General features: G+C 45.4%; 51 protein-coding genes and 1 riboswitch (2 of these 52 only partly in view). Of the genes, 12 read left to right on the plus strand and 39 right to left on the minus strand.

The window, feature by feature from the left end; all coding sequences use genetic code 11:
* The 6 genes from MHH86_RS27175 to MHH86_RS27200 all read right to left on the minus strand — a co-directional run.
* On the minus strand, window positions 1–178 hold the 5' portion of the coding sequence (locus tag MHH86_RS27175) for a YxlC family protein (RefSeq protein WP_036680177.1). It extends 152 nt beyond the left edge of the window; only the first 178 of its 330 coding nucleotides appear in the window; it begins with the start codon at window positions 176–178; its stop codon lies beyond the left edge, outside the window.
* Entirely contained in the window at window positions 165–710 is a 546-nt protein-coding gene (gene sigY / locus MHH86_RS27180; protein WP_036680178.1) for an RNA polymerase sigma factor SigY, read from the minus strand. Before sigY ends, MHH86_RS27175 begins: the two co-directional genes overlap by 14 nt.
* A 545-nt stretch (window positions 711–1,255) precedes the next feature.
* Window positions 1,256–1,885: an MBL fold metallo-hydrolase gene (locus MHH86_RS27185; protein WP_076100951.1), complete on the minus strand. Its 630-nt coding sequence runs from the start codon at window positions 1,883–1,885 to the stop codon at window positions 1,256–1,258.
* Window positions 1,886–1,889: 4 nt separating this feature from the next.
* Window positions 1,890–2,456, minus strand: coding sequence for a thioredoxin family protein (locus MHH86_RS27190; RefSeq protein WP_076100949.1), 567 nt, complete (start codon window positions 2,454–2,456; stop codon window positions 1,890–1,892).
* A complete protein-coding gene (locus MHH86_RS27195) occupies window positions 2,453–3,067 on the minus strand; it encodes a DedA family protein (protein ID WP_036680184.1) in 615 nt (204 codons plus the stop codon). The genes MHH86_RS27190 and MHH86_RS27195 overlap by 4 nt, the downstream gene beginning before the upstream one ends.
* A gap of 350 nt (window positions 3,068–3,417) precedes the next feature.
* A complete protein-coding gene (locus tag MHH86_RS27200; RefSeq protein ID WP_076100948.1) occupies window positions 3,418–4,176 on the minus strand; it encodes a glucose 1-dehydrogenase in 759 nt (252 codons plus the stop codon).
* A 216-nt stretch (window positions 4,177–4,392) separates the two neighbouring features.
* Here MHH86_RS27200 and MHH86_RS27205 point away from each other — a divergent pair, with 216 nt between their 5' ends.
* Both MHH86_RS27205 and MHH86_RS27210 read left to right on the plus strand, forming a co-directional pair.
* Window positions 4,393–4,731, plus strand: coding sequence for an autorepressor SdpR family transcription factor (locus tag MHH86_RS27205; protein ID WP_051491108.1), 339 nt, complete (start codon window positions 4,393–4,395; stop codon window positions 4,729–4,731).
* Entirely contained in the window at window positions 4,731–5,387 is a 657-nt protein-coding gene (locus MHH86_RS27210) for an SdpI family protein (RefSeq protein ID WP_051491109.1), read from the plus strand. Before MHH86_RS27205 ends, MHH86_RS27210 begins: the two co-directional genes overlap by 1 nt.
* Here MHH86_RS27210 and MHH86_RS27215 read toward each other — a convergent pair.
* The 7 genes from MHH86_RS27215 to yyaC form a co-directional block, all read right to left on the minus strand.
* Window positions 5,376–8,174 (minus strand): O-antigen ligase family protein, encoded by a 2,799-nt coding sequence (locus MHH86_RS27215; protein ID WP_051491110.1) that lies wholly within the window; start codon window positions 8,172–8,174, stop codon window positions 5,376–5,378. The two genes, MHH86_RS27210 and MHH86_RS27215, sit on opposite strands and share 12 nt — an antisense overlap.
* A 510-nt stretch (window positions 8,175–8,684) precedes the next feature.
* Window positions 8,685–8,843, minus strand: a complete 159-nt coding sequence (locus tag MHH86_RS27220) for a hypothetical protein (RefSeq protein ID WP_179088422.1) — start codon at window positions 8,841–8,843, stop codon at window positions 8,685–8,687.
* 567 nt (window positions 8,844–9,410) lie between these two features.
* Window positions 9,411–10,601, minus strand: coding sequence for an SAM-dependent methyltransferase (locus tag MHH86_RS27225; protein ID WP_342479792.1), 1,191 nt, complete (start codon window positions 10,599–10,601; stop codon window positions 9,411–9,413).
* Between the two features lie 88 nt (window positions 10,602–10,689).
* Window positions 10,690–11,508 (minus strand): PhzF family phenazine biosynthesis protein, encoded by an 819-nt coding sequence (locus MHH86_RS27230; protein ID WP_249267772.1) that lies wholly within the window; start codon window positions 11,506–11,508, stop codon window positions 10,690–10,692.
* Window positions 11,508–12,179 (minus strand): DUF6483 family protein, encoded by a 672-nt coding sequence (locus MHH86_RS27235; RefSeq protein ID WP_036680197.1) that lies wholly within the window; start codon window positions 12,177–12,179, stop codon window positions 11,508–11,510. The genes MHH86_RS27230 and MHH86_RS27235 overlap by 1 nt, the downstream gene beginning before the upstream one ends.
* 194 nt (window positions 12,180–12,373) lie before the next feature.
* Complete coding sequence (locus MHH86_RS27240; RefSeq protein ID WP_036680199.1) at window positions 12,374–13,180, minus strand: alpha/beta hydrolase; 807 nt, start codon at window positions 13,178–13,180, stop codon at window positions 12,374–12,376.
* A gap of 108 nt (window positions 13,181–13,288) precedes the next feature.
* Complete coding sequence (gene yyaC, locus MHH86_RS27245; protein ID WP_249267773.1) at window positions 13,289–13,813, minus strand: spore protease YyaC; 525 nt, start codon at window positions 13,811–13,813, stop codon at window positions 13,289–13,291.
* A gap of 143 nt (window positions 13,814–13,956) precedes the next feature.
* On the opposite strand from yyaC, the gene MHH86_RS27250 reads away from it, so the two are divergent.
* Window positions 13,957–14,181: a DUF1128 domain-containing protein gene (locus MHH86_RS27250; protein WP_036680203.1), complete on the plus strand. Its 225-nt coding sequence runs from the start codon at window positions 13,957–13,959 to the stop codon at window positions 14,179–14,181.
* Between the two features lie 131 nt (window positions 14,182–14,312).
* Here MHH86_RS27250 and MHH86_RS27255 read toward each other — a convergent pair whose 3' ends face one another.
* From MHH86_RS27255 to MHH86_RS27270, 4 genes are all read right to left on the minus strand, one after another.
* Window positions 14,313–15,317, minus strand: a complete 1,005-nt coding sequence (locus tag MHH86_RS27255; RefSeq protein ID WP_076224266.1) for an asparaginase — start codon at window positions 15,315–15,317, stop codon at window positions 14,313–14,315.
* Between the two features lie 307 nt (window positions 15,318–15,624).
* On the minus strand, window positions 15,625–16,461 hold the full coding sequence (locus MHH86_RS27260; protein ID WP_076316842.1) for a sugar ABC transporter permease: 837 nt from the start codon (window positions 16,459–16,461) through the stop codon (window positions 15,625–15,627).
* Window positions 16,458–17,765, minus strand: a complete 1,308-nt coding sequence (locus MHH86_RS27265) for a sugar ABC transporter permease (protein ID WP_076142228.1) — start codon at window positions 17,763–17,765, stop codon at window positions 16,458–16,460. The genes MHH86_RS27260 and MHH86_RS27265 overlap by 4 nt, the downstream gene beginning before the upstream one ends.
* Before the next feature lie 18 nt (window positions 17,766–17,783).
* The gene (locus MHH86_RS27270; protein ID WP_076179349.1) at window positions 17,784–19,130 is read right to left on the minus strand and encodes a maltose ABC transporter substrate-binding protein; all 1,347 of its coding nucleotides are present in this window, start codon (window positions 19,128–19,130) and stop codon (window positions 17,784–17,786) included.
* Window positions 19,131–19,583: 453 nt separating this feature from the next.
* Between MHH86_RS27270 and MHH86_RS27275 the strand changes: the two genes are divergently transcribed.
* The 3 genes from MHH86_RS27275 (at window position 19,584) to MHH86_RS27285 (ending at window position 22,576) form a co-directional block, all read left to right on the plus strand.
* Entirely contained in the window at window positions 19,584–21,344 is a 1,761-nt protein-coding gene (locus tag MHH86_RS27275; protein WP_076316845.1) for a glycoside hydrolase family 13 protein, read from the plus strand.
* 253 nt (window positions 21,345–21,597) lie between these two features.
* Complete coding sequence (locus MHH86_RS27280) at window positions 21,598–22,095, plus strand: YtxH domain-containing protein (protein WP_038573324.1); 498 nt, start codon at window positions 21,598–21,600, stop codon at window positions 22,093–22,095.
* A gap of 148 nt (window positions 22,096–22,243) precedes the next feature.
* Window positions 22,244–22,576: a DUF5665 domain-containing protein gene (locus MHH86_RS27285; RefSeq protein WP_036680215.1), complete on the plus strand. Its 333-nt coding sequence runs from the start codon at window positions 22,244–22,246 to the stop codon at window positions 22,574–22,576.
* Between the two features lie 189 nt (window positions 22,577–22,765).
* On the opposite strand, the gene MHH86_RS27290 is transcribed toward MHH86_RS27285, so the two are convergent.
* The 9 genes from MHH86_RS27290 to MHH86_RS27330 all read right to left on the minus strand — a co-directional run bounded on the left by MHH86_RS27290 (window position 22,766) and on the right by MHH86_RS27330 (window position 33,245).
* A complete protein-coding gene (locus MHH86_RS27290) occupies window positions 22,766–23,536 on the minus strand; it encodes a sigma-70 family RNA polymerase sigma factor (RefSeq protein WP_036680216.1) in 771 nt (256 codons plus the stop codon).
* A complete protein-coding gene (gene rsbW / locus MHH86_RS27295; protein ID WP_036680217.1) occupies window positions 23,533–23,988 on the minus strand; it encodes an anti-sigma B factor RsbW in 456 nt (151 codons plus the stop codon). Before rsbW ends, MHH86_RS27290 begins: the two co-directional genes overlap by 4 nt.
* A gap of 18 nt (window positions 23,989–24,006) precedes the next feature.
* A complete protein-coding gene (locus tag MHH86_RS27300) occupies window positions 24,007–24,345 on the minus strand; it encodes an STAS domain-containing protein (RefSeq protein WP_036680220.1) in 339 nt (112 codons plus the stop codon).
* A 96-nt stretch (window positions 24,346–24,441) separates the two neighbouring features.
* A complete protein-coding gene (locus tag MHH86_RS27305) occupies window positions 24,442–26,112 on the minus strand; it encodes a response regulator (RefSeq protein ID WP_076316841.1) in 1,671 nt (556 codons plus the stop codon).
* A gap of 21 nt (window positions 26,113–26,133) precedes the next feature.
* Complete coding sequence (locus MHH86_RS27310) at window positions 26,134–27,000, minus strand: protein-glutamate O-methyltransferase CheR (protein ID WP_051491113.1); 867 nt, start codon at window positions 26,998–27,000, stop codon at window positions 26,134–26,136.
* 79 nt (window positions 27,001–27,079) lie between these two features.
* A complete protein-coding gene (locus MHH86_RS27315; protein WP_036680346.1) occupies window positions 27,080–30,748 on the minus strand; it encodes a response regulator in 3,669 nt (1,222 codons plus the stop codon).
* 2 nt (window positions 30,749–30,750) lie between these two features.
* Window positions 30,751–31,917 (minus strand): fused response regulator/phosphatase, encoded by a 1,167-nt coding sequence (locus MHH86_RS27320; RefSeq protein ID WP_038573328.1) that lies wholly within the window; start codon window positions 31,915–31,917, stop codon window positions 30,751–30,753.
* A 237-nt stretch (window positions 31,918–32,154) separates the two neighbouring features.
* Complete coding sequence (locus MHH86_RS27325; RefSeq protein WP_051491114.1) at window positions 32,155–32,679, minus strand: hypothetical protein; 525 nt, start codon at window positions 32,677–32,679, stop codon at window positions 32,155–32,157.
* Window positions 32,680–32,738: 59 nt separating this feature from the next.
* Window positions 32,739–33,245: a DUF948 domain-containing protein gene (locus MHH86_RS27330; RefSeq protein ID WP_076316840.1), complete on the minus strand. Its 507-nt coding sequence runs from the start codon at window positions 33,243–33,245 to the stop codon at window positions 32,739–32,741.
* A 189-nt stretch (window positions 33,246–33,434) separates the two neighbouring features.
* Here MHH86_RS27330 and MHH86_RS27335 point away from each other — a divergent pair, with 189 nt between their 5' ends.
* The gene (locus MHH86_RS27335; protein WP_036680225.1) at window positions 33,435–33,602 is read left to right on the plus strand and encodes a DUF1328 domain-containing protein; all 168 of its coding nucleotides are present in this window, start codon (window positions 33,435–33,437) and stop codon (window positions 33,600–33,602) included.
* Between the two features lie 223 nt (window positions 33,603–33,825).
* Entirely contained in the window at window positions 33,826–34,203 is a 378-nt protein-coding gene (locus MHH86_RS27340) for a hypothetical protein (protein ID WP_036680226.1), read from the plus strand.
* A gap of 221 nt (window positions 34,204–34,424) precedes the next feature.
* Here the strand turns inward: MHH86_RS27340 and MHH86_RS27345 are convergent, their stop codons facing one another.
* Together MHH86_RS27345 and MHH86_RS27350 are read right to left on the minus strand one after the other, a co-directional pair.
* Window positions 34,425–35,504, minus strand: coding sequence for an SH3 domain-containing C40 family peptidase (locus MHH86_RS27345; protein WP_036680227.1), 1,080 nt, complete (start codon window positions 35,502–35,504; stop codon window positions 34,425–34,427).
* 203 nt (window positions 35,505–35,707) lie between these two features.
* Window positions 35,708–36,577, minus strand: a complete 870-nt coding sequence (locus tag MHH86_RS27350) for a cation diffusion facilitator family transporter (RefSeq protein WP_038573333.1) — start codon at window positions 36,575–36,577, stop codon at window positions 35,708–35,710.
* A 133-nt stretch (window positions 36,578–36,710) separates the two neighbouring features.
* On the opposite strand from MHH86_RS27350, the gene MHH86_RS27355 reads away from it, so the two are divergent.
* The gene (locus MHH86_RS27355) at window positions 36,711–36,896 is read left to right on the plus strand and encodes a hypothetical protein (RefSeq protein ID WP_036680230.1); all 186 of its coding nucleotides are present in this window, start codon (window positions 36,711–36,713) and stop codon (window positions 36,894–36,896) included.
* A gap of 325 nt (window positions 36,897–37,221) precedes the next feature.
* Here MHH86_RS27355 and MHH86_RS27360 read toward each other — a convergent pair whose 3' ends face one another.
* Window positions 37,222–38,847, minus strand: coding sequence for an ATP-binding cassette domain-containing protein (locus MHH86_RS27360; protein WP_342479554.1), 1,626 nt, complete (start codon window positions 38,845–38,847; stop codon window positions 37,222–37,224).
* Window positions 38,848–39,002: 155 nt separating this feature from the next.
* Window positions 39,003–39,968: an MBL fold metallo-hydrolase gene (locus tag MHH86_RS27365; RefSeq protein ID WP_076104191.1), complete on the minus strand. Its 966-nt coding sequence runs from the start codon at window positions 39,966–39,968 to the stop codon at window positions 39,003–39,005.
* A gap of 223 nt (window positions 39,969–40,191) precedes the next feature.
* On the opposite strand from MHH86_RS27365, the gene MHH86_RS27370 reads away from it, so the two are divergent.
* The gene (locus tag MHH86_RS27370) at window positions 40,192–41,328 is read left to right on the plus strand and encodes a virulence factor (RefSeq protein WP_342479555.1); all 1,137 of its coding nucleotides are present in this window, start codon (window positions 40,192–40,194) and stop codon (window positions 41,326–41,328) included.
* Window positions 41,329–41,429: 101 nt separating this feature from the next.
* Window positions 41,430–41,635: riboswitch (Lysine riboswitch) on the plus strand.
* Between the two features lie 199 nt (window positions 41,636–41,834).
* Window positions 41,835–43,316, plus strand: coding sequence for an amino acid permease (locus MHH86_RS27375; RefSeq protein WP_052097335.1), 1,482 nt, complete (start codon window positions 41,835–41,837; stop codon window positions 43,314–43,316).
* A 109-nt stretch (window positions 43,317–43,425) separates the two neighbouring features.
* On the opposite strand, the gene MHH86_RS27380 is transcribed toward MHH86_RS27375, so the two are convergent.
* From MHH86_RS27380 to MHH86_RS27400, 5 genes are all read right to left on the minus strand, one after another.
* The gene (locus MHH86_RS27380; protein WP_076100578.1) at window positions 43,426–44,565 is read right to left on the minus strand and encodes a transglutaminase domain-containing protein; all 1,140 of its coding nucleotides are present in this window, start codon (window positions 44,563–44,565) and stop codon (window positions 43,426–43,428) included.
* A 139-nt stretch (window positions 44,566–44,704) separates the two neighbouring features.
* On the minus strand, window positions 44,705–47,077 hold the full coding sequence (locus tag MHH86_RS27385) for a glycoside hydrolase family 95 protein (RefSeq protein ID WP_076100580.1): 2,373 nt from the start codon (window positions 47,075–47,077) through the stop codon (window positions 44,705–44,707).
* 115 nt (window positions 47,078–47,192) lie between these two features.
* A complete protein-coding gene (locus MHH86_RS27390; protein WP_081382564.1) occupies window positions 47,193–48,950 on the minus strand; it encodes an ABC transporter substrate-binding protein in 1,758 nt (585 codons plus the stop codon).
* A gap of 141 nt (window positions 48,951–49,091) precedes the next feature.
* Entirely contained in the window at window positions 49,092–49,997 is a 906-nt protein-coding gene (locus MHH86_RS27395; RefSeq protein WP_036680237.1) for a carbohydrate ABC transporter permease, read from the minus strand.
* Window positions 49,998–50,062: 65 nt separating this feature from the next.
* Window positions 50,063–51,043, minus strand: coding sequence for an ABC transporter permease subunit (locus MHH86_RS27400; RefSeq protein ID WP_036680239.1), 981 nt, complete (start codon window positions 51,041–51,043; stop codon window positions 50,063–50,065).
* 742 nt (window positions 51,044–51,785) lie between these two features.
* Here MHH86_RS27400 and MHH86_RS27405 point away from each other — a divergent pair.
* Window positions 51,786–52,187, plus strand: coding sequence for a hypothetical protein (locus MHH86_RS27405; RefSeq protein ID WP_076316837.1), 402 nt, complete (start codon window positions 51,786–51,788; stop codon window positions 52,185–52,187).
* A 78-nt stretch (window positions 52,188–52,265) separates the two neighbouring features.
* On the opposite strand, the gene MHH86_RS27410 is transcribed toward MHH86_RS27405, so the two are convergent.
* The 4 genes from MHH86_RS27410 to xylA form a co-directional block, all read right to left on the minus strand.
* A complete protein-coding gene (locus MHH86_RS27410; protein ID WP_076316836.1) occupies window positions 52,266–53,816 on the minus strand; it encodes a response regulator transcription factor in 1,551 nt (516 codons plus the stop codon).
* Window positions 53,813–55,600 carry a sensor histidine kinase gene (locus MHH86_RS27415; RefSeq protein WP_076100589.1) on the minus strand — a complete coding sequence of 596 codons (1,788 nt, stop codon included), beginning with the start codon at window positions 55,598–55,600 and terminating at the stop codon, window positions 53,813–53,815. The genes MHH86_RS27410 and MHH86_RS27415 overlap by 4 nt, the downstream gene beginning before the upstream one ends.
* Window positions 55,601–55,807: 207 nt before the next feature.
* Window positions 55,808–57,304: a xylulokinase gene (gene xylB / locus MHH86_RS27420; RefSeq protein WP_076146323.1), complete on the minus strand. Its 1,497-nt coding sequence runs from the start codon at window positions 57,302–57,304 to the stop codon at window positions 55,808–55,810.
* 187 nt (window positions 57,305–57,491) lie between these two features.
* Window positions 57,492–57,671: the end of a xylose isomerase gene (gene xylA, locus MHH86_RS27425; protein WP_076128712.1), read on the minus strand. 1,137 nt of this gene lie beyond the right edge of the window; only the last 180 of its 1,317 coding nucleotides appear in the window; the start codon falls outside the window, past its right edge; it ends in the stop codon at window positions 57,492–57,494.

Consider the following 57,671-nt stretch of genomic DNA (forward strand, 5'->3'; position numbering starts at 1 on the left):
CCCAGAATAACAGTAGTTCTTTACGTTCCCTTCTCTTTCTGTGCACAGCTGCATCAGCCATTAACCACTCCAGTTCCTGTAACGAAGGTGGGGTGATGTCATCATATTGCGCATCCAAACGCTCAAGCTCTTCAGTAAGCTTGTGCAAATACAGTTCTGGCTCCTTATCCTTCTCCATCCTCATTCAGCTCCTTTCGCAATTGGTTAAGACCAAGGGATACACGCGATTTGACCGTGCCTGAAGGAATTTGCATGATCACACCGATTTCTTCATAGCTATAGCCATAATAATGCTTCAGCAGCACAGCTACCCTCTGAGCAGAGGGTAGCTTGGAGATGGAATCGAGTACTTCACTCCATTCTTCCCCCCTGCTTTCAAACCGCCAACGAATCGAACGGGTGCCCTGGGCCTGTTGTTCCCGTTTCTTCCAATCTGCCTCACGTTTCCAGCGCCGCTTTCGATCGATGAATATTCTGGTAGCTATGGTGATTAACCAAGAGGAGAACGAAGACGAACCGTTATAGGTATTGATTTTTTCCATACATCTGACCATCGTGTCCTGTACAAGATCCTCTGCCAGTAACGGGTCCATAGTCACTTTAAGTAAATATTTGAACAAAAAAGTATAATGTTCTCGCAGCAGTGAAGACAGTGCTGAAGTATCTCCCTGCTGTGCCTGCCTGATTTTCTCCAGCGCCTGATCGCTCATCTGCCCCTCCATTCAGGATTAGTTCTTATTTGTAATACGATTATGTATAGTGATTCGTTCATTCCGTTTTAATTTTATTTTTTGAGCTCCCAGAGCTTACGCCGCCATGGCTGAAGCAATCCTGCTTCTGCTGGAAAATGCCAAAAAAGAGGCGTTCTTCTGGGCTCGCCTCCTGAAACCACTGGTATTCTCCCATCCTTATTCTCAGATTGTATGTCCCTGCGTTCTATGGAAGTACAAAAACCTCCCCTTCCAGAACATTCTGAAAAACATCGGCATTTACTGCTGCAAAAACTAGTCCATTTCTCCTTGGAGTCATACCATCCGTAATCCAACGGGTAATACATATTCTTCTCCAATCTATTTCCCCCCATGCTTTTAAACCTATATGTAGACAAAAAAAAGAACGCAAACCGGGATTAATTCCGCAGTCTGCGTGCTTCGCGAGGTTAATGTTACATTTAATTAACAATAGTGTAGTCCTTTTGTATCCCTTTGTCTATCAAAAATTCCCCGATTCTTGTCAGTTCTACTAGAATGACTGTTTATTGAGGAATATAAGGGTTACGAACTTTTTCAAAACCGATAGTTGTTCGTGAGCCGTGACCTGGATAAACCTTCACTTCATCATCCATTTTGTACAGCTTGCCACGAATAGAATCGAACAAATCACGTTCTCTGCCACCAGGCAAATCGGTGCGCCCAACTCCCATCTTAAACAGTACATCTCCAGAGAATAAATCATTCCCGCATAGGAAGCTGACACTGCCCGGAGAGTGCCCAGGTGTGTGGTACACCCGGAAGGTATGTCCGATGAATTGCAGAACTTGTCCTTCTGCCAGATCATACTCTGCAGGATCTGTAGTCAGAGGAGGCGAAATATCAGTCCACATCAATGAACCATTCAGCTTAGGGCTGCTGAGCCATTCACTTTCTAGTGGATGTAAATAAACAGGACATTTCTTAGCTTTACGAATTTCGTCTACGCCGCCCATATGGTCAAAGTGCGCATGCGTTAGCAAAATAGCCTCGATCTCCATCCCTTCGATACTCCGCACTAATGCCGCAGGATTCATGCCGGGATCAATAATGATTCCCTTCGTTGGATCCGCACCTGTCAGCAAGTAGGCATTGGTCTGAAGCGGACCTAAATTAAACGAACGTATATTTAGCATCGGTCTAGAATCCGGAAATCAGACTACGCAGCTCTTTTGCGATAACTGCCTGTGATTCCGTTCCTTCCCCATAAGCTTGCCCCATAGCCTTACGTACTTCTACGATTTTGCTGTCGTAATCAGCAGCCTCACGATCAGGATTCTCACGTTTGAACTCTCTCATTAGGCTCTGCACATGCTCTGGACGAGGACCCCAATGTCCAAGCACGTATCCGCCGGTATCCGCAAAGATCACAATCGGAACAGATCTTCCGCCCATGGTCAAGAATTCATCCATAAGCTCCTGATTCTCTTCCAAAATGAATACCTCTGTCTTCATTCCGGCAGTCTCCAAAATACGGAAAACCGCAGGGACATTACGTACTACATCTCCACACCAATCAGCGGCAAGGATAAGTACCCGCAAATCGTCACGATGGTTCAGACTTTCGAAATATTCCTTGTCGCTCTCATCTTCCCAAGAAAACTTCTCATACCAGGATTCAAAAGCCTGCTGGTTCTTCGTCATGCTTTCTACAAATTGGCGCGGTGTAAGACCTTTTCCAAATTTATGAGCTACATTCGGTTTCATTTTGCAGTCCCTCTCTTCTTGGATTTAAACCACTTATACACAAAATAAATGATGATTAGTGCTAACGCTACAAGAATAATTTCGTTGGTGTACTTAGCAGCTACTTCGTCAATATCTTCCCACTTATTCCCCAATGTCATACCGAGATATACAAACAAAGCACTCCATGGAATAACAGCAAGTGTAGTCAATAAAGTGAACTTACCTAAAGGCATACGAGAAATCCCCGCTGGAACGGAAATGGCATGGCGAACAACGGGAATAAAGCGTGCCGTAAAGATTACGCCTGTCCCATATTTATTGAACCACTCTTCCGAATGATCAATATGCTTCTTTTGGATAAGAATATATTTCCCGTATTTCTCCAGTACAGGCCTGCCCCCATAACGGCCAATCCAATATACAAAGATCTGGGCAATCACTCCGCCTATCGTACCAAACAATACTGCGCCGAAAAAATTAATATCTCCACTCCATACCAAGAAACCACCGAAAGCCAATACAATTTCACTCGGAATAACTTCAATCATCAGTCCGATCATAATCCCAAAATAACCAAGACTCTGAATCCATTCAAATAATGTCGAGATCAGATCAGAAATAAAATGCAAACGTGCTCCTCCTCCCTTTTCCGCAGAATATGGCTACATGTATCAAGCTAATCGCCTTTGGCATCTTTATAAGACGCTAAGCGTTTAAGCGAGTGAAATATAAGAACATAAAAGCATAGATACTAATCTTATACTTTCTTATATTTTTAAAAGCTTTGCCGCTCTGCTATATTTTCCAGTTTCTCTTAGCCTATTCTAGCACAAGCAACCTTATCACTTCTACTTACGCGGCAAGCAGCTTCCATCTTCCAATCCACACTTAAAAAGAGTTTGAGTAACAGGCATAAACAAAAAAGGTGAACAAATTCCACCAATAAAGGGAAAATGAACACCTTTTTATCTGCGCTCAATTAATAAGCCATCCAACCGGCATCAGCCGTTATCACCGACCCATTCAAAAAGCTTGCAGCATCTGAAGCCAAAAATAAGGCTACCGAAGCAATCTCACTGCTTTCCCCTGTCCGTGGCATCGACGCCATTCCTTCGCCCGCTTTTTGACTCCCAAAAGGGCTTGGATCAGACAGATCAATATTTGTCTTTACCCCGCCCGGCGCTATGGCATTACAGCGAATTCCAAGCTTAGCGTATTGAAATCCTATATTTTTGGTCATCCCGATTACAGCATGTTTAGAGGAAGTATAAGCCACTCCCGCACGCGAGCCCGCTAAGCCGCCAATAGAGGCTACATTGATGATACATCCGCTTTCCTGTGCCATAAAAATCGGCAAAACTTTACGAATGGCTCTCATCGGACCGGTTACGTTGACCGCAAGCACCTGCTCCCACATGTCATCAGTGATCTCGTGCGCTGGCGTCATTTTATCCATAATACCGGCATTGTTAACAAGGATATGAAGGCCTCCAAACTGTGTGGTTGCGGCATCAATCATTCGCTGTGTGTCCTCTTCCTTCGAGACATCTGCCTTTACGGGATAGATAACTCCGTGTCCCTCACCCGTTTCTGCCTTTTTGGCCACCGCTTCTACATTGTCCAGATGGATATCCGCAGCAATCACTTTAGCCCCCTGTTGGGCAAAAAGAAGAGCAATCGCTTCTCCAATCCCCGATCCTGCACCTGTAACAATTGCGACTTTATTGGTTAGTATCATATATCTGCTCCTCTGCATCGTATGTTCGGTGCATCAAGGAATGCATGCCCATCGTTAGTATTAACAGGAGTCGGCTTTGGACGGCAGTTAATTTTAAAGATTCGGTGACACTTTTACACACGCTATTGCTAAGTGAATACTGCATTGACAGCTATGAAAGTGAAGAGCTATTATATATTTAGATAATTATTTAAATATCAAAAGGCAGGGTGGAATATGAATGAATCCTTTAAAGCACTAGCTGATCCTACCCGTCGCCAAATCATTCGGTTACTAAGGGAGAAAGATCGAACCGCAGGTGAAATCGCAGATTTTTTCAACATGTCTAAGCCAAGCATTTCTCACCATCTGAATGCGCTGAAGCATGCCGATCTGGTACAGGATGAGCGAAAAGGACAATTTATTATGTACTCGCTAAACACCACAGTCCTCGAAGAGGTTCTCGGTTGGTTATTGGAGCTCACTGGTACAGGTAAGCAAACGGAGACGGAGAGTAAATCGCTGGACGGAAAGCAGCAACGTCAGGATATCGATTCCAAAAAGGAGGCGGATTAATGATGAAAGATTTCAAATGGAGATGGCAGGATACCCTCATCGTAATGTTAGGTTTAGCTACATTAGCCTACGCTCTGATCAATTACAGCAAGCTGCCGCAGGAGTTACCAGCACAGTTTGGAATTACGGGTAAGGTCAACAGATACTGGGACAAAAATATTGCTATTTTTGTGTTCGGAATCTTAGGGATTGTGCTCCCGCTAATCATGCAGTTCACACGCAGCATCGATCCTAAGCGGGAAAATTACAAAAAATTCGAAAACGCCTATGCCATGAGCAGACTTGCTATTGGGGTGCTTTTTAATCTAATGCTGGTGCTGTCGATTGCTTACGGTCTAGGTAAAGATATAAACGTTGGGAAGATCGCCATAGGAGCTGTCGGAATAATGTTTATTGCTCTCGGCAACTACATGCCACAGGTAAAAGATAATTACTTGTTTGGGGTTCGTACAGCCTGGACGCTCGCCAACCCCGAGGTATGGCGAAAAACACATCGCCTATCCGGGATAATGTGGATGATCGGTGGCCTACTTATTTTTGCAGGAGCCTTTTTGAGCGGAGCCTTGTCTCAGCTTCTTATTATTACGGCACTCGTACTTGCAATTATCGTGCCCATTCTCTACTCCTGGATGATTTCACGTCCGCTAAAATCGTAAAGCAAACATACTAAGCCGTCGACTCAAGTCGTCGGCTTGTTCTGTCATTCGGAACTCGCGGTCATTATGTTGCCCTCCTTTATTAGCCTCCTCTTCTGCCAACCTTCTATATTTCAAAAGAAGTTCATTCCCAGAGGCGACACAGATTAGGCCTTCCTTTCGATTTCCTTCTGCAAGCTTCTTTTGCCCCATAAGAAGCATCCCTTCAATCGCCTTCACCCACTTGGCATTGTTGTACTTATCCAGCCTAAGGCTCTGGCCTATCCAATATAACGCTGCCCCCGGATGGTCGCTGCTCATCCATCGTTCAGCCAGCTCCCAGCTTAAGCTGGCATTCTCGGGAGAATACAACAAACTCTGCCGAAGCAGACTTACGCTCTGTTCACCCGAGAGCAGCCTAGATAATACTATAGCCGTTCGAGGTGACTGGGGATTCCACGCCAGCGATTGCTCTAGCAACTCTACCTTCACCGAAGGACTCACCGATATAATCGCTTGTCGATAGAACTTCTCTCCTTGAGCGGCGTGAAAAGATAGCACCCCCAGCATAAGCGAAAAACAACATGCCGCAGTTCCGATTAGTCGGCGAAGACGGATTTGGGGCGGATTCTTGGATGTAGGGTAAACTATTAGCGGATTCACAGGTGTAGTGACATTGGTGAGCGGGTTCGTGGATGTGGAGTGAGCGATTAGTGGATTCGCAGGTGTAGTGACATTGGTGAGCGGGTTCGCGGATGTGGAGTGAGCGATTAGTGGATTCGCAGGTGTAGTGACATTGGTGAGCGGGTTCGTGGATGTGGAGTGAGCGATTAGCGGATTCGCTGGTGTAGAGACATTGGTGAGCCGGTTCGTAGATGTGGAGTGAACGATTAGTGGATTCGCTGGTGTAGTGACATTGGTGAGCGGGTTCGTGGATGTGGAGTGAGCGATTAGCGGATTCGCTGGTGTAGTGACATTGGTGAGCGGGTTCGTGGATGTGGATTGAACGATTAGTGGATTCGCAGGTGTAGTGACATTGATGAGCGGGTTCGTGGATGTGGAGTGAGCGATTAGTGGATTCGCTGGTGTAGTGACATTGGTGAGCGGGTTCGTGGATGTGGAGTGAGTTGGCAGCTTGGTCTCAGACTGAGGGTGGGTAGACGCAGATTGATGTTTCTGCTTATGCTCAGCCAGAGCAATCGCTGGCAGCCAGAATAGCAGCAGCCAAAATAATCCATAGCTCCAATCAAAATCGACGACGCTGTGCAAGACGATGACCAGAAACGGCGGCAGCAACCGCGGCGATTTAGTAGCCAGCAGCCAGCCTACTGCCAACAGCATAAGGAGTATGGCTGCAAGACCAACGAATCCTAAGTTCAACAGGATGTCGAGGTATCCATTATGCACCTGGCTGCCTACATAAGGGCGAGATTGGGCGGCAAGGTATGAATGCCGCCAAGTCTCACCCCCACGTCCCAGCCAAGGTGCCTCTGCCGCTAGCCGCCAGGCGTCGCGGTAGAACAGCCCGCGCGCGGATACCGTCGATGACGGTCCGGTGATCCGCTCGCGCACGTGCAGGAGGACGGCGATCCCCGCCGCCGTCCAACCTGCCGCCGCCAATGCCAGCATGGCGGCTCGGGCAGTGCCCGCCGCGCCGCGCTGGCGGCGGCACAGCCATAGGCCGGCTAGCAGCGCGCCGGCCCAAAGCCCGGCCAGCAACAGCAGGCCGGGCACTGGCTCTACCGCCAACCCGGCACGGGCCAGTTGGCGGTAGAGTAGCGCCGCGGCGGCCACGGGCGCGGCGCCAGCAGCAAGAAGCGGCGCGATTAGCTGCCGCTTCCAGAGCAAGACGGCGGCGCAGGCGCAAGCCGCCGTCAGCCATGCGCCGCGCGACTCGGTGAGGAGCAGCGCGGCGGTGTACGGGAACAGCGGCAGCAAGCGCAGCAGCGCGGCGGTCGTGCTTCCCGCTTTTCCGTGCTCCGCCTCCACGCCTCCTGCCCCTTTGCTCCTCCGTTCTGCTTCTGTGCACTCCATCCCCAGCCCAACACTTCTTGCTCCCAACATATTCACGCTCTTTTTTGGATCCCCATAATAAACAGCAACAGCAAATAGCCGTTCCAGCAGAAAAACAGCCATCACAGCACCAAAAGCATTCGGATATTCCATCAATCCTGCTAATCTAACCCCTGTGGCGCTCACTTCTGCTGAATTGCTGTAAGCCACAGCGAAAGGCAACTTTACCACTCCACACACAGCCAATAAAGCGCTCAGGCATAAAGTCATACCCAGCATAGACCAAATTACATTTAAAATCCGGCGTCCCACCAGGTTCACCGCACAAAAACAAACCAATATTGCAAAGCTAGCATACAAGCCCCACCGCAGCATTTCATTCATAGTTCCCTGGGAAGAAAGTGGCCCGCACAGCCAATGAATCACATAAAGCGATAGAATAATTAAAGGGACGCTTAATAATATTCTTAACGCTCTATTTTCTCCACTAACTTGACCAACTTCACTAACTTCACTAACCCCATTGACTCCCGTAAAACCTCTTACTGCACCTGCACCTGCACCTGCACCTGCACCTACTCCTCCCCCACTTTTTCTCCATGCACCAACCCCAACAAGATAATAAAGCGAGCACGCACAACACAGCACAAACCATAAGGTTAGAAAGGGATACATCTCCTCAGTAAAAAACAATCCCCGCAACAAACAAGCACCCACACCAGCCGCTATCACTAAGGCTCCACAAATATATGCAATTGATGATTCCAGACTCCAGTCTTTTTTAAAACGCCACATTTAGATACCCCTGTATTCGTTAATTTATCTCTATCCTTTCCACATTTCCCTTATACAAGACTAGAACGCAAAAAGACGATACCTCTCCACAAAGGAGCGGTACCGTCCTAACCATTAGATCGCACTAGCTGTACTATCCGAATTCTCATTCAAAAAAGCTATATAGTTGTAAAAAGTACAACTAATCCCGTGCTTTCGCTGCTTACTTCCACTTTAATTGCACTTAGTGCAACTATTTTTCAAGAATCCCGCCGTATGGGGAGTATTGTTCGTTTTTAAGTGTACAAAGTGCAACTAAATCACTAAAACGCAGCTTCTGAGCATATTTAGTTGCACAAAGTACAACTAAACCAACTCGCCATTAGATCGCACTAGCTGCATCGTCCTAACCATTTGATCACACTAACTGGAACGTCCTAACCATTTGATCGCATTAGCTGCCTATCCGAATTCCCATTCAAAAAGGCTATATAGTTGTAAAAAGTACAACTAATCCCGTGCTTTCGCTGCTTACTTCCACTTTAATTGTACTTTCTGCAACTGTTTTTCGAGAATCCCGCCAAATGTGGAGTATTGTTCATCTTTAAGTGTACAAAGTGCAACTAAATCACTATAACGCAGCTTCAGATCATATTTAGTTGCACAAAGTACAACTAAACCAACTCGCATTAGATCGCACTAGCGGCACCGTCCTCGCTATTAGATCGCACTAGCTGCACCGCCCAAACCATTTGATCACACTAGCTGTACCATCCTAACCATTAGATCGCACTAGCTGTACTATCTGAATTCCCATCCAAAAAAAGCTATACAGTTGTAAAAAGTACAACTAATCCCGTGCTTTCACCGCTTACTTCCACTTTAATTGTACTTTGTGCAACTGTTTTTCGAGAATCCCACCATATGCGGAGTATTGTTCGTTTTTAAGTGTACAAAGTGCAACTAAATCACTAAAACGCAGCTTCTGAGCATATTTAGTTGCACAAAGTACAACTAAACCAACTCGCCATTAGATCGCACTAGCTGCACCGTCCTAACCATTAGATCACACTAGCCGTACCGTCCTAACCATTTGATCGCACTAGCTGTACTATCCAATTTCCTATTAAAAATGCTATATAGTTGTAAAAAGTACAACTTATCGAATTAGCCTGCACCTATAAGTGCCCATTCTACAGTCATACCGTTCTACCATGCTACAGTCCTACCGTTCTACGCTCTCTACCTTAATACCCTCTACCCTTCTACCGAACTCCCAGTGGGAAGCAGATCAGCGCATACGCGTTCGAGGTATGGTTTTGCTCCCAGAAAATCGCGGAATGCGGTGTATTCGCGCCATTTGACGGAGTTGTCCCCGGTTGAACTCTTAACGGCACGAATCAAAATGTTCTTCGGCGTATTCTCCAGATCGATGAATTCCAGCAGCTGGCTGCTATAGCCCATCATGTCGAGCAATTTGGCGCGAATGGCATCTGTAGCCAAGGCAGAAAAACGCTCTTTCAGTATGCCATGCGAAAGCATAGGGCTCATTACTTCATTTTCGATTTGTGCGAATAATTCATGCTGGCAGCAAGGCACAGATAAAATTACAGACGCTCCCCAACGTACTGCTTTTTCAAGGGCAGCATCGGTAGCTATGTCGCAAGCATGAAGTGTGATCACCATGTCTACTTGCTCCAGCTCATTGTACTCAGCAATGTCACCCACGAAGAACTTCAAGTGATCATAACCGATTTTGGCAGCAAGTTCGTTACAATGCTCAATCACATCTGCTTTTAAATCTAATCCAATGATATTAAGCTCCCGCTTCTTGCGAACGGTCAGATAGTGATACAGTGCAAAGGTCAAATATGATTTTCCACAACCAAAATCCACAATCGTCAAGGGTCGGCCGGTTGGCAGATCGGCAAGCACGTCCTCTACCATCTCCAGAAAACGATTGATCTGCCGAAATTTATCATATCTTTTGGCCAGCACTTTGCCTTCTTTGTTCATGATGCCAAGCTCCACCAGAAATGGCACAGGCTCTCCATCCTCCAGCACATAACGTTTGCGGCGGTTGTGAGCTAGATCCGGCTCTTCTTTTTTACTTGGAGACTTAGTTAGGATTGATACTTTGAATTTTTTGCTAATAAGCACCTGATAATCGGCTTCTACTGTACACAACAAGCCTTGCCGATATGTTTCTCTAAATAAAAGAGATATCTCTTCCGCCGCCAATTCTGCGGGTACGTTGCGATGTTCTACCTTTGTACCAATATAGGACGCAAACTGATAATGCAGCTTACCCTTTAGTTCAACAGGTTTAACCTGCACCTTGGTACAATTTTCGCCTTTATAACGCACTTGACTTAGGGTAGCTGTAATCAAAGTACGGTCGTTAATTAGTTGTTCAATTAGAGCTGTTAAAGATTCCACAACGCACATCTCACTTTCGGGATTAAAAATGGAGAATCTATGTCTCCTAACCATCATCGTTCATTATATCACGTGTTAACAAGGGGCGTTCCTTGTTCTAGCAGGGCTTAACATGCAGCTCTCCACTAACTATAGTTAATGCTCGCCCAGACATCTTAATCTGGTCTTTACTTACCTCTAACTGAAGCAAACCTCCACGTTTCGAAGCTTGATAAGCGGTCAACTGCGTACGATTGAGTCTATCCGCCCAAAAAGGTGCCAGTGCAGTATGCGCTGAGCCTGTTACCGGATCCTCATTCACTCCTACCTTCGGCGCAAAAAAACGTGATACACAATCAATACCTTCGATAGAGCTTTCTGCGGTAACCGCGAAGCCTCTCCCTTCAAGCCCGGATAAAGCTCCGAAGTCAGGGCTGAGTTCGCGAACCCGTGCTTCCTGATCCAGTCGTACAAGCACATTGTCAGCATATCGCATAGTTTCCACCACATTCGCTTCTGCAATACCAAGCGCTGCTGCGAGACCTGAAATTACAGGAGAGGGTTGAAGCTGATAAGGCGGGAAGTACAGTGAGATCAAATCTCCTGAACGAGAAGCTCTGAGCAACCCACTGCGTGTATAGAACCTTGCTTCCATATCAGGAGCTAGCAGTCCCCTCTCCCATAATACATGTGCACTTGCTAGAGTCCCATGACCACATAGCTTGACCTCAACTTTAGGTGTAAACCAGCGCAGGCGATATCCATCTTCCTCTGGCCAGAGAAAAGCTGTCTCTGACAAGTTCATTTCCGCTGCTGTCTTCTGCATATAACCTTCATCGACGGGATGCTCCAGTAAACATACCGCCGCAGGGTTGCCTGAATAAGCCTGTTCTGCAAAAGCATCGATAATATATAAAGGGATATTCATCGTATTCATCAGGTTCCTGATTCCTTTCGTATCGCTGTTATCCTGCCCCACTCTTTTAACCCCTGCTCTACTTCCTCCAGAGGAAGAGTACCTTGTTCCAATTCTGCAGATGACTTGAGCAGCAGTCGATTGTATAGCTTATCCCCTTCTATTACAACATTTTCTCCCTGCTCCCACAGCCGGTAGAGGCTGTCCTCCGCTTTACTATATCGCCCTACCGACTCCATATACTCCATCAGTAGCCGCTCCGTTTTAGCCGGGAGCCGATAGGCCTGCACATCCTGCAAGAGTTCATCCATTTCCTGAGTCATATGCAGCAGCTCCCGGTCTGCACCGTGAAGATCCGCGTACAAATATAAATGTAAGGCTCTCATACTTCTAAATAATGCTGCATCCTTATCGCCATTTGCGGCATAAATACTGCCTTCTTCCTTCAGCAGTTTGGCCAGACCTTGAAGCTTATCGGACTCAACCACACCGCCAAAACGAAACATATCTATGATATCTTCTACAGATAGTGAATTTAAAAGACGTGAATTCAGCGGAAAATGCCGGTTCAACAGCTCATCGATTTCCCATAAAGCTTCTGTCGTCTTCCGTTCCTGCTTTAGAGTAAGTACCTTGGCAACCATCGCCGTCATATCTTCGATCATCCGGACAATATAGTCTCTTCGAAACATGCACATCCTCCTTTTCCGTACTGTGGTAGCAAAAACTGCAGGACTCATACCACTTAAATTATTCTATTGATTTATCTTAAACCATTGCCGAATTCTATGCCAGTTAAGGAGAATACCAGATCATTAGATAGCCCTAAAAGAAAGAGGCAGCACACGCCAGAATGGCGCCGTGCTGCCTCTTTGTAGAAGATTTTTTATACGCGGCTATTATCTAAAACGGAAGCCTGGACAAAATCCTTAATGATCTCGGCTAACCGTTCAGGAGCTTCAAAAAGACTCATGTGGCCTGCACCCGATATCGTTGCTTGCGTTACATTTGGCTTATCCGCAGTAAAGGTTCGTTCAGCAGGAATCAATCCATCCTGCTCGCCAGCAACAAGCAATACCGGCAACGTAGTGGCCGTAATTACATCCCGTCGATCTGGACGCTCACGCATCGCCAGTGCAGCTCCTGCCGCTCCTTGTGGAGGCGTTTTGTAGCCGATTTCTTTAGCGCGCTCCAGCAGCTGTGGGGATGCAGAAGCGGTTGCTTCAGCAAACAAGCCTGGTACGAAGCTGTCTACGAAAGGAGTAATCCCTTCATTTTGAATCGCGCTGACACTCTTCAGTCGTTTTTCCTTAGCTTCTTCACTATCTGGATAAGCAGTAGAATGAATTAATCCAAAGCCTTTCAATCGAGAAGCATAACGCTGAGCAAACGATAGCGTAATATATCCGCCAAGCGAATGACCAAGCATGATGCATTCAGCAATCTCCAGCGAATCTAACAGACCCAGAACATCATCTGCCATTTGTTCAATACTATAAGGTCCTAGTGGAGCTTCCGAAGCTCCGTGACCACGTAAATCGGGAGCAATCACTCGGTAGCCGCTGCTTAAGACAGGAATGACTTGTTCCCAATATTCAGCGCTTCCACAAAAGCCATGCAGCAATACAATAACTTCGCCTTTCCCCTGATCACTGTAGCATATATTGCTTCCGTCACAACGAACTCTTTCCATGGCTGCTTCCCTCTTTCTAGAATACTAAGATAATGTGTCTAATATCTATTATTAAGCAAAACAGCTCACCTTGAAACGGACAGCTTATTTTTAAGTGCCCAATGGGTACTACTGGAGTCCGAATCCTTTTGCTGCCGCTATAGCGATATGTTCTGCCATAACCATCACTCTATGCAGTGGAGTAGTCTGCAGCGTCCGATAAGGTTTCGGGCCATTCATATCTACAACGGCCGCCAAACTATAGTGACCTACGGCTGGAAGATTTGCCCCCACCGATTGTGCAGGCAGCAGTGGCTCACTCGAAACGAAGTAATATCCAAGCGCGATCGGAGGGCCCAGACAAGCATCTACCGCAACTACAATATGCCCGGAGGGAATCTCAGCCACTCTGGCCACCAAATTATCTGCATCGCAAGGAGACGGCAACGTACCGATTACATGTCGGAAGCCATGTTCCACAAGTTTGCTGCCCGTCAGCGGACCGAGTGCATCTCCTGTAGACCGATCTGTTCCAATGCACAGGAACGTGACTTCCTCGGCGGAATGCAGAGCAGCTATTTCCATGAAAAAGGACACTAATCCAGCATCGTCCATTTTAATGCGTTTTCCGCTTCCCTGTTCTCTGATTGCCAATACATTTCCTCCCTTCGATGATATTTTTGATCTCATGCCTTTAATTTAACATGATTTCAGTGAACCCGACAAAAAAATGGTGGTCAAGCTGCCAAACATGGTAAAATACATGAATCAGTATACAGAGAGGATGTTTTAACCTAATGGATTTAACAAAGCCTAGTCAGGAAAATGTTGAGTATATGATCGAGGCTATCAAGAACAAATTAAAAATGGCCAGTGCCGCGGCGATGCAAGCCTCCGCTTTTTCAGTAGATCATTATGAAGATATCTATGATGTTTATGAGGTAGCCATGGGCAGTGACAGACTGAGTATTTCTCAGGTGGAAGCACTCGTCTCCGAACTCGGCCGTCTACGTCATAAATAATAGTTCTCCCTATTACAAGAAGAACCGATGTTGCCGTCCTTTAAAGATGACCACCGCTTCTCGTAGAAAAAAGCCCTTCGCTGCGTATCCAGAAGATGGATTCGTAGTCGAAGGGCTCTTTTTATATGATCCTACTTTATGAAATTAAGCTTGAACTCGGTATCCGCATGGCCTACTCGTGTACCCCCGTCATTGTAAATCACGCCTGAAAATGCATTGCGCAGCTTTTCCATGGTATTTTTCTGACTATAACCAATTTGATTTAAAATTCCCTGTACAATAAGTCCCCACTCTTCTTCCGACCCATCCAGAATCTTGAAAGCAATCCCCAGTCGCTCACGGCGTAAGCCGAAGCAATAGACACCCTTAAATCCACCCTTAGCAATAATATTATCATCTTCCAAAAGAATAGAATCAAGGCGACCAGATCCAGAAACCATCTCCGGATAAGCATTCATTGCCGTTGTAATAGTAGTAACCGCTTTGCGAGTAGCTTCATCTGCAATCAAATCCGGATTGGCTAATTTCAAATAGGCCGTCGCCAAGGCGGTCAGAGGCAGAGCAAATACCGGCAGCCCGCATCCGTCCGTACCTAAACCGATACTGTCTGGGGCCACACCAGCCATATAAGCAATGGTGTCGATAATCTCACGCTGCACCGTTTGCTCCGGCTGTGAGTATTCTTCAAGCGGCAAACCTTTGAGCTTACTGTAAGATAAGATACCCATGTGCTTGCCCGCACAGTTATGATAGAACTTTCTTTTGCCCGCACCACGAATGGCGTTCTCCCTGCTGGAATAATCCAGCGGGTAACTCGTTGCACAGATCATTTGTTGCTCATCGATGCCAATCTTGGAGGATATGCTCTCTAGCGCAGCTACATGGTAGCTCTCTCCCCGATGAGAGGCGGTCATCAGGGCAACCTCTGCGGGTGTAAAGCCGTAATGCTCCACAATCCCCCCACGTACGCCTGGAATAGCCTGAAGGGGTTTAGCAGCTGAACGGGTGAACGATACAAATTCCGGATCACCTGCATACCCCTTTAAATTTCCGTTCTCTCCTACGATGGCAATATGCCCACTATGGACACATTCCAGCAAATCCGCCCGATACTCTCGTACTAATACGGTTTCCATGATTTCTCTCCTCTTTTAACTAGATGCTCTATAACTCACAAGGACTTATTAGTATTCACATTTAATAAATGCTAGAAAATAACCCCGTGCTCCGGGATTTTTGAGTACTCTACAAACTCCCTTAAGTGTTGGTTCCATGAGAAATTCTACTCCTATTTTCATTATTCTTCAATCCTGTCCCCACCAAGAAGATTTTAGAAACCGGATAAAATATAAAAAACCGCTTCCTTCTCAGAATCTTGATCTCTGAGTAGAAAGCGGTTTTTATGGAATTCAGCGTAGCCTCACAAGGGTAGCGCAGTTCGTCTTATCCTTTGCTTGCACCTGCGGTCAGGCCATCCACCAAGAAACGCTGTAGGAAAATGAACAGCAGCGTGACTGGGAGAGCGACCAATACCGCTCCGGCAGCGAACAACGTAAACTCGGTTGAGTTACTTTGGTTCACCATCCGGTAAAGCCCAACGGCGAGCGTTCTTGTATCCTCCGTGCGCAATACAAGGTCGGCGAATATAAAATCCACAAAGCAGCCGTTGAAAATCATAAGGCTGGCATAGGTGAGCATCGGCTTAGATAACGGGATCATGATAGAAAGAAATACTTTCATATGACTCGCCCCATCCATTCGCGCAGCATCTTCCAAGCTTTTAGGAATCGTATCAAAAAAACCTTTAGCCACAAAAACATTCGTGATAATAGCGCCGCTGCTGTATACGAGCACAAGTGCCCAATGAGAATTCAGTAGCCCAAGTGTGTTCAGCAGCACGTAAACTGCAATCATAGCCATAAATCCCGGAAACATCTGCAGAACTAGGAGCGCGGTTAGTGTAGTTTTTCTGCCCGTAAATCGATAACGAGAAATGGCGTACGAAGTCAGCAGCAGCAAAAAGGTGCCGAGCAGCGTAGACAACGCCGCAATCTTTAGCGTATTCATGAACCATAACAAATATTTAGTTTGCTCAAACAGTTCCTTGTAATGAACAAAGGTAAAATTCTTAGGAATCAATGAGTCACTGAACAAACTGTTTCCTATTTTGAACGAAGACATAATAATCCAGAAGGCTGGGAAAAGACTAATAAAACTGAGCACAATCAGCAATAAATGGCTTCCAAACGTTTTTAACGCTTCCGTCAGTCTTAGCTTCATGCAATCATATCCTCCTCTTTAAAGGACCGCGTCCGCCGGTAGCTCCAGATGGAGAATGTCGCGACCATCAGGAAGATGACAATCCCGATGACAGAAGCAAAGCTATACTGCGACTGGTTCAGCGCCAGTTTATAAAGCCAAGTCACCAGCAAGTCAGTGTGGCCCGCGTACTGGTAGTTGGGATTAACCGGTTCTCCGTTAGTCATTAGATAAATGACATTAAAGCTGTTAATATTGCCGGCAAACTGCATAATCAGGATAGGTGCGGTTGCGAACAATACCATGGGCAGCGTAATCATGCGGAATTTATAAAATGACCCAGCACCGTCTACTTCTGCCGCTTCATACATATCCCTCGGAATTGTTGTCAGCACCCCGAAGGCCAGAATCATGGTCACCGGAATACCGATCCACATATTAGCCAGAATTACAGTGACCTTAGCCCAGAAAGGATTGGTTAGCCAGGCCACCCCCTCCAATCCCAAGGCTCTTAAATAACTATTGATCGGTCCAAATTGATTATTGAACATATTGCGCATGACGAGCAGAGAAATCATATTGGGAATAGCGAACGGAACGATCAGAAGTGTGCGCCAAAGCTTTTTGCAGCGGACACGGGGCTGGTGAATAAGTACTGCAATGAGCACACCTCCAATGTAAGTCGTCGCAGTAGCAATAACCGCCCAGATCAAGGTCCAAGTCAGCACTCCACCGAAGGTGGAACTCCAGACATCCAGACTAAGCATTTTATTAAAATTACCGAAACCCACCCAGTCTACCAGATGTGCTGGCGGTAAAATCGGGTCGGCATAGTTCGTAAACGCCAGTAGCACCGAAAAAACAAGTGGTAATATCGTCAGAAAAACCACAGCCACAAAGGGAATCGCGAGGACAAGATAGGCAAAATTCCTCCGCCCCATAGCTCTGAGCGATTCAGCGAATGAATGAATAGGCTCTTTCCGGTCCCGTGCAGCTCCAACTAGGAATGCATCTCTGATGTTCAGTAAATGAAAAGCTGTATAAAAGAGCAGCGCCAGCAATGCCATTAGACCATTGATCATCATAAAAATGGAGTGGTCGCCTTCCACCATCCGGGTTAATTTGCCTACCTTGACCATACGGCTTGGAAATTCCCCAAGCGTAATTAAGCCATGCAAATGTCCCATCAGATCATTAGCAATATAGTAAATTCCAGCAGACCCCACCAGCAGGAATACCAATCCTTTCAGCCACTGCCGGTTGTAGAACTGGCCCAGTCCCGGAATAATAGCCGAGAGTAACGCTGCGCCTGTTTTTTTCCTCATGGTTAAATCACCTGCCCTTTACTTCGACTCCAGATCGGCCTGAATCGTGGTTACAGTCTTATCCAGCGTCTGTTTAACATCAAGATTCGAGTCGTTCCACAGGGACACAAACGCTGCTTTTAGGGGTTCCCAGACGGATTTGATTTCTGAAACGGAAGGCATTGGAACGGAATTTTGGAATTGCTCGAAGAATCCGCCAATAATAGGGTCATCTTTGATTTCCGGCGCTTCTCCAGCCTCTATACTCGCAGGAATCGCTCCCGTCATCTCAAAGTTCTTAAGCTGGTTCTCCTTGTTGCTTGCAAAATGTGCGAACAAACGGCCTGCGACCGGATATTCCGTATATGAGTTAACATAATACGATTTGACACCGGAGAAAGAAAGACTGTCTTGACCGTCAGGTCCCTTTGGAAGAGGAGCCACACCCAGGTTAACATTTTCCTTAAACGCCGCTATGGACCATGGCCCATCGATATTCATCGCCAGCTTACCTTCTTGGAATAATTGGGTTTTCACGTCATAAGTGATATCTCCTGCATTCAAAGGCAGAATTTTTTTGAGGCTCTGCAGAAACGTAAATCCTTTGATAGTGCCCTCATTGTTCAATCCAATATCCTTGAAATTCGTATTGTTGTCTCCGTAAATATATCCGCCGAAGCTGCCAATAAACGGATAGCTGTAATATCCGACGAATTCCCACATGATTGCGAATTTGTTTTCCTTCGGATTGTTGTACGTATCTGCAAAAGCAATCACATCATCCCACGTTTTAGGAGCGTCAGGAATCAGGTCCTTGTTGTAGAACAGCGCATAGGTTTCCACCGATTTAGGATAACCGTAAAGAATGCCATCATAAGACGATGCCTGAACGGCTGTTGCCACCATCGTTGATTTGGTTTCTTCCTCAAAAACATCGTTTGGCAAAAGCAGCCCTGCTTTTACGGCTTGCCCGATCTGGTCATGGGGCAGAGTCAACACATCTGCAGCAAGTTTAGACGGACCATCCGTCGCCAGTCTTGCGCCTTGATCGCCACCCGCCATTTCCTCAACCGTGACGGGAACACCATATTCTTTTTCGAAATCAGCAGCTACCTGCTTCATGTATTCAAGCTGCTCCTTGGCTTCCCAGACCATAAGTTTGGCCCCTGCTTCTGGCTTCATTTCCTCATCAGTGGTTTTCTCTTCGGTATTTGTCTCATTTGTGGTTCCCCCCGGCTCGTTCACTGCGGAATTCGGACTCGAATTCGGCTTTGATGCGGAGTTCCCATTGCCAGAACCGCATGCGGTGACCGTCAAAGTTAACAGCAGGCATAGGACTAAACTAAATGTTACCGCTTGCATTTTGGAACGTTTACTCTTCTTCATTTGCTCATCTCCCCTTCGATCATGAGTGATTAAACCTAACCCGCATTGAAAAAAAGCATATAAAAAAAGGTACAACCTCATTTGCACAAAGTGCCGAGGTTGTACCTTTGCAGGTAACAGTGCCTTTAATTTGAATGCGTGTTATGAAAAATCAAGTTCGTTCGCCCTCATTCTATAATATCCATAATTTTGATTGCAATCAGGGTATAAGTCCAAACAAGACGGTTTAACAAAGTTTATCTTATCTTTTCTCTTATTTTCTCTTTATTCCTACCACATACTAAATATTCCATATTGTAAATTATTGTGAAATAACCTCTTGCTTTGCTCTTGAGGGTTATGGTAAGATGCAGACAAATTTAAAGGCAATGAAACCGCCAAGGGTTCAACCTCTGAAAATCATGAGGTTGGCCCTTTTTTGCGTTTACATGCCCGAAGGGATGGAAAATGAGTATGATTCAACCGGAAGCCGTTTATCACCGTATGGGACAAAATTGGTCATATGCCTACGATGAGTCTACACTTCATATTCGCCTAAGAACTAAGCGGGACAACGTATCACAGATCGACCTTTTCTGTGGAGATAAATTTGGCTGGGACAAAACGCATGAGGTCATTCCAATGCAGCGCCTCGCTTCTGACGGCTTGTTCGATTACTGGCAAGCCTCCGTCCGTCCTGTTTACCGCAGACTCGCGTATTACTTTGCGCTTTATAACAAAGACGAAGTCCTTTATTTTTTGGAAAAAGGATTTTATCCAGAGCCACCTGCTGTTGTATATGAGGGTCTGTTCGACTTTCCATTTTTGAATCGTGAAGATGTGCACTCCCCTCCATCTTGGGTGAAAGATGCAGTATTTTATCAAATATTCCCGGAGCGTTTCGCGAATGGTGATCCCACCAACGATCCGACAGATGTACTCGAATGGGGCGGCACACCGAGTCCTCGGAATTTCTTCGGAGGAGACTTGCAGGGTGTACTAGATCATTTGGATTATCTCTGTGAATTGGGCATCAATGCTATATATTTTAATCCTCTATTTGCGGCAACCACCAATCATAAATACGATACAGAAGATTATTACTTGGTCGATCCTCATTTTGGCACCAACACATTGCTGAAAGAGTTTGTGGACTCCTGTCATTCCAAAGGCATCCGTGTCATCCTGGACGGTGTCTTTAATCATTGCGGCCATACCTTCCCGCCGTTTGTTGATCTGCTCGCGAACGGGCAATCTTCGCGTTATGCCGATTGGTTCCATGTACGCGAGTGGCCGCCACAGGTCATCGACGGAATTCCCACCTATGACACATTTGCATTCGAGCCTATCATGCCTAAATTCAACACTGAGAATCCTGAAGTCATAGAATATCTACTGAATGCAGGCCGCTATTGGATCGAGGAAATCGGTATAGACGGCTGGCGGCTTGATGTCGCAAATGAAGTCTCACATTCGTTCTGGCGGCAATTCCGCAGTACGATCAAAAGCGTTAATCCAGAGGCCTATCTCGTAGGAGAAATCATGCATGATTCCTTGCCGTGGCTGCTTGGCGATCAGTTTGACGCCGTTATGAATTACCCGCTAACGAATATTCAAATTAATTTTTTCGCCCACGGACAGATCAATGCTGCACAATTCTCTCAGTCGGTTGCTACTATGCTAGCGAATTATCCGCAACAAATTACGGAAGCCGCCTTTAATCTGCTAGACAGCCATGATACAGTTCGTTTCCTGACACTTTGTGGCGGTGACATCAGGAAGTTAAAGCTGGCCGTTTTGTTCCAGATGACCTTTCAGGGAGCACCCTGTATTTATTATGGCGATGAAATCGGCATGGATGGCGGATACGACCCGGACAACCGAAAATGCATGGAGTGGGACTCCCAGAAACAGAATCAAGAATTGCTCGAATACTATCGCTGGACGATCAGCCTTCGTAAATCTCATCCCGCATTCCGGAGCAGTGGATTTAAAGCGCTGGAGATTCCGGGTTATCCAAAGCTGCTTGTATATGAGCGGTGGGACAAACAAAGCCGATTCATAATCGTATTGAATAATGAAGATGTTATGGCCGATGTCATCATTCCTGTAACCGGGGCAGACATGATATGGGTAAACCTAAAGACGCAGAAGCGGACTGAATCCTCCACATCCCAGCTGTATCTGAATCTGCCTGAATTCGGCTATGCGGTACTCCAAGCCGTTAATGATTAATCCGTAACATTCTAAATTCAATCGTAGAAGGATGGAGACATATGCTGCATATCACAGCCTGTCTTCGCCCTTCTTTTTGCGCATAAACAAATGTTGATAAAGTCTCAAAAACGCGGTTTATATGACCTAAAGCCATTTAGGTTACCGTATCCTCCCTTAACCTCCCGTAATCTCCCCCTTGCTCTTCAACTGTTTCAGCCCATACGCCAAAGTTTATATACGAAGTAAGATAAATTATAAGGAGTGATTGGTGATGAGTAACGTAGAACATGAAGTAGAGAACGGAAGCAGCTTATTAAAAGGTATCTTTATCGGTAGCTTAATTGGTGCCGCAGCAGCCTTGCTATTTGCACCAAAGCCTGGCCGTGAAATGCGCAGTGATCTGTCAGATAAACTTTCTCTAGCTACAGACAAGACCAAAGAAGTTGCTGGTGCCGTAACTGACAAAACCAAAGCTATTGCGACAACAGTTGGCGAAAAAGCAACCGATTTGGCTAGTACGGTATCAGATAAAGCCTCTGATATCTATACCACTGTCAGTGACAGCAAACAACAGATTGCCGCCACTCTTCAAGAGGCTGGAAGTAAAATTGGTGACACTGTAAGTGAAGCCTCAAGCAATGTAAGCTCGGATGTTAAAGACGCCTCTAAAGACGTAGCTGATGAAGCCAAAGCATCCTCTAAAGAGGTTGCCAATCAGGCTAAGGATGCGAAAGAGGATGTAAAATCCTCCTATAAATCCAATTACTAATCTGCGGCATCATACAGCTATCACTTTAACAAACAACAGCCAGCTGACCGCAGCTGGCTGTTGTTTAGTTATACCTTTATTCACATCAGCAGATACAACTAGACATTCAATTAATGCCCGTTAGGGCTATAGAAAGCAGGGATGGCGCATGGCAGATTCAAATAACCAAACAAAACCTTATGAAATTGATGAACATCCTTTCGAGTTGCGACATGAAGTGAAACGCTTAAACAGTCGTCTTGATAAGATCGCTCACTCACTGGAAAAATCAGAATTCAAGGACATTCTCGACAACTATTCAGATCCGAAAAAAAGAATCATCACAAACCTGATGGCCGGTATATCTCGGGGACTTGGACTATCTCTCGGAACATTTGTAGTCCTTGGTTTATTAGGCTACATTCTTAGTCTTTTTCTTAATGTTCCAGTAATCGGAGAGTATCTTGGCGAAATTAAAAAATACATTGATGCTAATAGCTAACCGCAAGACTATCGATCTATTCCCCAACTATCGACCGCTTCCCCCGCTTGTCCGTCTAATCCTCTAGGTTGGACGGACAAGCGGGGGAATAAGTCTACAACAGTATACAAATAAAGGACATGCGGGTCTCCAGTCAGCGGAGAGAGGCATGTCCTTATCGTCGAAAATGTATACTACCCATACAGGAACTCAATAGGAAGAGTTGGCCATAATCTGCTTTAACTTCTCAGTGGCCCGCTTCTGTATGCGTGAAACGCTCATCTGTGATACCCCCAGCTTCTGGGCGATCGCCCGCTGGGATTGTCCATCTTGGAACGCTAACAGCAGCACCTGCTGCTCCTGTTCCTTCAATTGACCTAGTGCTTGTTGCAAATCCATACGTTTCTCTACGGTCTCGTAATCATTTGCGTCAGAGCTGATCAGCTCGCCTAGTGTAGCTCCTGTCTCCTCTTGAGAAAGGGGCGAGTCTAGGGAGACGTAATGATAACATTCTCTGCCCGCCAGTACTTCTACAGTTTCTTCAACAGACAAATCAAGATAATGAGCAATCTCATCCACCGCAGGCGAACGTTCCAGCTTCACTGTTAGTTCGTCAATCGCGTGTTGAACAAGTGCTCCCTTTTCTTTAATCCGTCTAGGTACCTGTATGTACCAAGATTTATCACGTAGGAAATTCTTCATATGTCCAATCATGCTTTTCATCGCATAGGGCTCAAAAGGGATTCCAAGGCTAATATCATATTGCTGTAATAACCGGATGAGCGCCATTTGCCCGACCTGATATAAATCCTCATACAAGTCGGGGCGGTTGCGAGAAATTTTTCCAGCAGCCATTTTTACCATAGGCTCATATTTCTGTATCAGTACTGTTGCGCGTTCATTATCCTTAGTCTGCTGATATTCCCAAATTTGGGTGACTGCTTCATTCATGGACTCGGGGGGAGTCACCTTATCACTCATACCTTTTCCTCGCTAAAGTTAAGGTGCTTCTTCAAAGTTACTACCGTCCCTCTTCCGGCCTCACTTACGACGCTCACGTCATCCATCAACGCTTGCATTAAGTAGAACCCTAAACCGCCGACCTGAACGTCACTTAACTCTTTATCATGCAGTGTCATACGCTCACTGGACGAGTCTTCCAAACCGTCAAAGCTCTCCCCCTCGTCTTTGACTGTAATGGATAAGGCACTTTCACCCACCTCAAAGATTACATCAACCATTCCGTCTTGTTGTCCATAGGCGTACAATACTGAATTGTTACACGCCTCTGATACAGCTACCTTCATATCTTCAATATCTTCGTAGGTGAAGCCCATTTTTGAAGCAATACCATATAAATTTAACCTAACAATATCCACATACTCTGCGCTAGCCGGCAGCTGAAGAATTACTTTTTGCACATCATCACTCATTCTTTGTTCTATCCTTTCCTAGTGGGAATTCTCTTGGGAGGCAAAAAACTTGGTAATACCAGTCATGTCAAACAGCTTCTGAATTTGGGGAGGAACATCCTCAACCATAAACTTAACGTCCATACCTTGTCTTGACTTCAGGATCGAAAGTAGAATGCCAATACCCGTGCTATCGATGTATTTTAATTCTTTAAGATTTATTACTAAATCATGCTTCGTATCACCTACAAGCGGCTCCATTACCAAACGGAAATCGGAAGCAACGGATAGATCAAGTTCACCATTCAGGAAAACCGTACATACATTTTCTTTTGTCTCTGTCTTAGCGTGAAACTTATTACTTTTATGCGTGTTCATAGACGATCTCTCCTGATAAATATTTTCTATATTAATAACCTCATAGTCCTACCTTTGAAACAAATAACATTAAAATATAAACTAGTAAATCTTGGGTTACGCCTGAAAAATAGATGTATCTGGTTCAACCATCCGATTATCGCTGCTAGAATACCGAGAGATAATCTGCTTAATACTGCTCATCTTAAGTGGCTTGCTGATATAGTCATCCATTCCTGAGGCTTTACAGCGATTCTGAATGCCATCCATGACATTCGCAGTCATTGCAATAATAATAGTCTTCTCAGCCGCCGGACCGCCTTCTCGACGGATTTGGGCGGTTGCCTCCAGGCCATCCATTACTGGCATTTGGAGATCCATAAAGATAAAATCATAGGGCTGCTTAAGCGCCATTTGCACAGCCTGTTTCCCGTCCTCAGCCATATCAGCTTCATAGCCGAGCTTATCTAGCATGCTAACCATCAAACGCTGATTGATAGGATGGTCATCTACAACAAGAATTCGGCTTCTGCTCTCCTGATTAAGAAGAAGATGAGGCGATTCCTCTTCTTGATAACCTCCTGTCAAATCTTCTCCAGGTACGGATGCTTGAATCGTAAAAATAAAGGTAGCTCCTTTTTGCTCCATGGATTCTACCCGTATTTCTCCGCCCATCATGCCTACAAGGGATTTACATATGGCTAAACCAAGCCCTGTCCCCCCGTATTTCCGTGTCATTGAAGAATCCAGCTGTGAGAACGGTTGGAATAATCGGTCACATTTCTCTGGAGAAATACCAATCCCTGTATCCATGATCGTGAACTCGACTTCTACCTTGTGCCCAGATGTTTCTTTGATGGAAGCGACTAAATAGACACCGCCCTGATTCGTAAATTTAACTGCGTTAGCAATCAGATTAATTAATACTTGGCGTAGACGAGCCATATCTCCATATAAAAGTCTAGGTAACTTCTGATCGATAAAATAAGCGAGCTCCAGGTTCTTTTTTCCCGCTTCCACCGAAAAGAGGCTGAACACCTCTTGAATACATGTGCGAAGTTCGAACAGCTGCTCTTCGATTTCCATTTTACCGGATTCCATTTTGGTGAAATCAAGAATATCGTTTATAACCGTAATCAACGTGTCTGCACTTTTCCGAATGATCTCGGAATACTCCTTCTGCTCAGGAGCAAGGTCAGTCTCCATTAATAAATCAATCATACCCACTACGCCATTCATTGGTGTACGAATCTCATGACTCATCATAGCCAGAAATTCCGACTTCGCTTTGGAGGCGATCTCCGCCTCTTCCTTAGCCTTTACGAGCTCACTATTTATGATTTCCAGCTCTTTCGTCTTTTGCTGCAGCAGCATGGTCTGAGTCTGATGTTTTTTGCTCGTAATATACATCTCGACAAAACCTTGTATCTTAGACTTCAGAATTTGTGGAATGAAGGGTTTAACCATATAATCAATAGCCCCTGCAGAATAGCCCGCGAATAAATGCTCCGCTTCCTTACTATTCGCAGAGATAAAGATAATCGGAATTTCCTTTGTTTTTTCTCTGGCTTTAATCAACTTTGCGGTCTCGATCCCATCCATACCTGGCATCTGCACGTCCAGTACGATGACAGCAAAATCATACCTTAACAAACACCGCAGCGCTTCTTCGCCGGAGGTGGCTTTGACTAGCTCATAATGCTGGCTTTCAAGTACCGCCTCCAGCGCCAGCAGATTTTCAGGACGGTCATCTACTAGTAGTATATGAATTGGTTCTTGAAACCCCATAGGACCACCCTCCTTCATGCGTTATTTTATGTTACGGTATATTTTTTCTACTCTGTCCAAAGACTCATAACAATCGCTGTACTTCGTAAAGTGAATGGATTCTTTAGAGCCTAGAACAAGTATTCCAAAACGACTTAAACTTTCATGAAACAAGCCGTGAACATGATCACGCAGCTCATCATTGAAATAGATCATCACATTGCGGCAGAAAATAACATTAAACTCATTAAAAGAAGTATCTGTAGCTAAGTTATGCTCAGCGAATATAATGTTTTTGCGTAAATATGGCTGTAAAATAACCGAGTTATACTTCGCTGTATAGTATTCAGAGAATGCCCGGGTACCTCCCGCCTCCAAATAATTCTTAGTGTATTGCTTCATTCTGCTAATATCATAGACGCCTTCCTTAGCCTGCTGTAAAGAACGCTCATTCATATCTGTGGCATAAATCCGAGCCTTATCGTAAAGCCCTTCTTCATGAAGCAGGATGGCCATAGAGTATACTTCTTCACCAGTGGAGCATCCAGCATGCCAGATACGAATATAGGGATAAGTCCTCAACAACGGAACTACCTTCTGGCGAAACGTTAAAAATAACCCCGGGTCCCTAAACATTTCGGTGACCGGAATGGAGAGACTATAGACAAATCGTTCAAAACAGGCGCGATCATGCAGCACCTTTTCTTGCAGCGCGGATATGCTGTGTACATTCTCCGCATGCACATGATGCCAGATACGCCGCTTCAAAGAAGGCAACGCATAATTCCGGAAATCATACCCATATAAACGGTGTACTCCATCAAGGAGCAGCTCGATCTCAATTTGCTCCAACTCGTCACTTCCTACCATAACGGGCTGCTCCTCATATCCGTGTTCTATCGCTTTCATTGTTATCCCGACTCCCTTATTAACACACCGTGATTCTAGTCATGTTAGTTCTTAAAAAGGTATTACCCCAAATTTGAGTTTACGAATACAACCAGACACGCATTAACGAAAGAAGTTGACCTGTTGCGATCGGTTTCTTCATATAATCAGAAGCTCCCGCTTCAATACATTTGGCGCGATCCTCTTTCATTGCTTTGGCGGTAAGCGCAATAATAGGCAGTTTCTGATATTGCGGCATTTCACGGATTCGGCGCATAGCTTCATATCCGTCCATTTCCGGCATCATCATATCCATAAGCACGAGATCAAAATCTTCTTGCTCTACCAGCATTTCCAGCGCTTCACGTCCGTTCTCCGCAAACTTCACTTCCATGTGGTATTCTTCCAGTACACTAGAGAGTGCAAAAACATTACGAATATCATCATCGACGAGCAGTATTTTCTTCCCTTCGAATAACTCTTCCTTGTTATGCAGCTTCTGCAAAATTTTACGTTTATCTTCCGGAAGATTAGCTTCTACCCGGTGCAAGAACAACGTTGTTTCATCCAGTAGTCGTTCCGGAGAACGAACATCCTTGATAATTATGGATTCAGCATACTTGCGGAGCTGTGTCTCTTCTTTGCTATCTAAATCCTTACCTGTATAAATAATAATAGGAAGATCGTTTAATTCCTCATCATCACGAATCTGATCCAGCAGTTCAAAGCCGTTCATATCCCCAAGCATAAGATCCAGAACCATACAATCATATCTCTGCTTGCGCAGCTCCATCAGTGCCTCATTGCCGGTTGATACCGCGGTAATAGCTACATCATCATGACCGATCAATTCCATAATGGAACGACGTTGAATCTCATCATCTTCTACAATCAGAAGGTACTTCACAGTGCTGGACGTATAATTCTCAATTTGTGAGAAAGCCCGCTCCAATGCTTCTCTTGAAGATGGTTTTCTTAGATACGCCATAGCTCCCATCATCAATCCTTGCTTCACTTCATCGTTCACTGAGATAACATGAACAGGAATGTGACGGGTCTGAGATGCACTTTTCAGCTCTCTAAGAATGGTCCATCCGTCCATTACAGGCAGCTGTATATCGAGAATAATCGCATCTGGCAAATAAGTTTTCGCCATCTGCAGTCCAATATCGCCTTGAAGCGCTACTAAGCCTTTAAATCTGCGACCACGAGCCATGTCTAGCAAGATTTTCGCAAAGCTTTCATCATCTTCAATAATAAGCAGGACTTTGTCATTCGCCGTCAAATTGTCACGGTCATCCTCAATTGTCAGTTGTGGAAGGGGTACGTTAACGGCTGCTGGCACTAAGGTTGGAAGCATGTCTCCAATATATTCATCATATGTTGAATCCTCTTTGGACACAGCAGCTTCTATTTCTGCAGGTTGTTTACTGTAATTTGCCTTCACCGGCAAATACAAAGTGAAGGTACTGCCTTGCCCCTCACGGGATTCGAGCACAATAGCTCCACCCATTATACGAACCAATTCACGGCTGATCGACAATCCCAGGCCCGTGCCTCCATATTTACGGCTGGTTGTTCCGTCTACTTGCTGGAAGGCTTCGAATACAATATCTGTTTTGTCAGCCGGAATACCAATGCCACTGTCCTTCACAGCAATAGCAATATATTCATTATCACTCGGCAGATTTAGTGGCAAGAGATTAGTATCTGCCGGGCTAACTGAAAACTCGATAAAACCTTCGGTTGTAAATTTAAAGGCATTAGAAAGCAGATTTCTTAAGACCTGCTTCAACCGATGACTATCGGCAATTACGCTATCTGGCAGCGGCTCGTTAAAGGCTATCCGTAAGGAGAGTCCTTTTTTGAGCGCCTGTGGAGCGAAATTCTGCTTCACAAAGCTTTTCAGCTCAGTCAGTTTAATTTCTTCATGATTCAGTTCCATTTTTCCTGCATCAACCTTGGACAGGTCTAAAATTTCATCAATCATCTTAAGCAGGTCAGCACCTGACATATAAATCGTATGGGCAAATTCAACCTGCTTCTCCGTTAAATTACCATCTTTGTTCTCGGTAAGCAGCTGGGACAAGATCAGCAGACTGTTGAGCGGCGTCCGCAATTCATGGGACATGTTCGCCATAAATTCCGATTTATACTTACTAGTCACGGATAATTGCATAGCCTGCTTCTCTAGCTGAACCTTAGCATGCTCAATTTCATCTTTTTTCTCCTCAACCTCCTGCACTTGCTCCTCTAGTGCACGAGTCTTGGCGACGAGTTCCGTATTGTAATGTTCCAGTTCCTCCTGCTGACGTTGCAGCAGTTCTTCTGAACGCTTAAGTGCGTCCGTCTGCTCTTCCAAGTTCTCATTGGAACGACGCAGTTCTTCTTGCTGAGTCTGCAGCTCTTCTGACTGACATTGCAGTTCTTCCGTAAGTGCTTGTGACTCACGCAGTAATTTCTCTACAATCAGACGACGACTAATATTATTGAAAATAATGCTTAAATTATTCGCAAGTTGTTGCAGCAAATCATTTTTCAGACTGCTAAATGGCTGGAATGAAGCGAATTCTACTACACCGAGCAGCTCGTCTTCAAAAATAAGCGGATGAATGGAAATATATCCTGGCTGTGAATCCACAAAGCCGGATTTCACGGAGATATAATCTTCAGGAGCCCGCTCCAATCTGATTGGGTGCATATCAAGCGCACTTTGTCCTACGAGTCCTTCTCCAATCACAAAACCTTCCTTTGGTTTCTTATCGCTATCTACTGCATAATAACCACTGCTTCGCAGAAAATCGGGACGGTTAGCATCCTTTAAATATACTGCCCCAAACTGGGCTCCCAGCACAGGGGTGAACTCGTTGATAAAGGTCTGTGAGACCTGATCCAATGAGCTAACTCCCCGGAGAAGTTCTGTCACCTGAGCAACATTTGCATTCAGCCAGGATTGATCATTCTGCGCCTGTGCATAGGCCTGTTCCATTTGCTGTTTCTCTTCAAGATCTAAAGCCATTTTCTTAAAGACAAGGGCAACCTCACCAATCTCATCTTTAGAAGTAACCTTGATGCGCCTTATAGCCCGAATTCTGCCGTTGCCGAAGCTGGTAATCATCATCGAAACGACGTTAAGCCCCCGCGTAATGCTTGGAATGATCCATAGAACAACTCCAAGTCCAAGTAGTAGACCCACAATCATCATCAAGATGACCATCTGAGTAGAGCTTTGATAGGCATCTTTAGCTTTTGCGCTCTCTTCATTCATAATAAAGGCATTATAATCAGAGAGACTGTTCAGAGCGTTTAATACCGCATTCTGAATCGCTTGTCCCTCTGTGTTAGAATACGTGCTGGCATTCTGGAAATAACCAGCTGATAGCAGCTTCAATATTTTTTCCTGATAATTTAGATAGATCGTATAAGAATCATCAATTTGAGTAACGATCTGCATCTCTTCAGCGCTAGTCATTGATTCTTTTATTTTGTCGTAGTGCTCATTCGCCTTAGCTATTTTTTTATCAATCTCTTTTTTTTGTGATTCTACCGTTGATGTATCAGCGCTTAACATGGTCGTCGTTAATATTCGCGCCATATCATTCACTTCTCCACGCATACCTGAAGAAGAACGCCCCTTCATATATCTATCCTGGTAACCCTCAAGCTGACCATTCATATAATCCAAACGATCGTATCCAATCATAGTAAGTGCCAGCATAATCGCCAGCATCGCACTAAAACCAATTAAGAGTTTAGCCTTTATTTTCATCCTCATTCTGTTCCCTTCTTCAGTGAGATCCACACTATACATTTGTCATCGTCACGCTCTTTAGGAACATCAGCATTGAAAAAAGCAGCCCGTATAGTTTCTTCCTTCCATTCATGCTCAACATTTAAATGCTTAATCATGAACTTCAGCTGCTCTTCCTGTTCACCCTCAACCAGCTCCAGCAGACCATCTGTATAGAGAACCAAATGCCCTTCATCTTCGTAGGTCAAGCTCTGAGGCTGAATATCAATCCGTTCAAACAGGCCTACAGGGTGACAATTACTTTCCAGCAAGACCGGAGTCTTAGCTGTGCCCTCAAAAAACAGCGCAGGTGGATGCCCAGCGTTAACATAGTCAATACGCTTTATACGAGTGTCAATCACAAGATAAATCGTCGTAAAATAGTATTGAATCAGCTTTTTCTCAATATAAAGTTGGTTAAACCTTCGATTGAGTTCCTGAATTACCTTTTCCGGCTCTACATAGGTAGTTACCGTATCCTTTAATACTGACGCAAGGAACATGCAAAAAAGAGATGATGATATACCGTGTCCCATAATGTCTAGGAGGATTACGCCATATCGGCCATCCCCAAGGGGATACCACGCATATAAATCACCTGCCAATTCAGAGGAAGGCTGATAGATAGCATGCACCTCGAAATTCTCTTCCTGCAGCGGCAGGCTGAGTACAGCATTCTGCACAAGCGCAGCCAGTCTCAACTCCTCCTGGATTCGCTGATCCCGTTCTTTATGCCAATCTTTCTCACGTTTCAACCGCAGAGCAAGCCGAATCCGGGCCATTAGCTCCACTTTATTAATAGGTTTCGTAACATAATCTACTGCACCTGCATCCAGCGCTTCGGCCAATTTCTTAGAATCGCCTACAGCTGTAACCATTATTATTGGAATATCCTTAAGATGTTCGTATTGCTGCACAACACGACATGCTTCGATCCCATCCATTTCTGGCATCATCATATCCAGTAAAATCAGATCAATATCTGACATCCGGGGACGTCCATCTTCACTCCCAGAACCGATTCCAAGCCTTTCCAACATCTCTTTAGCAGAAGATGCGGTTACGAAATTTCGGTAATCTTCTTTTTTCAGGATTTCACGGATAATGATAACATTAGTCGGATTGTCATCCACGATTAAGATTCTCATCATCTTCACCTCACACGAATAGTATTACGACCGTAAAATTCTGCAAATCTACTAACTATATCATACGCTATTTTACAGTGTTATTTCTATTTTCATAATATGTAAATATAGTCATAGGATCAATTTACGTATTCAGCAAAGTAACCTCCAGCCCCACTATACCTAGTGGTTCTGGAGGTTACTCTATTCTAAAGACAGCCTATGTTTATTAACCAATTTGCTCAAATATGAAACACATTAGGAAGAAATACTATCAAATAAATCAATTCCTTCAAATTCACCCGCCAAATTTCGATATATTTTGAGTGCATTATTCCCTCTCATATATACATCCCCATCTTCAGCTATAAAATACGGTTTGCCCAAAGTATCTTGCAAATTATCTCTTACAGGATCGATTTCTACACCATCTACATGTAAACCAAACTGCCGTGCTTGCGGAGGTGAAACATGTACATAAAGTACCATCCCCTCGCCCACACCCACTGTCACATCTGCGTAGTGGTACTCCACCGTCTCTTGTAATGGATCATTTGTCACCGCAAGTGGATTGCCTTTGGCCAGAAACATTTCTTCCTTTGTGGCATATAAAGCAACACCTTGCAGAGAATCAAAGTCATTGATATATGGGCTGGATTCTGAAGCATGTTCAAATGCGAGAACCGACTTAGGTTGTTCAATAAAAGTAGCGATAGGCGCCAACTGTGGAGACGCATCAAAGTATGGGAAAAGAAGACCAAATAAAAGGATCATCATGTTCATGTTGTGTCCCACCTTTCTTATCTGCAGCCACCGATTACAGAAGCTTTACTATCTTATGCTTAATGACGAAATTTCTTCCAAAGAGTTGCAGCTACGTCTACACCTTTTAGCACTGTAGCTATTTTTCCCGGTGACTTCTCAGCATAAATGGCATCATAGGAGTTAACAGTACGTTCTTCAGCAGGAGTTAACGGAGCTTCTTTTATAGAGACTTCCTTACTCTTCTCCTTCAGCTCACGCGATTTACGATATTTCTCAATCACTGTGACTGACACTTGTTTGACCGTTAAGGTCAGCTCATTCATGACATCACCCAGATTCTTGACAGAATCGATGACTGGGTCAATCTTTCGAATCTTATGCTGTACATCGGCAGTGATTTCATTTGCGTGTCTGACCGTCGTTTTCACTTCATAAGTAAGCTCATCCATCGTCTTCTGTACTTCCACCAAGGTTTGGCTGACTTTGTCGAGTGAATCCTTTGCCGACTTTAAGGTTTTAATTAAAAAGAAAACAAGTACTGCGAATGCAATTGCGACGAGAGCTACACTAAGTTCAATGATCATATTCATAACCCCTTCCATATCTCATAAATATCGGCTAATCAGCCTTGTATACTGCATAGTTACCCCTGGTCCCATAAGCCGAAACATCTTGTCGAGTCTTGTCAAGAGTCCCTCTTCCCTTTTGTTTCAAAATCAAAGTCCCCGTTTATACAATGACTACATTAATCAAAAAAGGATAGGTGATATGTAATGTTAAAATGGTCCGCAATACTACTTGTAGTCGCAGTAATCGCCGGAATCTTTGGTTTCTTCAACCTTGTAGCCGCCGCCGCTGGTCTTGCTAAGATCCTGTTCTTCGTCTTCCTGGTTCTGTTTGTAATTTCTCTCTTCACGGGACGCAGAGGTAGATCTATGTAGTAGCCCCTCATTTTAATGGTGTGACTGTCGTATCCCTCCCATATCTATCCATATATCTTATTCATCATGCAGAAAGTATAGGTCATTCCTGCACGGATGTCACTTGAGAAAATAAGAAATGTTGAATGGGTGGTTCATCACGCATCATTTACGTTTACTAGCATATTAGCAAACAGCGCTTTTGGAAAAAAATACATCCAACCCCCACTAGGAGGAACCAAACATGAAAAAAATCGCCAGCCTTACAGTAGCCTTAGGACTTATGGCTTCCATTGCTGCTACAGCTTCAGCAGCTGAAGTAACTAACACTACTACGGATCCTGCAACCGTAACTGGAAGCACTTACAGCAATTCTTTTGAAACAATTATCACTCCAGCGGATATGATTCCAGCAACACCACAAATAGTGCTGACCGAGAAAACACCTTTCTACTTTTCCGTCGGAGGTATAATTCCAGCAGGCTGGCTTGGCGTTCAGACTCTTGATACAACAGGTGAAGTTATTTCGGACACTTGGGGTAATGAATGGAGAGAAATCTACACTTGGCTAGGAAAAGCATGGGTTAAGGTTCCTGTAACAGCCAATGTGATCTTACCTTAATTATCAATATGCGAAAAAAGGGTGTCCCAAGAGCCAAGAAAATGGCCGATGGTACTGCCCTTTTTTTATGTGGAGAGTACATATTCTGAACAGATAAAACAGGAAGAGCTACCCCCTCAGTAGAGAATTCTACTAAAAGGATAGCCCTCTTGCGCGTACGCCCGCCATCGTTCACCCGTCACAAACATGCGATGCTGTCGCTTCCTGCATTTTTCATATATTTAGCGAATGACCGAACCTCCGTAGAGAAAACGATTCATCCAAGAAGCGCTAAGTTTATCTACTCTTACCCCGCCTGAAGCTACGGAATAAGTTTGTAGAACTTGTCCATCTCCTAGATACATAGCAACATGCGATATTCTAGCTGTAGATTTGTCGATTCCCTCATAAGCAGAAGCAGAATTCCCCTTATAATCCATAAAGAACATTAAGTCGCCGCGCTTCAAATTGGAAATAGACGTAACCATCGTACTATTCGACTTCACCCAATCTCCTTGTTGACGGGAATCCGCCGGCAGTTTGAGATTCGCAGCATCCATAAAAATTTGCCGGATGAAGTCCGAGCAGTCAAAGGTTCTTGTATCATTTCTGCTGGAGCCATACTCATAAGGCGTTCCTAGATATCCCATGCCTGCAGCAATTACCCGTTCGATTTGGGCTGAAGCCCCCGGTGTTGTTATAGGCGGATTGGGTGTAGGTGTAGGTGTAGGCGTTGGTGTAGGCGTTACCGTTCCAGATCCCCCACCGTTTCCTGAAAGTGTACTATATTGATCACTTGAACTTATATATCCGATGCTACCATCCGCCGCTTTAACTTGATACCAGTAACTGTTAGGCTGTGCCAGAACTTCTACTTTTTCTCCCTTATTCAAAAGCTTCATTACTTTTCCGCTTGTTGAAGGTGAAACCCGAAGATTCACACCATACTTAATGGTGCCAGTTTGTGCCGATGGTGTCGTTACTGAAGCAGAGGATACGCTGATATACTTATCTCCTGCACTTGTATAACCCACTGAACCATCAGCCGTTTTTACTTGATACCAATAGCTGTTAGGCTGCGAAAGGATCTGCACTTGATCTCCCTTTTGCAAGTACTTCACTATTTCTCCGTCAGTAGAAGGGGTGCTGCGAAGGCGAACACTAGCCTCGATTACACCTGTTTGAACGGCTGAAGCTGCTGTAACTGAATTAGATGAACTTGAGGCTGCCGCTGCTTGTCCAGGAGCAGATACTCCTAAACCTGCAACAATTGCAGCAGATACTAACAAAGATGCTGTAATTTGCTTATGTGATTTGATCATACGTTCCCCCAAATTCCATGATGAGATTTCAATAAAGGATTGTACTACATTATTCCTTTATGCCCTCATTATAGGCTTGCCCGGGATTTGGAACATGCTCCAAATTTCACATATAATCATGCCACTTTATGGTAACATACAGGTCTAAAGTCTTGATTTCTCCTTGAATATGTGTGTTTTTCCCTTAATATAGCATTTTTAATTTATTTTTTAGGTTCCACGTGCACCTGCACATTCATAATATTATGCATTTTGCTCATTCTTTCTTCGATGGAATCACTTATTTCATGACCTTCCGTCACAGAAATATTCGCATCCACCTCCACTACAACATCCACATGCACATGATTACCATGAACCCGTGCCTTCACATCTTTAATCTCTTCTACTCCCGGCGTTCGAGCAATCGTACTGCGTAGATCCATCAATTTATCTTCATCAAAGCCATCGGTAAGCCGATAGGTCGAATCACGAAAAATATCCCAAGCAGTCTTGGAGATAATGAGTCCGACAAGAACAGCCGCTGCGGAATCAATCCATGGCAAACCAAACTGTGCGCCTACAATCCCAACTGCGGCTCCAACACTGACCATAGCATCAGAAAAATTATCCTTAGCCGCTGCCATAAGTGCCCCACTGTTAATTTGCTTGGCCAGTCTTTTGTTATATATATATACTCCCATCATAGCCACTGCACATACAATAGCCACCCCTGCCGACCAGAGCTGTGGCGTTTCTTTTGTACGATCGAAAAAGGACCGCACCGCCTCTACAATCACTTGAATGCCCACTACCGCCATGATAAAAGAAGCCAACAACGCCGCTACGGTCTCTGCGCGGAAATGCCCATAAGCGTGGTCAGAGTCAGGTGGCTTCCGCGAAATCCGTAAACCCACCAGCACAGCTATGGATGCCACGATATCTGTTAAATTGTTGACCCCGTCCGCTACGAGTGCGCTAGATGCAAATAAATAACCGCAAACCAGCTTGAATGATGATAGGATGAGGTAAGCCGCTATGCTAACCCAAGCTCCTCGTTCCCCTTTACGTATATCTTCGTAAATATCAGTCATCTTGGCTCCCCCTCTTTTTCCCCGATTATTTAAAATACGGAAAAGAATTCTTTCAATTATTCTTGCCCTTGTGGCAGCATTTAAAAACAATTAGAATAAAGTGTAAGGACTTGCTTCGAAGGAGGTTATCATAATGAGCGAAAGCAACGATAAAGGAAAAATCAACTTAGCGGAAGCTATCCGTAAAAAACTGGAGCAGAAGAAACAACAATCTTCCTCCAAACCTGGATCCACATTTCAGGCTGGTTCCGCCAAACCGCTAAAAAGCCAAAATAACAAAAAGCCTAACAACCAACGCCGTCGTACTGGCGGATCTTAGTATTTACTTATATTTAAACATAAACGGCTGCGAATCCCTCGGGGAAACGCAGCCGTTTATACGTTCGTCCTGCCTGATAGGATGGATTAGAACTCTTCAAATTCATAACTGATTCTCTTTATTGTACGATTAGTCAGCTGAAAACATGCGCTTTGGAAAACTCAAGGGCTAAAGACTCCCGTCTTAGAAGCCCCGCGTATACTCCCCGTAGAATTCTACTTGTTAATAACTTTTCAAAATCGAAATTATAAAGACAGCTACCCTGATCCTAAAAGGATTAGAGTAGCTGCTTCATGGGTTCCTTCCGCATAGCGGAAATTAAATATTATACTTCTACAGGATACATGCGCTGGCGCATTTCCTTAATTTCTGGATTCTCCAAATATTCATCGTAGCTCATGGAGCGGTCAATTACACCTGTAGGTGTAATCTCGATGATGCGGTTAGCAATGGTTTGGATGAACTGATGGTCATGGGAAGTGAATAGAATCGTGCCATCGAAATCGATCAGCCCGTTATTCAGTGCCGTGATGGATTCCAGATCCAAGTGGTTGGTTGGTTCATCGAACACAAGCACGTTTGCGCCGTTGAGCATCATTTTGGCCAGCATACAGCGAACCTTCTCGCCCCCGGACAGCACGCTTGCTTTCTTCAGTGCTTCTTCTCCGGCGAACAACATACGGCCCAAGAATCCACGCAGGAAAGTTTCGTCCTGATCTTTAGAATACTGGCGTAGCCATTCTACAAGATTCATTTCTACACCATCGAAATAGCTGGAGTTGTCTTTCGGGAAATACGCTTGAGTTGTAGTTACTCCCCATGTATATTCCCCCGCATCCGCTTCTTGCTCACCCATGATCACATCAAACAGCAGTGATTTAGGCTGGGAGTAAGGGCCCACAAAAGCAATCTTATCCCCTTTGTTTACTACAAAGCTGATTTCATCAAGAAGCTTTTCACCTTCAACCGCTTTGGACAATCCGCTGACTGTCAGCAATTGTTTACCCGCTTCACGTTCAGGTTTGAAGTTGAGGAACGGATATTTACGGTTCGACGGACGAATATCGTCCAGTGTAATTTTCTCAAGTTGTTTCTTACGTGATGTCGCTTGTTTAGACTTGGAAGCATTGGCCGAGAAACGCTGGATAAATGCCTGCAATTCCTTGATTTTATCTTCCTTCTTCTTGTTCGAATCACGCTGCAAAGCTTGCGCAAGCTGACTGGACTCATACCAGAAGTCGTAGTTGCCGACGTACATTTGGATTTTGCCAAAATCAATATCCGCAATATGCGTACATACTTTATTCAGGAAGTGACGGTCATGAGATACGACGATAACAGTACCTTCATAGTCCATGAGGAAGTTCTCTAACCAGCCAATAGATTCGAGATCCAAGTGGTTGGTAGGCTCATCTAGCAGCAGGTTATTTGGACGGCCAAACAAGGCTTGCGCCAAGAGTACCCGTACCTTTTCATTGCCGCTCAGTTCGGCCATTTTTTTGTCATGCAGTTCACGCATAATTCCGAGACCAATCAGCATGGCAGCTGCATCTGGCTCAGCATCCCAGCCGTTAAGCTCAGCGAACTCACCTTCAAGCTCCCCTGCACGCAGGCCATCCGCTTCTGTGAAATCAGACTTCACATAAAGCGCGTCCTTTTCTTTCATAATTTCATAAAGACGTGTATGACCCATAATTACGGTCTCAAGTACTGGGAATTCATCATACTCAAAATGGTTCTGTTTGAGTACTGCGAGACGTTCGCCTGGTGTAACATGTACCTCACCGGTATTTGCTTCGATCTCACCAGACAGAATTTTCAGAAAGGTTGATTTACCGGCACCATTGGCGCCAATCAAACCGTAGCAGTTACCAGGGGTGAATTTTATGTTTACATCTTCAAAGAGAGCGCGTTTTCCGTAGCGGAGTGTTACGCCGCTTGTGCTAATCATTACGCATTACCATCCTTTTCACTTAGGGTTTCGGCTCATTATAGCATAAATAGAGAGCAAAAAGCCCGTAAAATAGCCTTTTCAGCTGTTCTCTCCAATACTAAAGTTATTCCAGCTGCTGTACAGAGGTCGCCAGTAAGGAGGAATTTTTTCAATTATTGTCCAGTTATGCGATTCTCGGGTTGTATAACAAGCGTTTCACCATAACTGAGCGTACGGATTCTTTCTTCAGAAATACCTTGTTTAAGCCGGGCACTTTCCATCCGATCCAGCGCTTCCCGGGCCGTATCATCAGCAAGTCTATAGGTGCCGTAATGCATCGGAATCATGGTCTCCGCTCCAACATCTACAAATGCTTGTATAGCCTCTTCAGGGGTTACATGCTGCGAGGTCATGAACCACTCCGGTTCATAAGCTCCAATCGGCATGAGTGCAACATGAAGCTTATAGCGGCTCCCAATCTCCTTAAAACCCGGAAAATAACCGCTATCTCCTGCGAAATACAGGTTTGGGGGCAGCTTGTCGCTATCCGATTCGATCGGCTGCAGAATATATCCTCCCCAATGCGAAGTATTCGTGTCCCAAGGCGTTCTCCGCGTCCAGTGCTGAGTCGGCACGAAGGTAAGCTTAATTTTACCTAGCGTATTTTCCTGCCACCATTCCATTTCTATGCAGTTGCGAAATCCTTTGCGGAGCATCTTTCGTTTCAAGCCTATAGGAACAACAAGGGTTGTCCCTGCTCTATATAATTTACGGATAGAAGCCATATGCAAGTGGTCATAATGAGAGTGCGAGATCAGAATCAGGTCAATGGGAGGCACTTCGCTGAGCGGAATCCCGGGTTGCCCCAATCTTTTCTCAAAGCCTAGTCTTCTCGCCCAGATTGGATCAGTAATGATATTCATCCCTTCATATTGAAGAAAAAACGTTGAATGCCCAATCCACGTAATGGTAGTCTCCAGCCGATTCTCCGCCAGATAAGCTAACCTCGGTGGCGTACTTGGCACTACATATGAATAATCTTTTTTCTTCCGTCGACGTTCCTCCCGCCACTTACGAAACTCTTTAAGTGTTTTATCGGTACTCACATTGTCGAGGTTATTGTAGCGAAATTTAACCATAGAGCACCTCATCTTTAGAAGTTTGCCGAGCACGCTTTACTTTAGCGAATATAATACAACTATATTGAACGGCAGAGTATTTTGCAAAATATACAAGTTACTTGGTAAGGGTGCGCCCTTTTTCCGCAAAATATCTAAGCACCCTTTTGTGTTTCACGCCAGAAATGAGATAATATGTGTATAAAGTATGGCGGTGCATATACCGTTCAAGGGGGAGCTACGTATGAAGATTACTTTTATTGAACCGACTCCAAGTCCAAATACGATGAAGCTTCATTTGGACGAAAGTCTGGAACCTGGAATCCGCAGAACCTATACACCAGAAAGTGAACGTTCCGCACCTGCCTGGGCACGCGAAATGTTAACGATACCGGGCGTTATTAGCATCTATCATGCTGCTGACTTTGCAGCGCTCGAACGCAAGGGCAATGCGGATTGGGCAGCGATTCTAAGAGAAGTCCAGAACCGCTTCGGCAACAGCGAAGGCTTAATTGACGATTGGAATCTTGCCGATGAGAACGCTGGCGCTCATTTCGGCGAAGCCCAAGTCTTCGTCCAGATGTTCCGCGGAATTCCGCTGCAAATCCGCGTTAAGACCGGCGCGAATGAAGAGCGCATCTCCTTAGCAAACCGCTTCACGAAGGCGGTTATGGATGTGGCTAGCGCCGTGATGATTAAAGAGCGTAAGCTCACTGATTACGGCGTGCGTTATGGCGAGCCCGCGGAGATTGCACGCGAGGTGGAGCAAGAGGTCGAAGCGGCGTATCCGCAGGAACGCCTCGACTCTCTCGTGCAGCAAGCCATTGCGCACGGCGCCGAAGGCGAGTTCGTCGAGCAGAGACGAACCCGCAGTCAGGATGAGCTGCTGCGAGACCTGAAGCATGAGGATTGGCGCGTGCGCTACGCCGCGCTGGAGGATCTTACGCCGACGGCGGAGCTCCTGCCGGAGCTTAAGGCGGCGCTGCACGATCCCAAGCTGCATATTCGCAGGCTTGCGGTCGTGTATCTAGGCGACCTTCGCACGCCCGAAGCGATGGAGCTGCTCTATGAGGCGATGGCAGACAGCGCGCCAGCCGTGAGACGTACGGCAGGCGATACGCTGTCCGACATCGGCGATCCTGCCGCCACGCCAGTGATGACGGCGGCACTGACAGATAAGAGCAAGCTTGTCCGCTGGCGCGCAGCTCGTTTCCTCTATGAGGTGGGCACATCCGATGCCCAAGAAGCGCTGTCGGTTGCGGCGGAAGATCCGGAATTCGAGGTTGGACTTCAGGCTAAAATGGCTTTGGAACGTATCGCTTCCGGTGAAGCAGCGGCGGGTACCGTTTGGCAGCAAATGTCAGAACGTCGTCGTAACTAATGTTCCCTACCGGATTTTGTCATTGCTTGACTTGCGAACTTGCTTTATACTAATTCCTGTTGTTTATAAATGAATGAAGTAAAGATAGCCTCGTCATACTAAGATGAGGTAGAGGTCGCGGATATAAAGAGTACGCGCGTGGAGACGTTAGAGCCGTCTATGAATCGCGTCGAAAGGAATATCTGCCGAAGTCTGCACTGTCGCTCTTACAGCGGTGCAGGCTGGGGCCGTTGCCGAAAGGCACGGAACTGTCACATTGTATAACCTGCATAAGCAGCAGGTCATAATGTGTTGCGCTATCTTCACAGGGAGTATGATGCGGAGCTGTATAGATGGAAACCGCAGATATAGTCTGCGGTTTCTTTGCGTTTACAGAATTTGTATGTTTGGTGTTTGTCCATTACCTCATGGAGACCACCAAATACACTCTCTCGCTCTGCGGGAGGAAGCAGCTCAGCACTCCCCGTTCATGAATTGAAAGATTAGATCATAAGGAGTGTCAAATCATGCAGGGCAAGCAGCAAAATCTAGCACAAGGCAACATTAGTAACCCGCCTGAGCTAAAAAAATCATTTAAAGCAAGGCATTTGACCATGATTGCGCTTGGAGGATCTATTGGTACTGGACTCTTCCTCGCCAGTGGTGGCGCTATCGCTTCAGCCGGACCCGGTGGAGCACTTCTAGCCTATACGGCTGTTGGTGTTATGGTTTATTTCCTCATGACCAGTCTGGGAGAGCTCGCTACCTATTTACCGGATTCGGGCTCATTTAGCACTTACGGCACGCGTTTCGTCAGCCCCGCTTTTGGGTTCGCCATCGGCTGGAACTTCTGGTATAACTGGGCGGTTACGATTGCAGCAGAATTATCTGCCGCCACCGTCATTATTAAATACTGGTTCCCGGACAGTCCCTCCTTTCTCTGGAGTCTTGTATTCCTGCTGTTGATGTTCGGTCTTAACTTCCTGTCTGCTCGTGGATACGGAGAATCAGAATATTGGTTTGCCATTATCAAAATTATTACTGTTATCGCCTTTCTTATTGTCGGAGTTTTGATGATTTTCGGAATCATGGGTGGAAAAGCCGTAGGCTTCAGCAATTTCCAGATCGGGGGTAGCTCCTTCCACGGTGGCTTCTTCGCTTTCGTCGGTGTCTTTATGGCTGCAGGATTCTCCTTCCAAGGCACCGAGCTAATCGGTGTTGCAGCAGGTGAGAGTGAGAACCCTCGCCGCAACGTACCTATTGCTATTCGCCAAGTATTCTGGCGTATATTAATCTTTTATATCCTCGCTATACTTGTAATTGGAATGCTGATTCCTTACACGAATCCAGATCTGCTACGCGGTGGTATTGATGATATCGGAGTCAGTCCATTTACGATCGTATTTAATAAAGCTGGGCTTGCTATTGCCGCATCCGTCATGAATGCTGTCATTCTCAGCTCCGTATTGTCAGCCGGGAACTCGGGAATGTACGCCTCCACCCGCGTCCTGTACGCTATGGCTAAGGATGGAATGGCTCCACGTGCTCTAGGCAAGCTTAATCGCCGCGGTGTTCCCGTTGGAGCTTTGCTCGTGACCACAGCTGTCGGTATGTTGGCCTTTTTGGCATCATTCTTTGGTGACGGTGCCGTATACAACTGGCTGCTTAATGCTTCCGGTATGTGTGGATTTATTAACTGGCTCGGCATCGCTGTCTGCCATTATCGTTTCAGACGCGCCTTTATAGCTCAAGGTCATTCCCTTGATGAGCTGCCTTACCGGGCTAGATGGTTCCCGTTTGGACCTATATTTGCCTTAGTACTTTGTGCGGTAGCCATCCTTGGCCAGAATATGGGCGCCTTCTCAGGTGGAAGCATCGACTGGTACGGTATTGCCGTTTCCTATATCAGCCTGCCATTATTCGTCTTGATTTGGGCCGGCTATCGCTTCTTCCGCAAGAGTAATATTATTCCTTTGGATAAATGCGATCTTAGTACTCACCCAGAATAAATAGACTCCTCAAAAAAGGGATATCCAGAAGCCTGAAAGGCTGCAGGATATCCCTTTTTATATAAATCAATCTAGTATATTCAACTCCTGATTTTACTTAGCCCTTTGCCTATTCCCAAGTCACATACACTTTTAGATCACCCGTATTATCAAAAGAAGTGCTAGAATAAGACACATCCTCTAGTCCAAGTTTATATAATTCCTGTAGATCATTCTTCAGCTGGGTTCCACTACCGTGATAACGGAATAATAAAGATCCCTCTCCTGAAGCGACAGCCTTATTCGCCAGCTGAATTAAATCTGCTGCTGAACGTACAATCCGCTCCTCGGCATACAGCTCATAATTAAGGTCCTTCTGAAGCTGCTTATACACCCCGGCTCTCTGTCCTCCACGCTCTACAAGTGCCGACAAGGTCTTATAATAGGCAACCGAGGCTACCGGATAAGACTTCGTCCAGCTATGGTCCTGACGCATTTGTGCATCAGTCTTCAAGTAATACGCGGTGCTTACCACGCCGGCTTTATCAGGTGTCGGGTCATCCCAAGTTGTGTCGAGATGATACCATCTTCCTTCGAGCAGCACTAGATTCCAAGCATGAGACTGGCTGCGTCCTCCCGGCTGTTTTGCAGTGCCCTCAACGATTTTATTACTGAATCCCGCTTCCTTGAGCAGCTTATAGGTCAACAGCGAATACCCCTGGCAAACGGCACTGCCACTCTTCAGACCTTCATAAGCCGTATATTTACGATAAGAGGTATCATACTTCAGACGCAGCACCACCCAGTCGTGGATAGCCTTAACCTTCTGATGATTATTCATGCCCGGTGTAATGATCTTCTTGAGCGTTGCCTTTACTTCTTTGTTCACAAAAGCGGTCTGCTCCAGCGTTTCCAAGTATTTCACTTCTACTGTAACCTTTACAGAGCTTTTGCTCCCTCGATAAGTGTATCCGTAGCTGTCTATGATGTAATACAAATAGGGATCGCTATTCATCGCTTGATCTAGACCCGTTTGTATCTGTGTTTTTAAATTCGAGGTTTTCCCCTCATAAGTAAAAGTGATAGTTTCTCTACGATTATTCATCGCACCGGTTAGCTTCTGGGCAATTTCACTTACAGAACGAACGGTCGGTGAAGTCGTGGCCGCATAAGCATACCCCCAGGTCCAATACAATGTCGGGGGAATGGCTGCGCAAATAATCACTCCTCCAAGAATGACTTTTGCCAACGTGAAGCGTTTTTTCCACATAATTATTCTGATCCTCCGGCTCCTACAGACTTATTCAAAACCCTCCATTTAATAGATAATGAGGACTTGGGCAAAAAAAGACTGTTCTCTGTAGAATAATTCTACTCTGAGAACAGCCACTAAGCCAGACCGATATGGATTATTTCTTTAGGGGTGTAATGATATAGGTCTCTCCGATTGCTGTTTCAAATTCCTGCCCCGCTCCTTCAATCTGTGTACCATCCGGTTTTTGAATGAGCAAAGGCTGGTGTTGAACAATTCTGCAGGATCGGCCATGAGTCGAGGTAACCTCTGCCCTTGTTAAACAGCCCTCGCTCCATTCTATAGTCGTGACAAAGCCACCACGTGCCACCAAACCTTTCACGCTGCCTTCAGACCATTCCTTTGGAAGAGCAGGTAATAGTTCCAGACCCTCCTGATGACTCTGCAAGAGCATTTCTGCTATCCCGGCTGTAGTTCCGAAGTTTCCATCAATCTGAAACGGAGGGTGATTACCGAACAGGTTCGGCAAACTGGAATCTTGCAAAATGCGACGTAGACAGCTAACCGCACTCTCGGCATCCTTCAGACGCGCATAAAGATTAAGCAACCAAGCTGCGCTCCAGCCTGTATGGCCACCTCCGTGTTCTATGCGTTTCTTCAGTGTGAATGTTGCCGCCTCCGCTAGCTCTGGTGTGGAGGAAGGGCTAATTACGTTCCCAGGGTACAGGTCATACAAATGAGAAACATGACGATGCCCAGGCTCTTGTTCAGCGAAATCCTCATTCCATTCGCGGACAGTTCCGTCCGGTGCGATCCCCTGGTGGGCAAGCTGCTTCTGTTTCTGCATAAGCTCCTGACGCAGCTCTACATCGGTATTTAAAATGTCAGCAGCCTGAATGCAGTGCTTGAACAACTCAGCGATGAGCGATAAATCCATGGCTGAGCCAGCCGAGACACTGCATGGTATGCCTTCAGCAGTCAGAAATACATTCTCTGGCGAGGTAGACAGACCTGTAGTCCATCTTCCATCAGGCAGCTCCACTAGCCAATCCAGACAAAACAATGCGGCTCCCTTTAATAAGGGATAAGCTGTGCGCAAATAGTCCTCATCTGGACGGAAAGCGTAACGCTCCCATAGATGGCGAGAGAGCCATACCCCGCCCATCGGCCAAAAAGCCCACATCGCCTTACCGTCTGATGGAGAAGTCATCCGCCACAAATCGGTATTATGGTGTACTGTCCAGCCGCGTGCGGCATAATGAATATTCGCTGTACGGCTGCCAGCCACGCTAAGCTCCGTAATAAAATCTATTAAAGGTTCATGGCATTCGCCCAATCCGCATAACTCGGCCGGCCAATAATTCATTTCGGTGTTTATATTTGTCGTATAATTGCTGTTCCATGGTGGCTGAATATAGGGATTCCAAATGCCCTGCAGATTCAGAGCTTGTGTCCCCGGCCGTGAGCCAGCAATCATAAGATAGCGGCCATACTGGAACAGTAGCGCTTCCAGTTCAGGATCCGTCTGTCCTTCGCGGTATTGTGCCAGTCGCTCATCAGTCGGAAGCTCTCCCCGGGAGGCAGCAGATGCAAGCGTCAACTGCACACGGCGGAACAGGGATTGATGATCCTCTAGGTGGCGCTGCTTAAGCTCTGCGTATCCTTTTGAGGCTGAAGCTAACTGCTCTAGGCACAATTCCGCTGGCAGCTTGCCACCGCTTCCCGGCATCCGGTCATACCCGGCATAATCGGTTGCCGCAGCCAGACGAAGGGTAATGGAGTGCGCGCCAGAAATCAACAGCGAGCCGTTCTCTGCTACACAAGCCCCACCTTCCGTCTGGATCTCCATAACCGCAGCAAAACTTATGCCAAGGCCCTCTTCATATAATACGGCACGCGGGTGATCCCCTACGTAGTTATCAGCCACATGCGACGGGGCACGGCCAGTCATAATAAGCATGCCATTCGGAGTAATCTCCGAGTGGGAAGGATGCGGTGATGCCAGATCCGCCCAGAAATCTGGCAGAGTAGCTTGGCCCTCTCCCCCCTCCGCACGGATATGAAGAGCTATAAGCTCATCCGGTCTGCTGGCCAATACTTCACGTACGATCCTTACACCATCGGCAGTATAGGATACCGTAGCCAACGCCCGATCCAGATCAAGCTCCCTCCGGTAATCCTCTACAGCACCTGCAAAATTAAACTTCAATCGCAAATCTCCAAGTGGTTGATAGGATTCCGTCCGGCTGCCTAACATTTTGGCGTCCACCAGTGCTTCTGCTTCCTTGTATTTTCCCTCTGCTACTAGCTGTTTGGCTGGGGCTAAATGCCGCAGTGCCTCATAATTGGCTTTATCCCGCGGGAAACCCGACCATAAGGTGTCTTCATTTAATTGAATCCGTTCTTCTTCGATTCCACCAAAGACCATGCCGCCCAGCCTGCCGTTACCTACGGGCAGCGCCTCTTCCCATACAGCCGCCGGCTGCTTGTACCATAACTCATGCTGTCCGGAGTTCTTGCTCTCTCCCATGTATATTCCTCCTGTCCTGTTATGACCGGTGAAAAGCAATCAGCGGGAGGCCCGGACTTTCGTTCGGACTTCCCGCCATCTTCATGCTTTTATTGTATTAGACGAAATTTAATAATTAATCATTCCAAAGTTTCACGCGTTGTTTAACCAGCTCTTCACGCAAATCTTCAGCTTTCGTTACACCAGCTTTATCTAGCTCAGCCATGTAAGCATCCCAAACTTTATCGAAATCAGCTGGTTTAGACAAGATTGCTTCAGGGATCCGTTTCCAACTGATATCCTTCAGCTTGTTGTCAAGAACGACGATTTCGCTATCCCCAGGAATCGTGATGTTCCATGCCGCGCCCCAAGGTTTAACTTTGAACTCATCTTCACTAGGGAAGAGGTCTTTCCAAGTGGTTGCTTTGTAAGCAGCAAGTGTTTCTTTTTCAACCGCATTGTAACCTACGGTTACTTGCTCAGGGAAACGAGTTGTGTAGTAGTTACCAGATGGATCCAATACACCGTCGCCATAGTGAGCGCTCAGCAATGCATAGTTTGATCCGACATTACCCAAGCCAGTTTCTTTTTGGAAGTTGGTAGTGTCATTATATTTACGGTCGTTCACATCTTCAGGAATGACGCGTTTGCCATCCACAACATTGTAGTGTTTGCCTTCAATACCCCAGTTAACCAATACTTGACCTTCGTCGGAAGCTAGGTAGTCCAGGAATTTAATTGCACGAACTGGATCTTTAGCATCTACGCTGATCCCAATTCCGTTACCACCCATGAAGCCTGTAGGCCAGAAGGAGGTTTCTTTGTACTCCTCAGACAAGGTTACAGGATAGTGTCCATAGCCTTGATCCAGCTTGCCTTCAGCTTTCAATGCTCTTTCTCCATCGCCATAACCCCAGTCTTGGTCAATCAAACCAATAACGCGGCCTGTAGCGATTTTAGCTTTGTACTGATCATACTTTTGAACGAAACTTTCTGGATCAAGCAATCCGATATCGTTCATGTGGTTGAGCCAGCGGAAATATTCTTTTTCAGCCGGACGACGGAAGTGATAAGTTACTTCTTGGGTGTCGATATCAATCGCATATTCACCATCGTCAGGAGAACCAGTAGTAATAAATGCTGGGTTAGTTACTGTAATGTACATGTACCAATCATCTGCATTCAGAGTCAGGCCGATGTTTTTGTTACCATTTTCATCGGTAGGATGTTTTTCCAGGTAAGCCTTGATTACGTTCTCATAATCTTGAACAGTTTTGATTGCAGGATATCCAGCTTCTTTAACAGCACGGTGCTGTAGTTCAAATCCGCCACCAGCATCAAAATATTTGTTGTCTACACCTGCATAGGTAGGGATGGCATAAATCGCATGATCATCGTCACTGTAACGTGAACGTTTCATGCCTTCTTCGCCCAATACTTTTTTGATATTCGGAGCATATTTTTCAATCAGGTCTGTTAGATCAAGCATTGCGCCTGCATCTACCAGCTTGCTGACATCAGTCTTAGCACTGATCAAATCCGGATATTCGCCGCTCGCTGCGATCAAGGCTACTTTTTGTTGAGGATCACCAACTGCATATTCAGCATTTAGGGTTACTCCCGTTTTTTCCGTAATCACTTTACCAACTTCATCTTGCATACCTGTCCAGTTCGGGTTAGGGTCTGCACTGAAGAAGGTCATCGTGAGCGGGGAAATATCCTCAGCCGCATTGGTCGCATTTCCAGCATTAGTTGCGTTGCCGCCTGTATTTCCAGCTGCAGCATTATCATTGTTGCCATTGTTACCGCCGCAGCCTGCAAGCACACCGAGCAGCATAATAGAAGTGAGCGTTAATGCCGTAGCTTTGGCTTTTATCTTTCTATTACTTCCCATTAAATAAACCCTCCTTAAAATTGTTTATCTATCGTATCACAGGTGAAGACCTGTTAATACTTTACCCAGCTTGCCAAAAGAAAACGGATACACAATAGGTTTTAAGCATAGGGGAGACTAAGCTCCCCCGTTAAACTGTGATTAACTCTTCACAGCACCAAGTGTCATACCTTTAACAAAATACTTCTGAATGAACGGATAAACCAACAGAATCGGTACGGTTACGACAATCGTAATCGCCATTTTGAGCGACTCCGGCGAGACCTGATTGGAAGCCAGCGAAGCAATGTTGGAGCGGTAGTCGCCTCCGTTACCACTGGTTGTGGTCTGTAGAACCTTCATCAATTCAAACTGTAATGTGGTTAAGTTAGGGCTTGAACCATTGTACAGATAAGTATCCAACCAAGCATTCCATTGACCTACTGCTAGGAACAGCGCAATTGTTGCTAACGCTGGTTTCATCAGTGGCAAAATGACCCGGAAGTAGATAGTAAAGTCATTGGCTCCATCCAGCTTCGCTGATTCCTGCAGCGCATAAGGCAGACCGTCGATAAAGGAGCGGATAACGAAAACGTTAAAAGCACTGACCAATCCAGGTAGGACATAAACTGCAAAGCTGTTCATCATATGCAGATCCTTGATCAGCATGTATATAGGAATCATTCCTCCAGAGATATACATGGTCATTGCCAAGAATGTGGAAACGAATTTACGGCCTGCAAAGTCAGGGCGGCTGATCGTAAACGCCAGCATCGAGGCACTGATCAGTCCGAATAAAGTTCCAACAACTGTCCGTAAAGCGGATATTTTAAACCCGGTGATTAATCCCGAGAAGGTGAAGATTTTCAAGTAATTGTCCCAAGTAAACTGGCGGGGATAGATGGTCACTCCACCGCGCACACTATCCACTGAATCATTCAGTGAGATGGCAAGCACGTTCAAAAACGGATAAATCGTGATTACAACCACAAACAGGATTACAAAATATACAAAGAAATCAAAGATCCTGTCTGACCATGACTTTCTGGTGATAGCTGATTCTCCCACGGTAACGCTCTCCTTTCATGAAAAGGGCAATTTGCTGCCACGATTGGGTTGAAGGGCCCTCTGTGTTACAGAAGGCTCTCTTTTGTTGTACGTTTAAAGATTCCATTAATCGTAAACAGTAGAATTACACTGATCACTGAGTTGAATATATTGATCGCAGTACCGTAGGAATATCTCGCCATGCCCAGTCCGTATTTCAGTGAATACAAGTCTAGCACTTGAGAATAGTCGGTAACGAGGTTGTTTCCGAGCAAGAATTGCTTCTCAAAGCCGATATTGAGCAAATTACCAATCGACATAATAAGTAGTACAGTAATTGTTGGGCGAATACCCGGAAGTGTAATATGCCATACCTGACGCAGCCTGCTGGCACCGTCTACCCGGGCTGCTTCGTACAATTCAGGCCCAATACCTGCGATAGCTGCAAGGTAGATGATGGCATTCCATCCGGTCTCTTTCCAAATATCCGATAAGGTAACGATTCCCCAGAAAAGATGGCCCTGGGCCATAAACTGGATAGGTGCGTCTATGAATCCTATTCCTAACAAGATATCGTTTACAATACCATTTTCACCAGATAACATTTTAGTTACAATCCCTGCTGCAACCACCCATGATACAAAGTGGGGCAAATACGAGACTGTTTGAGCAAATCGTTTAAAGAAGCCGAGACGCACTTCATTGAGCAATATTGCAAACGTTATCGGAAAGATAAGGCCTGCGACCAAGCCCATTCCACTCATCGCTAGCGTATTACGCAGCGCCAGAAGGAATTGCGAGTCACTGAACAGTGTCTTAAAGTGTTCAAAACCTACCCATTCTTGTTCAAAAAAGCCACGTGCGGGCTTGTACTTTTGAAAAGCCATCGTCCAGCCCCATAACGGGAGATAACTGAAGACGAATGCCCAGATCACAAAAGGTATCGACATCATCCATAAGTACTTTTGATTCTTAAAGCTTCTCCAAAACCGTCCTCCTGAAGCAGGCTTTTTGTTGCGTGTTCGGGTATCCGGCGGGATTTGAGAAGTTACTGTGTCCGCTTTCATAAAGCCCCTCCTCTCTATGTCTATATTCTAAATCTCTGTAAGCGATTGCAGTACCCTATAAATTCGACCTAAAATCAGGTGAAAATTAGAGATTTAGAGCCAAAATAAAGCGGATACATCGTTGAAAACACTGAAAACAAACATGAATTTACTGAAAATAAAATTAAGTGAAATTATTTGATTTCATAAATCAATACGATACTTAATCCCCTGTCTATTTCACACAATTAATACTTCATCCCATAATTAAAAAACGCCCCGAGCTAACGTTCTATAAGTGAACGTGGCCGGAAGCGAAGGCGCGGACTGAAATGACCTTATTTAAGCAAATTGCACATCTTATTGGGTTAGGCGGACTATAAAGACCTTATTCACTTAAAAAACCACCTTTTGGAGAACATTTGCAGCTAATAACGTACATGGAGTCCGATAAATCGAAATTGGACTCGAAATAGCCCAAATAACGACTCTGGAGTCCGTCATACCCGCGAATGAAAACTATAATATGCTCTCAGATGAGGCGTAACAAGTATACCCGTAACCCCTGCCCTGCTCCTCAACGAAAACCTCCGTATGGTTCAATTAAAATTAATTACTTTAATATCATCTTATCTAGAAAATATCACCTGATACATCAGTACTTCAACTATTTCAGATACATATTCCTTATACGCACATGCCGAGTCGACATTATCTGTTGTACCTGCAATTTCTTTTCCTAAAGGAGGGTAATAGGAGAGCAATGAAAAACAAAAACATCAAGACATTATTATTGATTATCGCCGCAGTATTATTGACACTAAATTTATTTCAATTCAATAACAACGTAAGCCATAACAGATTAATGAATAGGCTGGACCTGAATCTGACATCAGAACTCGACGGTCTAAGAGTGGAATTAGAACGATACTCAACACCAAGCATTCTTGCTGTAGAGCAAGCGAGTAAAATTGCTGCCCTTTCGACGTATTCAACATTAGGGTTCGATTATGGATATACCTTGGAAACCAGAATACATGACAAATATGTACAAAATGAACCTTTTAAAGAGATGGATCAAATTCAAGAGTTACTTCTGGCCCTTCAAAAGGACCCTGCAAATCAAGAATTGCAACAAAGATTAGATTTATTATTAGTGAAGTAGCTTTAATGTAAGAAAAAAAGCCACAGCTAAAGCTCAGGTTATACCTGAACTGCAACTGTGGCTTTTTGGGCTTCTATTTTAGATGTTTTTGCGAAAAGAACTTGGGGAGAGTCCTACATATTTACGGAACTTGGCGTTGAAGTAATCGGGGTTCATGTACCCAACTTTCTCGGCCACCTCATATACTTTCATGCCTTGCGCTAGGAATTGCTTCGCCTTCTCAATCCGCACTTTGTCCACATACGTATTGAAGTATTCCCCGGTAGTGTTCTTGAACATTTTACCTAGATATGCGCTGTTGTAATTAAATAACTCAGATAAGGTCTCAAGCTTAAGGTTCTCATTGTAACGGCGGTTGATTAGCTCCGTAATTTTTTTGATCTCATTCCCTTTGCTGCCACTGGACATTTGATCGGCGATCTCCGCCATGAAATTAACGGCCTGCTCTTGCAGGTCTGCCAGATAATGACTATGGTAGAGCTCACCGATCGGCGGGGAATGCTTAGCGGCATTGCTGCGAATCTCTGGATAGACCGGTTCGAGACGGGCCAACACCGTACTGAGAATCCGCACAAATGTATCTTTGATCTGCTGCTCCTCACTGCCCGCAGCCAGTAGCTCCGCACAGATCGTATCCACCAGCGGTTCAATGGCCGCGCGGCTTCCGGTTTCAACAGCAAGCATTAGGCGGCTCTCCGCATCCTGCCCTTCTTCGGTGTACGCCTCCGCCACTCCAGGAAACAACATACCGGAGAGATCGGCGCTGATCAGAATCCCTTTGCGGTAAAAGAATGCCCGGCGCAGCAGTTCACGCGCCACTTGAAAAGACTGTGCCGCCTCTTCTGGTCCAGCTACAGGGCCTCCCGTTGCTGCGCTGAAGTTGTATCCCTCGCGGCAAATTAAGGACGCAAGCTCTTCCATCAGCCGCTCCTGTTCCTGCTTTCCTGGCAGCGGCTCTTGCAGCAGGAATCCAATATATGGCGGCATCGTGAAAAACATCCGCTCTTCACTGCTGCCAAAATACTGTTCTACCGCGGCCTTAACGGCCCGCTCTCCTTCCTCACTGCCGCCCGCAGGCGCGAGTAGTTCGAGTAGGATCACTTCGACACGGTCTGGTTTAAGACCCAGTGCTGCCGCATGCTTAGCAGGATCATTCTCCCCCTCCTCCGCAGTTGAAGGCTGCAGCAATGCACGCATCAGGCTTTCACGATTACGGGCAGGCTCCTCTTCATTCCAGCGGCTAAAGCGATCTTCCTGAGCGATCGTGACTCTGAGTTCCTCTAAATAGTTGATCAGCTCTTCCTCATCCACCGGCTTCAGTAAATAGCCGTCAATGCGGTAAGAAATGGCTCGTTTGGCATACTCAAAGTCCGCATGACCACTTAAAATCAGCACATGGCTGGTCGAGCCTTCTTCGCGCAGCTCACCGATTAACTCCAGCCCGTCCATACCAGGCATGCGGATATCCACCACAATCAGTTCCGGATAAAAAATATGATATTTCTCCTGAGCTTGCAAGCCGTTGGCGGCCGTAGCCACCACCGTATACCCCAGCTCTTCCCAAGGGATTAGAGCCCGAAGGCCTTCCCGCAGCTTTGGCTCATCATCAACAATCAATACTTTGATCATAGATTTATGTCCTCCATTGGAATACGAAACGTAATAGATGTTCCTTCATTCATCCGGCTTTCGATATTCAGTCCATATTCAACACCGTAGGATAACTTCAAACGGTCGTGTACATTGCGCAGCCCGATCCGTGCCTCTTCCTGCTCATCACGAACCTCAAGGGTATAACGGATCTGCTCCAGCTTGTCCGGAGTGATCCCGGCTCCATTATCGGTAATGGTAAAGACCGCATGATTCTGCTCACGCTTGATATTCACCGTAACCATTGCTCCATCCATCGTGTTGTCCAGCCCATGAATCACCGCATTTTCCACAAGCGGCTGCACAATCAGCGGCGGGATGTAGAGCGATTCGACGGCAGGGTCTACAATAAATTGATATTTCAAACGATCCTCATAACGGAATTGCTGAATATCCAAATAACAACGAACCACTTCAAGCTCCTGGCTAAGCAAAATTTTACTTCGGCCTACCTCCAGATTACTGCGCATCATTTTGCCAAGAAGACGCACTACCCGTGCAATCTCCACTTGCCCTTTCATATGGGCCTCCATACGAATAGATTCCAGCGCATTGAACAAGAAATGAGGATTGATCTGGCTTGCCAGCATTTTAAAACGGATATCATTCTGTTTCTGTTCCAGCAGACTGTTCTGGTCATTAGATTCCTGTACCTCGAACATCAAATCGTTAATACTCCGCACCATAGAATTGAACTGACGAGCTAGCAGAGCAATCTCATCTTTGCCATCAATTTTTAATGAAGTGTCAAAATCACCCGTACTAACGCGGTTAATATGTCTGCTTAACTGCAATAATCTACGTGAAAATAACGAAGAGAAACTATATATGATTAAAAAGGCCAATAAAACGCTTACGGCAATCACGGTAATCGAAAGCTTAATCACCCGATTAGGTTCTTTGACTATACTATCAATAGAAAAAACAGAAATAATTCGCAGGGCGTTACGGCTGGCTTGTGGTTTAAGTTCTTCTATCACTATTTTGGAGGCTTCACCATCTACTTCTGCCTCATAGCTCCCGCTTCCTTGCCCCAAAAGCTTTGTATCAAAAGAAACATCTGCCAGTTTCTTTCCTGTTCGATCGCTCCGGTTCGCAGCAATGATGTTATCCTGATCATCCACGATCATGGTATCAAATGATTCCTGGCTCAGAATTGAAGTTAGCTGGTGACTGTTTACATTAATAACGAGCACGCCAATTTTACTGGAGCCCTCCAGCTCGATTTTGCGGACAAGGCTTAAATAATTCCGCTGATCACGCTCATCCTCTATATATTCCCAACCGACGAGGCTATCGTACCGCTGTGCTCTCTGATACCACTGGCTCTCCTTAATGGCAGACGAAGGATTGATCAGCTCCCAGTTGTTAAGCAGCGTAGCATTATCAGTGTATAAACGTATGTTGGATATGTCTTTATATAATCTTAGGTATTCACGCATATCAGTGTAATCCCGATAAGCCTCAACCACATCATAAGTGCTTACATACTGGCGTATGGCGAGTTTTTTCAGCCGGGCATCATTGGACAATCGATACGCTATATCTTGCGATACACCGATGACTTCTTCTGTTCTTTTTTTTACCCGATCTACGTTAATTGAAGCTTGCTCCAGTGCGTTCTCAAACGCCATGGTCCTCATCTCAATCGTAAGATAACCACCTACCAGTAATACCGGCAAAAGTGTAGTCAGTAAAAAAGCAAGCAGCAGCTTATTGCGGATTTTGATGTCATTCAGCAACTTAACAAACCATTGAAACATGGCCTTTCGCCCCCCGAAACCTTCGCTATCTCATTTACAGGCTGCCACTACCTTGGAGATATTCCATACTTTACAGAAGAAAAATGAAAACGGCAACATTTTTGAATATTGCCGTTCATCACCTCTATAAAGAAGATGGTCTTTAAAAAGGCCTTCCGCCAGATGCGAAAGACCTTTTTTATATCAGACAGATAGATAAATGGCGCTTTATTGGCGATATGCAGCCAGCTTGTTATTCAATTCGCGGGTCTGGCCGTAAACTTCCTGATAGAGGTTGAATAAACCATCATAGATTGCCGTTTGTTTCGGATCTGGTTTATAAACATCAGCAGTACGGATAAACGCTTCTGCACATTCCGCAAGGGATGTGAACCATCCGCTTCCATAAGCCGCCAGCATAGCTGCTCCCATTGCCGGACCCTGCTCACTTTCTAGCTTCACGATAGATGCATTGAAAATATCAGCCTGCATTTGCAGCCAAGCCTCATTTTTAGCTCCACCACCAATTGCAATGATCTCTGTAATCTCTTTGCCTGACTCACGTACAATCTCAATGGATTCACGCAGTGAGAAGGTAATGCCTTCTAATACTGCTCGTGTAAAATGCGTCAACGTATGCCCTGAATCCATACCAATAAAGCTTCCGCGAATATTTGCATCTGGATGTGGTGTACGTTCTCCTACAATATAAGGAGTGAATAACAGGCCGCCGCTGCCAGCTGGAATAGAGGAAACTCCGCTTAACAGCTCATCAAAGCTTTTGTCCGCCGCAAAGGTTTCTTTAAACCACGTAAGGCTATGACCAGCAGCTAGTGTAACCCCCATAATATAGTAGGCATCTTTTTCACCATGGTTAAAGAAATGGACTTTGCCTTCGAGATTCAAATCTTTATTGCTCTCATAAGAAAGAACTACACCAGATGTACCAATACTGCACATGGTCCGGCCTTCTCCCAATACACCCGCTCCGAGCGCGCCACAAGCATTATCCGCACCACCAGCAAATACCTTCGTTGAAGATAAAAGACCTGATGCTTCAGCAATGTCCGGCAATAATGTTCCAGTCTGTTCAAAGGATTCTACCAATCTAGGACAAAGAGAAAGTGGAAGTTCAAAAGCCTCTGCGATTTCTGCGCTCCATTCTTTAGAGCCTACATCCAATAGCAACGTTCCGGCAGCATCGGAGTAATCCATTGCATAATCACCCGTCAACCGATAGCGTACATAGTCTTTTGGCAGCAGGAACTGATGCGCCTGTGATAATACTTCTGGTTCATTCTCTTGAACCCACAGAATCTTTGGCAGTGTAAAACCTTCCAATGCTTTGTTTCTGGCGATATCGATCAACTTCGTTCCAAGCGTCTTCTCAATCTTACGGCATTGTGCAGTAGTACGGGTATCATTCCAAAGAATAGCTGGACGCAGCACTTGCCCTTCCTTATCTACCAGTACCAATCCGTGCATTTGTCCGGAGAAACTTAGACCGTCTACTTGAGACGGGTCAATGCCTGATACTTCAATCAGACGGCGCAGGCTGACCAGCGTGCCCCTTACCCAATCCTCAGGATTTTGCTCACTCCAGTTCGGTTGGGGTCTGCTTAGCGGGTAGGACTCAGAATGCTCAAAAGCCACCTTCCCCTGCGGGTCCACTAGAACAGTCTTCACTGCACTAGTCCCCAAATCAACACCTATAACGTATTTCATTTTTGACCTCCTAAAAGTTTTGTTAGCATAGACTTCATTGAATTACTTCGAGCAAAACTTACTTCGTAAGCATCTTGCTTAGTTTTTACTACAAAAAGGGGGCTGCCGAAGAATGCTCTCTTCAGCAACCCCCGTTGCATTTGTTCAAACTCGACTCAAAGCCTAAGCTTCAAGCTCCCTATAAGGACTACTCAGCCAAGATGTATTGGTTAAGGGTAGCTCTCAGGTATTCTTGACGTCCGGATTGGTTAGGACGTGGGTTCTCATTGTTCAAAGCATATTCAGCCAAAGAAGCCAATGTTGCTTTACCGGAAACGATGTCTGCACCAACGCCTTCTGTGAAGCTGCTGTAGCGTTTGTCAATGAA

The organism is Paenibacillus sp. FSL F4-0097 (assembly GCF_038593125.1).
GTDB classification, from domain to species: domain Bacteria; phylum Bacillota; class Bacilli; order Paenibacillales; family Paenibacillaceae; genus Paenibacillus_AQ; species Paenibacillus_AQ odorifer.

Excerpts from the sequence above, each read along its gene's own strand:
- MHH86_RS27210 (WP_051491109.1), top strand. The coding sequence starts at position 4,731 with ATGATGAAAGATTTCAAATGGAGATGGCAGGATACCCTCATCGTAATG.
- MHH86_RS27225 (WP_342479792.1), bottom strand. The coding sequence starts at position 10,601 with ATGTGCGTTGTGGAATCTTTAACAGCTCTAATTGAACAACTAATTAAC.
- MHH86_RS27355 (WP_036680230.1), top strand. The coding sequence starts at position 36,711 with ATGAGCGAAAGCAACGATAAAGGAAAAATCAACTTAGCGGAAGCTATC.
- MHH86_RS27260 (WP_076316842.1), bottom strand. The coding sequence starts at position 16,461 with ATGAAGCTAAGACTGACGGAAGCGTTAAAAACGTTTGGAAGCCATTTA.
- xylB (WP_076146323.1), bottom strand. The coding sequence starts at position 57,304 with ATGAAATACGTTATAGGTGTTGATTTGGGGACTAGTGCAGTGAAGACT.
- MHH86_RS27185 (WP_076100951.1), bottom strand. The coding sequence starts at position 1,885 with ATGCTAAATATACGTTCGTTTAATTTAGGTCCGCTTCAGACCAATGCC.
- MHH86_RS27375 (WP_052097335.1), top strand. The coding sequence starts at position 41,835 with ATGCAGGGCAAGCAGCAAAATCTAGCACAAGGCAACATTAGTAACCCG.
- MHH86_RS27345 (WP_036680227.1), bottom strand. The coding sequence starts at position 35,504 with ATGATCAAATCACATAAGCAAATTACAGCATCTTTGTTAGTATCTGCT.
- MHH86_RS27405 (WP_076316837.1), top strand. The coding sequence starts at position 51,786 with ATGAAAAACAAAAACATCAAGACATTATTATTGATTATCGCCGCAGTA.
- MHH86_RS27325 (WP_051491114.1), bottom strand. The coding sequence starts at position 32,679 with ATGAACATGATGATCCTTTTATTTGGTCTTCTTTTCCCATACTTTGAT.
- MHH86_RS27230 (WP_249267772.1), bottom strand. The coding sequence starts at position 11,508 with ATGAATACGATGAATATCCCTTTATATATTATCGATGCTTTTGCAGAA.
- sigY (WP_036680178.1), bottom strand. The coding sequence starts at position 710 with ATGAGCGATCAGGCGCTGGAGAAAATCAGGCAGGCACAGCAGGGAGAT.
- MHH86_RS27290 (WP_036680216.1), bottom strand. The coding sequence starts at position 23,536 with ATGAGTGATAAGGTGACTCCCCCCGAGTCCATGAATGAAGCAGTCACC.
- MHH86_RS27280 (WP_038573324.1), top strand. The coding sequence starts at position 21,598 with ATGAGTAACGTAGAACATGAAGTAGAGAACGGAAGCAGCTTATTAAAA.
- MHH86_RS27275 (WP_076316845.1), top strand. The coding sequence starts at position 19,584 with ATGATTCAACCGGAAGCCGTTTATCACCGTATGGGACAAAATTGGTCA.
- MHH86_RS27285 (WP_036680215.1), top strand. The coding sequence starts at position 22,244 with ATGGCAGATTCAAATAACCAAACAAAACCTTATGAAATTGATGAACAT.
- MHH86_RS27250 (WP_036680203.1), top strand. The coding sequence starts at position 13,957 with ATGGATTTAACAAAGCCTAGTCAGGAAAATGTTGAGTATATGATCGAG.
- MHH86_RS27315 (WP_036680346.1), bottom strand. The coding sequence starts at position 30,748 with ATGAAAATAAAGGCTAAACTCTTAATTGGTTTTAGTGCGATGCTGGCG.
- MHH86_RS27360 (WP_342479554.1), bottom strand. The coding sequence starts at position 38,847 with ATGATTAGCACAAGCGGCGTAACACTCCGCTACGGAAAACGCGCTCTC.
- MHH86_RS27200 (WP_076100948.1), bottom strand. The coding sequence starts at position 4,176 with ATGATACTAACCAATAAAGTCGCAATTGTTACAGGTGCAGGATCGGGG.
- MHH86_RS27300 (WP_036680220.1), bottom strand. The coding sequence starts at position 24,345 with ATGAACACGCATAAAAGTAATAAGTTTCACGCTAAGACAGAGACAAAA.
- MHH86_RS27350 (WP_038573333.1), bottom strand. The coding sequence starts at position 36,577 with ATGACTGATATTTACGAAGATATACGTAAAGGGGAACGAGGAGCTTGG.
- MHH86_RS27305 (WP_076316841.1), bottom strand. The coding sequence starts at position 26,112 with ATGGGGTTTCAAGAACCAATTCATATACTACTAGTAGATGACCGTCCT.
- MHH86_RS27270 (WP_076179349.1), bottom strand. The coding sequence starts at position 19,130 with ATGAAGAAGAGTAAACGTTCCAAAATGCAAGCGGTAACATTTAGTTTA.
- MHH86_RS27240 (WP_036680199.1), bottom strand. The coding sequence starts at position 13,180 with ATGGAAAGAGTTCGTTGTGACGGAAGCAATATATGCTACAGTGATCAG.
- MHH86_RS27310 (WP_051491113.1), bottom strand. The coding sequence starts at position 27,000 with ATGAAAGCGATAGAACACGGATATGAGGAGCAGCCCGTTATGGTAGGA.
- MHH86_RS27215 (WP_051491110.1), bottom strand. The coding sequence starts at position 8,174 with ATGTGGCGTTTTAAAAAAGACTGGAGTCTGGAATCATCAATTGCATAT.
- MHH86_RS27335 (WP_036680225.1), top strand. The coding sequence starts at position 33,435 with ATGTTAAAATGGTCCGCAATACTACTTGTAGTCGCAGTAATCGCCGGA.
- MHH86_RS27385 (WP_076100580.1), bottom strand. The coding sequence starts at position 47,077 with ATGGGAGAGAGCAAGAACTCCGGACAGCATGAGTTATGGTACAAGCAG.
- MHH86_RS27255 (WP_076224266.1), bottom strand. The coding sequence starts at position 15,317 with ATGGAAACCGTATTAGTACGAGAGTATCGGGCGGATTTGCTGGAATGT.
- MHH86_RS27370 (WP_342479555.1), top strand. The coding sequence starts at position 40,192 with ATGAAGATTACTTTTATTGAACCGACTCCAAGTCCAAATACGATGAAG.
- MHH86_RS27410 (WP_076316836.1), bottom strand. The coding sequence starts at position 53,816 with ATGATCAAAGTATTGATTGTTGATGATGAGCCAAAGCTGCGGGAAGGC.
- MHH86_RS27380 (WP_076100578.1), bottom strand. The coding sequence starts at position 44,565 with ATGTGGAAAAAACGCTTCACGTTGGCAAAAGTCATTCTTGGAGGAGTG.
- MHH86_RS27190 (WP_076100949.1), bottom strand. The coding sequence starts at position 2,456 with ATGAAACCGAATGTAGCTCATAAATTTGGAAAAGGTCTTACACCGCGC.
- MHH86_RS27235 (WP_036680197.1), bottom strand. The coding sequence starts at position 12,179 with ATGTTTCGAAGAGACTATATTGTCCGGATGATCGAAGATATGACGGCG.
- MHH86_RS27390 (WP_081382564.1), bottom strand. The coding sequence starts at position 48,950 with ATGGGAAGTAATAGAAAGATAAAAGCCAAAGCTACGGCATTAACGCTC.
- MHH86_RS27220 (WP_179088422.1), bottom strand. The coding sequence starts at position 8,843 with ATGCGAGTTGGTTTAGTTGTACTTTGTGCAACTAAATATGATCTGAAG.
- MHH86_RS27365 (WP_076104191.1), bottom strand. The coding sequence starts at position 39,968 with ATGGTTAAATTTCGCTACAATAACCTCGACAATGTGAGTACCGATAAA.
- MHH86_RS27265 (WP_076142228.1), bottom strand. The coding sequence starts at position 17,765 with ATGAGGAAAAAAACAGGCGCAGCGTTACTCTCGGCTATTATTCCGGGA.
- MHH86_RS27330 (WP_076316840.1), bottom strand. The coding sequence starts at position 33,245 with ATGATCATTGAACTTAGTGTAGCTCTCGTCGCAATTGCATTCGCAGTA.
- rsbW (WP_036680217.1), bottom strand. The coding sequence starts at position 23,988 with ATGAGTGATGATGTGCAAAAAGTAATTCTTCAGCTGCCGGCTAGCGCA.
- MHH86_RS27320 (WP_038573328.1), bottom strand. The coding sequence starts at position 31,917 with ATGAGAATCTTAATCGTGGATGACAATCCGACTAATGTTATCATTATC.
- MHH86_RS27340 (WP_036680226.1), top strand. The coding sequence starts at position 33,826 with ATGAAAAAAATCGCCAGCCTTACAGTAGCCTTAGGACTTATGGCTTCC.
- MHH86_RS27400 (WP_036680239.1), bottom strand. The coding sequence starts at position 51,043 with ATGAAAGCGGACACAGTAACTTCTCAAATCCCGCCGGATACCCGAACA.
- MHH86_RS27415 (WP_076100589.1), bottom strand. The coding sequence starts at position 55,600 with ATGTTTCAATGGTTTGTTAAGTTGCTGAATGACATCAAAATCCGCAAT.
- MHH86_RS27205 (WP_051491108.1), top strand. The coding sequence starts at position 4,393 with ATGAATGAATCCTTTAAAGCACTAGCTGATCCTACCCGTCGCCAAATC.